At 72.8% G+C, this 55,346-nt stretch carries 55 protein-coding genes and 1 other RNA gene (2 of these 56 cut by a window edge); 38 read left to right on the forward strand and 18 right to left on the reverse strand.

What is annotated here, in order from left to right; translation table 11 throughout:
- From ACIG47_RS03860 to ACIG47_RS03880, 5 genes are all read right to left on the reverse strand, one after another.
- Positions 1 to 292, reverse strand: partial view of a DUF885 domain-containing protein gene (locus tag ACIG47_RS03860; RefSeq protein WP_397429686.1) — the start only. It extends 1,409 nt beyond the left edge of the window; only the first 292 of its 1,701 coding nucleotides appear in the window; its start codon is at positions 290 to 292; its stop codon lies off the left edge, out of view.
- 95 nt (positions 293 to 387) lie between these two features.
- Positions 388 to 819 (reverse strand): hypothetical protein, encoded by a 432-nt coding sequence (locus tag ACIG47_RS03865; protein ID WP_397429687.1) that lies wholly within the window; start codon positions 817 to 819, stop codon positions 388 to 390.
- Between the two features lie 37 nt (positions 820 to 856).
- The gene (locus ACIG47_RS03870; RefSeq protein ID WP_397429688.1) at positions 857 to 1,096 is read right to left on the reverse strand and encodes an acyl-CoA carboxylase epsilon subunit; all 240 of its coding nucleotides are present in this window, start codon (positions 1,094 to 1,096) and stop codon (positions 857 to 859) included.
- Positions 1,093 to 1,614: a hypothetical protein gene (locus ACIG47_RS03875; protein WP_397416717.1), complete on the reverse strand. Its 522-nt coding sequence runs from the start codon at positions 1,612 to 1,614 to the stop codon at positions 1,093 to 1,095. Before ACIG47_RS03875 ends, ACIG47_RS03870 begins: the two co-directional genes overlap by 4 nt.
- Positions 1,615 to 1,648: 34 nt before the next feature.
- Positions 1,649 to 3,247 (reverse strand): acyl-CoA carboxylase subunit beta, encoded by a 1,599-nt coding sequence (locus tag ACIG47_RS03880; RefSeq protein WP_397429689.1) that lies wholly within the window; start codon positions 3,245 to 3,247, stop codon positions 1,649 to 1,651.
- A gap of 119 nt (positions 3,248 to 3,366) precedes the next feature.
- On the opposite strand from ACIG47_RS03880, the gene ACIG47_RS03885 reads away from it, so the two are divergent.
- From ACIG47_RS03885 to ACIG47_RS03895, 3 genes are all read left to right on the forward strand, one after another.
- On the forward strand, positions 3,367 to 4,239 hold the full coding sequence (locus ACIG47_RS03885; protein ID WP_397429690.1) for a biotin--[acetyl-CoA-carboxylase] ligase: 873 nt from the start codon (positions 3,367 to 3,369) through the stop codon (positions 4,237 to 4,239).
- 176 nt (positions 4,240 to 4,415) lie between these two features.
- Entirely contained in the window at positions 4,416 to 4,712 is a 297-nt protein-coding gene (locus ACIG47_RS03890; protein ID WP_397429691.1) for a hypothetical protein, read from the forward strand.
- Between the two features lie 60 nt (positions 4,713 to 4,772).
- A complete protein-coding gene (locus ACIG47_RS03895) occupies positions 4,773 to 5,840 on the forward strand; it encodes an adenylate/guanylate cyclase domain-containing protein (RefSeq protein WP_397416729.1) in 1,068 nt (355 codons plus the stop codon).
- A gap of 93 nt (positions 5,841 to 5,933) precedes the next feature.
- Here the strand turns inward: ACIG47_RS03895 and ACIG47_RS03900 are convergent, their stop codons facing one another.
- The 3 genes from ACIG47_RS03900 to ACIG47_RS03910 form a co-directional block, all read right to left on the reverse strand.
- The gene (locus ACIG47_RS03900; protein WP_397429692.1) at positions 5,934 to 6,722 is read right to left on the reverse strand and encodes a crotonase/enoyl-CoA hydratase family protein; all 789 of its coding nucleotides are present in this window, start codon (positions 6,720 to 6,722) and stop codon (positions 5,934 to 5,936) included.
- Between the two features lie 42 nt (positions 6,723 to 6,764).
- A complete protein-coding gene (locus ACIG47_RS03905; protein WP_397429693.1) occupies positions 6,765 to 8,480 on the reverse strand; it encodes a lysyl oxidase family protein in 1,716 nt (571 codons plus the stop codon).
- Positions 8,481 to 8,597: 117 nt separating this feature from the next.
- Entirely contained in the window at positions 8,598 to 10,712 is a 2,115-nt protein-coding gene (locus ACIG47_RS03910) for an acyltransferase family protein (RefSeq protein ID WP_397429694.1), read from the reverse strand.
- A 254-nt stretch (positions 10,713 to 10,966) separates the two neighbouring features.
- Between ACIG47_RS03910 and ACIG47_RS03915 the strand changes: the two genes are divergently transcribed.
- Positions 10,967 to 11,638: an HAD family hydrolase gene (locus ACIG47_RS03915; protein ID WP_397429695.1), complete on the forward strand. Its 672-nt coding sequence runs from the start codon at positions 10,967 to 10,969 to the stop codon at positions 11,636 to 11,638.
- 33 nt (positions 11,639 to 11,671) lie between these two features.
- Here the strand turns inward: ACIG47_RS03915 and ACIG47_RS03920 are convergent, their stop codons facing one another.
- From ACIG47_RS03920 to ACIG47_RS03930, 3 genes are read right to left on the reverse strand one after another with little or no spacing between them, the layout of a single operon-like run.
- Positions 11,672 to 12,094 carry a PDDEXK nuclease domain-containing protein gene (locus tag ACIG47_RS03920; RefSeq protein ID WP_397429696.1) on the reverse strand — a complete coding sequence of 141 codons (423 nt, stop codon included), beginning with the start codon at positions 12,092 to 12,094 and terminating at the stop codon, positions 11,672 to 11,674.
- The gene (locus ACIG47_RS03925; RefSeq protein WP_397429697.1) at positions 12,016 to 12,510 is read right to left on the reverse strand and encodes a DUF1016 N-terminal domain-containing protein; all 495 of its coding nucleotides are present in this window, start codon (positions 12,508 to 12,510) and stop codon (positions 12,016 to 12,018) included. The genes ACIG47_RS03920 and ACIG47_RS03925 overlap by 79 nt, the downstream gene beginning before the upstream one ends.
- A gap of 39 nt (positions 12,511 to 12,549) precedes the next feature.
- Positions 12,550 to 13,305: an SOS response-associated peptidase gene (locus tag ACIG47_RS03930; protein ID WP_397416744.1), complete on the reverse strand. Its 756-nt coding sequence runs from the start codon at positions 13,303 to 13,305 to the stop codon at positions 12,550 to 12,552.
- Between the two features lie 135 nt (positions 13,306 to 13,440).
- Here ACIG47_RS03930 and ACIG47_RS03935 point away from each other — a divergent pair, with 135 nt between their 5' ends.
- The 4 genes from ACIG47_RS03935 (at position 13,441) to ACIG47_RS03950 (ending at position 19,799) form a co-directional block, all read left to right on the forward strand.
- Positions 13,441 to 14,697: a multidrug effflux MFS transporter gene (locus tag ACIG47_RS03935; protein ID WP_397416747.1), complete on the forward strand. Its 1,257-nt coding sequence runs from the start codon at positions 13,441 to 13,443 to the stop codon at positions 14,695 to 14,697.
- Positions 14,698 to 14,761: 64 nt separating this feature from the next.
- On the forward strand, positions 14,762 to 17,002 hold the full coding sequence (locus tag ACIG47_RS03940; RefSeq protein WP_397429698.1) for an esterase-like activity of phytase family protein: 2,241 nt from the start codon (positions 14,762 to 14,764) through the stop codon (positions 17,000 to 17,002).
- A gap of 52 nt (positions 17,003 to 17,054) precedes the next feature.
- Complete coding sequence (locus ACIG47_RS03945) at positions 17,055 to 18,275, forward strand: LCP family protein (RefSeq protein WP_397429699.1); 1,221 nt, start codon at positions 17,055 to 17,057, stop codon at positions 18,273 to 18,275.
- 117 nt (positions 18,276 to 18,392) lie between these two features.
- Positions 18,393 to 19,799 carry an LCP family protein gene (locus ACIG47_RS03950; protein ID WP_397429700.1) on the forward strand — a complete coding sequence of 469 codons (1,407 nt, stop codon included), beginning with the start codon at positions 18,393 to 18,395 and terminating at the stop codon, positions 19,797 to 19,799.
- 4 nt (positions 19,800 to 19,803) lie between these two features.
- On the opposite strand, the gene ACIG47_RS03955 is transcribed toward ACIG47_RS03950, so the two are convergent.
- Complete coding sequence (locus tag ACIG47_RS03955) at positions 19,804 to 20,409, reverse strand: LysE/ArgO family amino acid transporter (protein ID WP_397429701.1); 606 nt, start codon at positions 20,407 to 20,409, stop codon at positions 19,804 to 19,806.
- 97 nt (positions 20,410 to 20,506) lie between these two features.
- Entirely contained in the window at positions 20,507 to 21,415 is a 909-nt protein-coding gene (locus tag ACIG47_RS03960) for a LysR family transcriptional regulator ArgP (protein ID WP_397429702.1), read from the reverse strand.
- A 91-nt stretch (positions 21,416 to 21,506) separates the two neighbouring features.
- Between ACIG47_RS03960 and ACIG47_RS03965 the strand changes: the two genes are divergently transcribed.
- Complete coding sequence (locus ACIG47_RS03965; RefSeq protein WP_397429703.1) at positions 21,507 to 22,130, forward strand: LysE/ArgO family amino acid transporter; 624 nt, start codon at positions 21,507 to 21,509, stop codon at positions 22,128 to 22,130.
- A gap of 148 nt (positions 22,131 to 22,278) precedes the next feature.
- On the opposite strand, the gene ACIG47_RS03970 is transcribed toward ACIG47_RS03965, so the two are convergent.
- Entirely contained in the window at positions 22,279 to 23,562 is a 1,284-nt protein-coding gene (locus ACIG47_RS03970) for an aminotransferase class I/II-fold pyridoxal phosphate-dependent enzyme (RefSeq protein WP_397429704.1), read from the reverse strand.
- 178 nt (positions 23,563 to 23,740) lie between these two features.
- Here ACIG47_RS03970 and ACIG47_RS03975 point away from each other — a divergent pair, with 178 nt between their 5' ends.
- Genes ACIG47_RS03975 through ACIG47_RS04000 form a run of 6 tightly spaced genes read left to right on the forward strand, consistent with a single transcriptional unit; the run spans position 23,741 to position 28,170 of the window.
- Complete coding sequence (locus ACIG47_RS03975; protein ID WP_397429705.1) at positions 23,741 to 25,288, forward strand: CpaF family protein; 1,548 nt, start codon at positions 23,741 to 23,743, stop codon at positions 25,286 to 25,288.
- A complete protein-coding gene (locus ACIG47_RS03980) occupies positions 25,288 to 26,145 on the forward strand; it encodes a type II secretion system F family protein (protein WP_397429706.1) in 858 nt (285 codons plus the stop codon). Before ACIG47_RS03975 ends, ACIG47_RS03980 begins: the two co-directional genes overlap by 1 nt.
- Positions 26,142 to 27,059: a type II secretion system F family protein gene (locus tag ACIG47_RS03985; protein WP_397429707.1), complete on the forward strand. Its 918-nt coding sequence runs from the start codon at positions 26,142 to 26,144 to the stop codon at positions 27,057 to 27,059. The genes ACIG47_RS03980 and ACIG47_RS03985 overlap by 4 nt, the downstream gene beginning before the upstream one ends.
- A 39-nt stretch (positions 27,060 to 27,098) precedes the next feature.
- On the forward strand, positions 27,099 to 27,302 hold the full coding sequence (locus ACIG47_RS03990) for a hypothetical protein (RefSeq protein ID WP_397416777.1): 204 nt from the start codon (positions 27,099 to 27,101) through the stop codon (positions 27,300 to 27,302).
- Positions 27,299 to 27,691: a TadE family protein gene (locus ACIG47_RS03995; RefSeq protein ID WP_397429708.1), complete on the forward strand. Its 393-nt coding sequence runs from the start codon at positions 27,299 to 27,301 to the stop codon at positions 27,689 to 27,691. The genes ACIG47_RS03990 and ACIG47_RS03995 overlap by 4 nt, the downstream gene beginning before the upstream one ends.
- Positions 27,688 to 28,170 (forward strand): pilus assembly protein, encoded by a 483-nt coding sequence (locus tag ACIG47_RS04000; RefSeq protein ID WP_397429709.1) that lies wholly within the window; start codon positions 27,688 to 27,690, stop codon positions 28,168 to 28,170. Before ACIG47_RS03995 ends, ACIG47_RS04000 begins: the two co-directional genes overlap by 4 nt.
- A 70-nt stretch (positions 28,171 to 28,240) precedes the next feature.
- Here ACIG47_RS04000 and ACIG47_RS04005 read toward each other — a convergent pair whose 3' ends face one another.
- The gene (locus ACIG47_RS04005; protein WP_397429710.1) at positions 28,241 to 29,575 is read right to left on the reverse strand and encodes an endo-1,4-beta-xylanase; all 1,335 of its coding nucleotides are present in this window, start codon (positions 29,573 to 29,575) and stop codon (positions 28,241 to 28,243) included.
- 170 nt (positions 29,576 to 29,745) lie between these two features.
- Between ACIG47_RS04005 and ACIG47_RS04010 the strand changes: the two genes are divergently transcribed.
- The 3 genes from ACIG47_RS04010 (at position 29,746) to prfB (ending at position 31,951) form a co-directional block, all read left to right on the forward strand.
- Complete coding sequence (locus ACIG47_RS04010) at positions 29,746 to 30,210, forward strand: hypothetical protein (protein WP_397429711.1); 465 nt, start codon at positions 29,746 to 29,748, stop codon at positions 30,208 to 30,210.
- Between the two features lie 75 nt (positions 30,211 to 30,285).
- Positions 30,286 to 30,690 carry an ankyrin repeat domain-containing protein gene (locus ACIG47_RS04015; protein WP_397429712.1) on the forward strand — a complete coding sequence of 135 codons (405 nt, stop codon included), beginning with the start codon at positions 30,286 to 30,288 and terminating at the stop codon, positions 30,688 to 30,690.
- Positions 30,691 to 30,841: 151 nt separating this feature from the next.
- On the forward strand, positions 30,842 to 31,951 hold the full coding sequence (prfB, locus tag ACIG47_RS04020) for a peptide chain release factor 2 (protein WP_397416791.1): 1,110 nt from the start codon (positions 30,842 to 30,844) through the stop codon (positions 31,949 to 31,951).
- Between the two features lie 40 nt (positions 31,952 to 31,991).
- Here the strand turns inward: prfB and ACIG47_RS04025 are convergent, their stop codons facing one another.
- The gene (locus tag ACIG47_RS04025) at positions 31,992 to 33,035 is read right to left on the reverse strand and encodes an NAD(P)-dependent alcohol dehydrogenase (RefSeq protein ID WP_397429713.1); all 1,044 of its coding nucleotides are present in this window, start codon (positions 33,033 to 33,035) and stop codon (positions 31,992 to 31,994) included.
- 198 nt (positions 33,036 to 33,233) lie between these two features.
- On the opposite strand from ACIG47_RS04025, the gene ftsE reads away from it, so the two are divergent.
- The 12 genes from ftsE to ACIG47_RS04085 all read left to right on the forward strand — a co-directional run bounded on the left by ftsE (position 33,234) and on the right by ACIG47_RS04085 (position 45,468).
- Entirely contained in the window at positions 33,234 to 34,010 is a 777-nt protein-coding gene (ftsE, locus tag ACIG47_RS04030) for a cell division ATP-binding protein FtsE (protein ID WP_397416796.1), read from the forward strand.
- A 1-nt stretch (position 34,011) separates the two neighbouring features.
- A complete protein-coding gene (gene ftsX / locus ACIG47_RS04035; protein WP_397416798.1) occupies positions 34,012 to 34,926 on the forward strand; it encodes a permease-like cell division protein FtsX in 915 nt (304 codons plus the stop codon).
- Positions 34,926 to 36,320 carry a peptidoglycan DD-metalloendopeptidase family protein gene (locus ACIG47_RS04040; protein WP_397429714.1) on the forward strand — a complete coding sequence of 465 codons (1,395 nt, stop codon included), beginning with the start codon at positions 34,926 to 34,928 and terminating at the stop codon, positions 36,318 to 36,320. Before ftsX ends, ACIG47_RS04040 begins: the two co-directional genes overlap by 1 nt.
- A 107-nt stretch (positions 36,321 to 36,427) precedes the next feature.
- The gene (smpB, locus tag ACIG47_RS04045; protein ID WP_119138723.1) at positions 36,428 to 36,910 is read left to right on the forward strand and encodes an SsrA-binding protein SmpB; all 483 of its coding nucleotides are present in this window, start codon (positions 36,428 to 36,430) and stop codon (positions 36,908 to 36,910) included.
- 107 nt (positions 36,911 to 37,017) lie between these two features.
- Positions 37,018 to 37,386: a transfer-messenger RNA gene (gene ssrA / locus ACIG47_RS04050) on the forward strand.
- Positions 37,387 to 37,545: 159 nt separating this feature from the next.
- Positions 37,546 to 39,240: an alpha/beta hydrolase gene (locus tag ACIG47_RS04055; protein WP_397429715.1), complete on the forward strand. Its 1,695-nt coding sequence runs from the start codon at positions 37,546 to 37,548 to the stop codon at positions 39,238 to 39,240.
- Between the two features lie 72 nt (positions 39,241 to 39,312).
- A complete protein-coding gene (locus tag ACIG47_RS04060; RefSeq protein ID WP_397429716.1) occupies positions 39,313 to 39,990 on the forward strand; it encodes a hypothetical protein in 678 nt (225 codons plus the stop codon).
- Positions 39,991 to 40,054: 64 nt separating this feature from the next.
- Positions 40,055 to 41,266 (forward strand): sensor histidine kinase, encoded by a 1,212-nt coding sequence (locus ACIG47_RS04065; protein ID WP_397429717.1) that lies wholly within the window; start codon positions 40,055 to 40,057, stop codon positions 41,264 to 41,266.
- The gene (locus ACIG47_RS04070; RefSeq protein WP_397416809.1) at positions 41,263 to 41,868 is read left to right on the forward strand and encodes a DNA-binding response regulator; all 606 of its coding nucleotides are present in this window, start codon (positions 41,263 to 41,265) and stop codon (positions 41,866 to 41,868) included. Before ACIG47_RS04065 ends, ACIG47_RS04070 begins: the two co-directional genes overlap by 4 nt.
- 29 nt (positions 41,869 to 41,897) lie before the next feature.
- A complete protein-coding gene (locus ACIG47_RS04075; RefSeq protein WP_397429718.1) occupies positions 41,898 to 43,781 on the forward strand; it encodes a beta-N-acetylhexosaminidase in 1,884 nt (627 codons plus the stop codon).
- 43 nt (positions 43,782 to 43,824) lie between these two features.
- Complete coding sequence (locus ACIG47_RS04080; RefSeq protein ID WP_397429719.1) at positions 43,825 to 45,018, forward strand: alanine racemase; 1,194 nt, start codon at positions 43,825 to 43,827, stop codon at positions 45,016 to 45,018.
- A 45-nt stretch (positions 45,019 to 45,063) separates the two neighbouring features.
- Positions 45,064 to 45,468 carry a RidA family protein gene (locus ACIG47_RS04085; RefSeq protein WP_397416816.1) on the forward strand — a complete coding sequence of 135 codons (405 nt, stop codon included), beginning with the start codon at positions 45,064 to 45,066 and terminating at the stop codon, positions 45,466 to 45,468.
- 73 nt (positions 45,469 to 45,541) lie between these two features.
- Here the strand turns inward: ACIG47_RS04085 and ACIG47_RS04090 are convergent, their stop codons facing one another.
- Positions 45,542 to 46,525: a DUF4349 domain-containing protein gene (locus tag ACIG47_RS04090; protein WP_397429720.1), complete on the reverse strand. Its 984-nt coding sequence runs from the start codon at positions 46,523 to 46,525 to the stop codon at positions 45,542 to 45,544.
- Between the two features lie 306 nt (positions 46,526 to 46,831).
- Here ACIG47_RS04090 and ACIG47_RS04095 point away from each other — a divergent pair, with 306 nt between their 5' ends.
- The 6 genes from ACIG47_RS04095 (at position 46,832) to nagB (ending at position 53,106) form a co-directional block, all read left to right on the forward strand.
- Positions 46,832 to 47,986 (forward strand): ROK family protein, encoded by a 1,155-nt coding sequence (locus ACIG47_RS04095; protein WP_397429721.1) that lies wholly within the window; start codon positions 46,832 to 46,834, stop codon positions 47,984 to 47,986.
- 84 nt (positions 47,987 to 48,070) lie between these two features.
- Positions 48,071 to 49,363 (forward strand): extracellular solute-binding protein, encoded by a 1,293-nt coding sequence (locus ACIG47_RS04100; RefSeq protein ID WP_397429722.1) that lies wholly within the window; start codon positions 48,071 to 48,073, stop codon positions 49,361 to 49,363.
- A gap of 134 nt (positions 49,364 to 49,497) precedes the next feature.
- Positions 49,498 to 50,445 (forward strand): carbohydrate ABC transporter permease, encoded by a 948-nt coding sequence (locus tag ACIG47_RS04105; RefSeq protein ID WP_397416825.1) that lies wholly within the window; start codon positions 49,498 to 49,500, stop codon positions 50,443 to 50,445.
- Entirely contained in the window at positions 50,442 to 51,296 is an 855-nt protein-coding gene (locus ACIG47_RS04110; protein WP_397429723.1) for a carbohydrate ABC transporter permease, read from the forward strand. Before ACIG47_RS04105 ends, ACIG47_RS04110 begins: the two co-directional genes overlap by 4 nt.
- On the forward strand, positions 51,296 to 52,327 hold the full coding sequence (locus ACIG47_RS04115) for an ROK family protein (RefSeq protein WP_397429724.1): 1,032 nt from the start codon (positions 51,296 to 51,298) through the stop codon (positions 52,325 to 52,327). Before ACIG47_RS04110 ends, ACIG47_RS04115 begins: the two co-directional genes overlap by 1 nt.
- Complete coding sequence (gene nagB / locus ACIG47_RS04120; RefSeq protein WP_397416832.1) at positions 52,327 to 53,106, forward strand: glucosamine-6-phosphate deaminase; 780 nt, start codon at positions 52,327 to 52,329, stop codon at positions 53,104 to 53,106. The genes ACIG47_RS04115 and nagB overlap by 1 nt, the downstream gene beginning before the upstream one ends.
- A gap of 49 nt (positions 53,107 to 53,155) precedes the next feature.
- Here the strand turns inward: nagB and ACIG47_RS04125 are convergent, their stop codons facing one another.
- Complete coding sequence (locus tag ACIG47_RS04125; protein WP_397429725.1) at positions 53,156 to 54,607, reverse strand: AAA family ATPase; 1,452 nt, start codon at positions 54,605 to 54,607, stop codon at positions 53,156 to 53,158.
- A gap of 135 nt (positions 54,608 to 54,742) precedes the next feature.
- Between ACIG47_RS04125 and ACIG47_RS04130 the strand changes: the two genes are divergently transcribed.
- Together ACIG47_RS04130 and ACIG47_RS04135 are read left to right on the forward strand one after the other, a co-directional pair.
- The gene (locus tag ACIG47_RS04130; protein WP_397416836.1) at positions 54,743 to 55,045 is read left to right on the forward strand and encodes a DUF3039 domain-containing protein; all 303 of its coding nucleotides are present in this window, start codon (positions 54,743 to 54,745) and stop codon (positions 55,043 to 55,045) included.
- Positions 55,042 to 55,346, forward strand: the start of a protein-coding gene (locus tag ACIG47_RS04135; RefSeq protein WP_397416838.1) for a DEAD/DEAH box helicase. It continues 1,501 nt past the right edge of the window; 305 of the gene's 1,806 nt are visible here — the first part of the coding sequence; the start codon lies at positions 55,042 to 55,044; its stop codon lies off the right edge, out of view. Before ACIG47_RS04130 ends, ACIG47_RS04135 begins: the two co-directional genes overlap by 4 nt.

The raw sequence follows: 55,346 nt of genomic DNA on the forward strand, positions 1-55,346 counted from the left end.
GGTCCTCGCCGGCGGCGTGCAGCTCCAGGTCGAGACCCACGCGCTCGCGCATCGCGGACAGCGTGACCCGGTCGACGTCGTCCGCGGGCTCCAGGCCGTCCAGCTTCGCCAGCACCTCGCGCCCCGCCTGCGCGACGGCGTCGTGCCCGGCGGGCGAGAGGTCGCCGATCTCGTGGTCGTGGCCGGGCAGGCCCATGGCCGTCGCGGACAGCGGGGCGAGCTCGGTGAGGCGGGTGACGTAGTCGTCGGCGACGGCGTCGATCGCCGTGGGGGTGCGTGTGGGGGAGGTCATGAGGGGAGCCTACGGCCGCCCGCGGAGCGGGGTCCGGCTTTTCTTGCGACCGTCCACGTGAGGCGATGCCCAAGGCTCATGCCGGGGTCGGGCGCTCAGGGGCGCAGGTGGTCGGCGGGGTCCTCGCCGAGCTCGCGGAGTGCGCGCTCCAGGTCGCTCGCTCGCACCGTCGCAGCGAAGTGTGGGACGAACGACAGCGAGTCCCCACCCTGCTCGATCCGGAGCCCCGGGTAGGAGCCGCCACCGGTCCGTACCCGCTGGACGCTGATCGTCGCACCGGTCAGCGCCATGGTCGTCCGGTGCCGGCCGCCACCGTCCCAGACCTCGATCCGGTCCCCGAGCACGGCGATGGCCAGGGCGCTCGGCAGAGGGCCCTCGGCGAAGGCCGGGATGACGACGGCTCCTGGCCGGGACCGTACGACGGCGTCCCGGAGCCGGTTCCGCATGCGGTTGTGGACAGAGACGGCGCCGAGGACGAGTAACAGGCCGGTCACGATCCCGAGGCCGCCCGCCCACAGCTCGGTCACGTTGCTCCGCCCGGCTCAGGCCTGGCCCAGCGGTCCATCAGGAGCGCAGGCTCCACCGCCACGCGTCGGCGTTGTGCCGCCCGGCGCGCCCGCCGAAGTTCTTGGCGGTGGCGGCGCCGTTCCCGCGCAGCACCCGGGCCCGGTTGGTCCACTCGTCCAGCGGCGCGGCGTCCTCGGGCTCCGGGCCGGCGGCCGCCACGGCCGCGAGGCCCGCGACCAGGGCCGCCACCTCGACGTCGTCGGGCTGACCGCGCACCACGCGTACCTGGGGGCTCACTCGTCGTCCTCCTCGTAGAAGCCGAAGCCGGGGGCCTCGCCGCGCGAGGCCGCCCACTCGGCGATCTCGTAGCCGCCGTCGGTCAGGTGCGTCGCCACGGACTCGCCGGCCGCGTCGAGCAGGTCCAGCACGCCGTCCAGGGACGCGTCCCCGCCCCGCGAGCCGACGACGAAGCCCAGGTAGAACGACTCGGCGCCCTCCACCTCGGGCTCCTCGACGTCCACGGCCTCGTCGTCCGGACCCGGCTCCCACACCGAGGACGTGAGGTCCGGGTGCATGCCGAGCGAGCCGTGCAGCACGTCGAAGAGCGCCGCGTTCAGGTGCCCCACCTTCGACTCCAGGGCCAGCACGCGCGGGTCCTCGTCCGCCTCCGCGGCACCGAACTCGGCGCGGACGCCCACGGCCGTCCCCACGTAGTCGTGCAGGGCCGCGGCCAGTGCGTCGACCGCCCGGTGCATCGGCTCCGCGTCGACGCGGCCCATCGGCGCCGGGCCGTGGGTGGCGTCCTCGTGACTCATCTGGTTCCTCTCCGGTGCAAGGTCTTCCCGCCGGTCAGAGCGGGATGTTGCCGTGCTTCTTCGGAGGAAGCGTAGATCGCTTGGTGCGCAGCGCGCGCAGGGCACGCACGACCTGCACCCGGGTCTCGGACGGGCGGATCACCGCGTCGACGTAGCCGCGCTCGGCGGCGTCCCACGGGTTGACGATGGCATCCTCGTACTCGGCGGTGAGCCGCGCGCGCTCCGCCTCGACGTCGCCGCCTGCCTCCTGGACCGCCTTCAGCGCGCCGCGCTGCAGGATGTTCACGGCGCCGCTCGCGCCCATCACGGCGATCTGCGCGGTGGGCCAGGCCAGGTTCACGTCGGCGCCGAGCTGCTTGGAGCCCATGACGATGTACGCGCCGCCGTACGCCTTGCGCGTGATGATCGTGACCAGCGGCACGGTGGCCTCGGCGTACGCGTAGATCAGCTTGGCGCCGCGGCGGATGATGCCCTGGTGCTCCTGGCCCACGCCGGGCAGGAAGCCCGGCACGTCCACGAAGGTCAGCACCGGGATGTTGAACGCGTCGCAGGTGCGCACGAACCGGGCGGCCTTCTCGGCGGCGTCGATGTCGAGCGTGCCTGCCATGGACTGCGGCTGGTTGGCGATGATGCCGACCGACTGGCCCTCCACGTGCCCGAACCCGATCAGCACGTTCGTGGCGAACATCGGCTGGACCTCCAGGAACGACTCCGGGTCCAGCACGGCCTCGACGGCCTCCCGCATGTCGTAGGGCTGGTTGTCGCTGTCCGGGATCAGCTCGTCGAGGGCCTCGTCCTCAGGCGTGACCTCCAGGACCGTGTCGTCCTCGGGCGGGAAGGCCGGGGCGTCCGACAGGTTGTTCTGCGGCAGGTAGCTCACCAGGTGGCGCACGTAGTCGAGCGCGTCGTCCTCGTCCTGGCCCATGTAGTGCGCCACGCCCGACGTCGAGTTGTGCGTGCGGGCGCCGCCCAGGGTCTCGAAGTCGACGTCCTCGCCCGTCACGGTGCGGATCACGTCCGGGCCGGTGATGAACATGTTCGAGGTCTGGTCGGCCATGACGATGAAGTCCGTCAGGGCGGGGGAGTACACCGCGCCGCCCGCGCTCGGGCCGAGGATCAGGGAGATCTGCGGGATCACGCCCGACGCCGCGACGTTGCGCCGGAACATCTCCGCGAACTGCGTCAGGGCCGCGACACCCTCCTGGATGCGCGCGCCGCCGCCGTCGCTGATGCCGATGAGCGGCACGCCGGTGCGCAGCGCGAGGTCCTGCACCTTGGTGATCTTCTGGCCGTGCACCTCGCCGAGGCTGCCGCCGAACACCGTGAAGTCCTGCGAGTAGACGCAGACCTGGCGGCCGTCGATCGTGCCGTACCCGGTCACGACGCCGTCGCCCGCGATCCGCTTCTTGTCCAGGCCGAAGTTGCGGCTGCGGTGCTTGGCCAGCGCGTCCAGCTCGGTGAAGCTGCCCTCGTCGAGCAGCGCCTCGATGCGTTCCCGGGCGGTCTTCTTGCCCCGCTTGTGCTGCTTCTCGCGGGCCGTCTCCTCGGGGACGTCGATCGCCGCGGCCCGGCGGGCGTCGAGGTCGTCGAGCTTGGCGCGCGTTCCGGCGAGGGTGGTGATGGCGTCGTTCACACCCCGAGCCTAGTTGTCGGATGCCTCCGGCTCGATGCGTGAGGGTCCAGCGGGTCGCGCGCAGCTCTTGTGGGTTTCCTCCAAGGGCCGGGCCGTCCCGGAGGGGAGAGGATGGACAGGTGCACCAGTCCCTGTACCTCGACCGGCTCACCGTTCCCGGCTTCGCCCGGGTCGAGGTGGTCGAGACCTCGCCCTCCACCAACGCCGAGCTCGTCGCCGCGGTCCGCGCGGACCCGGATGCCTGGCCCGCGCCCTCGGCGCTGATCGCGGAGGAGCAGACCGCGGGCCGCGGCCGAGCGGGTCGCTCCTGGCAGACGCCGCCGCGCGCCGGGCTCACCGTGTCGCTGCTGCTGCGTCCCCGCGTCCCGGCCGAGGCCATGGGCTGGCTCCCGCTCCTGGCGGGCCTCGCGGTGGTCCGCACGGTGTCCGACGGCGGCATCACCGCCGCCGTGAAGTGGCCCAACGACGTGCTGCTGCCGGCCGTGGACACCGTGGCCGGCCTGGGCCTGTACCGGAAGGTCGCGGGGATCCTCGCCGAGGTGGTGCCCGGGACGACGAGCCCCGGGTCACCCGCCGCCGGCGAGACCGGCTCGCCCGGGGCCGGCGAGGCGCCCGCGGTCGTGCTCGGGATCGGGCTCAATGTGTCGCAGTCTGCCGACGAGCTGCCGGTACCGACGGCGACGTCGCTGGCGCTCGCGGGCCACCCGCGGCCCGACCGCACGGACGTGCTGGTGCGGATGCTCGGCGAGGTGCACGCCGTGGTGCGGCGGTGGGAGCAGGCGGACGGTGACGCCGCGGCGGCCGGGCTGCTGGACGAGTACGCGGCGGTGTCCGCCACGCTGGGCACCCGGGTCCGGGCCGAGCTCGCCGGCGGCGCGGGGGTGCTGGAGGGTGAGGCCGTGGGCCTCGACGGCACGGGCGCGCTGGTGCTGCGGCTGGAGTCGGGCGAGGAGCGCGCGGTGACCGCGGGCGACGTCTGGCACCTGCGCTGAACCGGCGGCCGCCCGCCGGGGCGGCGTCCGGCCTGACCCCGCGCGGGCGTCGGGTGAACTGCCCGGGATCCCGGGGTGAACTGCGCGCAATTCTCTGCCGAATGCTCGGTGGCCTGCGGTAATGTCCGCCACAGGCACGGCATGAACGGGCGGCGCGCGACGGTCAGGAGATGCCGATGGACGCAGGTCGAGCCACGGTGGGCGTGGCCAAGGCCGTCGTGTGCGCCGCGGCGATCGTCACCGTCTACCTGATCAGCACCGTCCGTCTGGACCGGGGTCTGGTGCAGAGCGAGGGAACGCCGACGGCAGGCCTGATCGCGGCCGTCGTCGCGTGGCTCCTGGTGGTCTGGGTGCTGCTCTACCGGGACGACGGCGTGCGCGGCGTGCACCTGAGCCTGTGGAACGTGGTGGCCGTGGTCGGCATGCTGCTGGTGCTCACGGGGATCCCCCTCGTGCTGACGCTCTGGGGCTGACCGGGCCGGTCCGTGCGGATGCATGCGGTTGCATGCGGTGTCCCCGCCTACAGTGGTGACGTGCTCCACAACTCCGAGACCCCTCCCGCCCACCACGACGCCACGGGCGCCGACACCGCGGCGCGCCTCGACGAGACGCTGCTCGGCGGCGCCCGCCGGTACACGCTGTCGCAGGTGGTGGAGCTCACCGGGCTCGACAAGCAGTTCGTCACCCGGTACTGGCGCTGGATCGGCCTGCCGGTCACGCACCCGACGGAGACCTGGTTCACCGACGCCGACGTGGACGCGCTCAAGGACGCGGCCGCGCTGTTCGAGGCCGAGCAGATGGACGAGCGGGCCCAGATGACCTTCGTCCGGTCCGTCGGCCACACCGCCGACCGGCTGGCGCTGTGGCAGGTGGAGGCGCTGGTGGAGCACCTCGCCCGCCGGTACGACCTGGACGAGACCTCGGCCCGGCTGCTCGCGCTGGACCGGCTGCCCGAGATGACCGAGACGCTGCTGGGCCAGCTCGAGCACGCGTGGCGCCGTCAGCTCGCCGCGCTGACCGGGCGCATGGCCATCGAGTTCGCCGGGTCCCGCAGCGACGCCCGCAACGACAGCCACCAGCTCCCGCTGGTCCGGGCGGTCGGGTTCGCGGACATCGTGTCGTTCACCAAGCGCACGGCGGGCCTCGGCTCCGAGGAGCTCGCGGAGTTCGTGCAGCGGTTCGAGGCGGGCGCGCGCGACGTCATCGTCAACGCGGGCGGGCGCGTGGTGAAGACCATCGGCGACGCGGTGCTCTTCGTGACCGACGACCTGGAGACCGGCGCCGAGGTGGCCCTCGGGCTCGCGGAGACGTCGGGCGAGGCGCTCGGGACCGCGGCGCCCGGCGACCCCGAGATCCCCGTCCGCGTCGGGCTGGTCTGGGGCCGGGTGCTGTCCCGGTTCGGCGACATCTTCGGGCCGACCGTCAACCTCGCCTCGCGCCTCACCGAGCAGGCCGACCCCTCCACGGTGCTGGTCGACAAGGACACCGCGGCCAAGCTCGCCGCGACCTCGCGCTATGCGCTCACGGCGCAGCCGGTCCGCGACGTGCCGGGCATCGGCCCGCTGTCGCCCGTCCGGCTGCAGCGCGCCTACCAGGGCTGACGCCGCGCGGCCGCGCGGCAGCCGGAGGCTGCGGCCGCCGCGGCCAGGCCGTGACGCACCGGGACCCGTGCGCCGCGGCCCGGCGCCGGCGGGCTATCTCGCGGGCCGGCCGAGCGCCCGCAGCGCGCCCGGGAGCAGCCGGAGCTGTGCCCGTCGCTCGGCCGCAAAGGTCCGCCGGTCGCCCGACGACCACCGCCGGTCGAGCAGGCGCTTGGCGGCCGCCACCGCCTCGGGGCGGTGCGCGGCGATCCGGCCGGCCAGCGCGAACGCCTCCTCGCGCGGCGTGTCCGTGACGGTCCCCGCGAGGCCGAGCCGGGCGGCGTCCGCCCCGGTCACCTCCTCGGCGGTGAAGGTCAGCCGCTTGGCGGTCTCGATGCCCACGAGCTGGGTCAGTGCACGGATCCCCGTCATGTCGGGCACCAGGCCGCGCTCCACCTCCTTGACCGACCAGCGGGCGTCGGGCGTGGTCAGGCGCAGGTCGGCGGCCAGGGCGATCTGCACGCCCGCGCCGATCACGTGGCCGTGCACGGCGGCGACCACCGGGACGGGCAGGCGGCGCCAGGCCCAGCAGGCCTCCTGGAACAGGTTGGTGCCGCGCGGCGTCGGCACGAAGGCGCGCGCCACCGCCGCCGGGCGGCGGGCGGCGGCCCCGAGGTCGAGGCCCGCGCAGAACGCCCGGCCGTTGCCCGAGAGGACGACGGCGCGCAGCCCGGGCTCCCGCCGCAGCCGGTGGGCCGTCGCCCGCAGCTCACGGAGCATGTCGAGGGACAGCGCGTTGAGCTTGTCGGGGCGGTCCAGGCGCACGTCGGCGATCCCGTCCGAGATGCTGCAGGTGATGCGGCTCCCGGAGGGGATCGCCGACGGTGCGGTGCTGGCGTTCATGGGGCGCAGCCTATGCAGTACGCCCGCGCCGCGGGCCTGCGGCTACTGGTCTTCCTCCGGCACCTCGGTGTCGACCCCCTGGTAGGGCGGCACCTGCACGGTGCGCGCGCCGGGCCGGCCACCCAGCACGACGGTCCGCAGGCTCACGTTGTTGGACCGGGTCCGCTCGTGCAGGGTGCCGTTCGGGTTGGCGGTGATCCGGATGCGGTAGGTGCCGTTGGGCACGCCGGTCAGGTCGAACGCCTGCGTCTGGGTCTGGTTGTACGTGTCGCCCCACCCGACGGGCAGCACCTCGCGCAGCCAGAGGGCGGACCGGTCGCCGCAGGTGCTGTCGAGGCCCGTGGCCTCCGGGCGCCAGGCCGCGCCGGGCACCGAGAGGTCGACGGGGTCGGTGGGCGCCAGGCACCAGGACTGCTTGCCGCTCGTGGTCACCAGCCGGCCGTTCGGCCGCACGAGCTCGTAGCTCGCGAAGTCCAGGAAGTGCCAGTGGTCGTGCTCCGGGGCGTCGTGGTACTTCATCGACCCGGTCCGTGTGCTGCCGACCTCCTTGCCGTCCCGGTAGAAGAACTGGTACGCGTCCATGACCTCGGCCGCACCCTGGCGGTAGCCCTCGACGACCAGGGGAGCGGGGCCCGCGTTCCACTCGTTCGCGTTGAAGGTGAGCCGGTCGGTGCCGGCCTCGTCGACCTCGGTGCCGATCTGCCACGCCGGCGCCGACACGAGGTCCGGGAGCGTGTCCCGCGCGGGCCGCCGCGACGACGGCGCCGTACCCGCCTGGCCGAGCGCCGGGTGGTCCCCGTGCTGCTGGCCGCCGTCGCGGAGCGTGAAGAGGTTGACGCGGTGCCCGGCACCCGGGCCGGCGTCCGGGCCGGCGCCGTGCGTGCCGTGCGCGCCGCCCTGCGCGCGCAGGGCCTGCGCCCGGTCGGTGCGGGCGTCGTCGGCCTGGGTGCTGAAGCCCTCGGCGGGCTCGCCCAGGAGCTGGTCGGCCACCTCACCGCACTCGAAGAGCTCGCACTCGTCCTCCACGGTGACCTTCTGCCGCAGCGTGCGGTTCCCGGCGGGGATGCCGAGGAACTCCGCCACCGGCTTGCTGATGCTCATGGTCAGGACGAGGTCCTTCCGGGTGGTCTGCACCTCGAAGTACCCGTCGATCCGGGCCGCCCACCCCTGCTCGACGCCGGACACCGTGGAGCGCGTGAACCAGTTCCCGCCGCAGAACTCCGGGTAGACCGGCTCCGTGCGGCCGGTCGGCTGGACACGCTGGCGCTCCGAGCCGCCGAGGCACAGGGTGCGCGTCTCCTTGGCCAGCACCGTGCCCTGGGCCGTCGCCACCTGCACGCTGAGCCCCTTGCGGAAGCCGTCGAGGCCGTCGACGATCGAGGCGGGTGCCGTCGTCGTGGTGCGCTTCTTGCCCCGGATCACCGTCTTCGTGAGCGTCACCGGGCCGGACGGCCGGGCCCGCTCGGCCCGGAACTCGTAGCCCTCGTCGTAGGCGGCGAGCCAGGCGGGCGAGTCCAGGTACACGTAACCGTCGTAGGCGTACGCGGTCACGGTCTCGGCGGCGGGCGCGATCCGCAGGCCGCGCGGGGTCGCCGGCCGGGCCGACGTCGCGGTCGTCGTGGCGGTCGCGGACGGCGTCGCCGCGGAGGCAGCGAGGACGTCGGCGGCCGCTCCCTCCCCGAGCAGGCCGAGCGCCAGCGTGGCCGCGACACCCATCGTGAGCAGGCGTGGTGCCGGACGTGTGGTGCGGGTGGTCATGTATCCCCCAGGTGGGTGCGGACGGAGACCTGTCACGTCAAGGGACGGCCGGTACCGCCGGAACGTTGTCGGCTCCGCGCCACTTCACCCGGGACGTCGGCGTTCTCACCCGTCCGTTCAGGGGAACCGGGCCGGGATCGCCTCCGCGAGGTAGGGCTGGAGGGTCTGGGCGAACGTGTCGGTGAGGTGGCCACGGTCGCGGTAGACGAGCACGTTGCCCACCACCTGGTGGCACTTGCGGGCATCGCAGTAGAAGTCGGTGAAGTCGATCACCGTCGCGTGCGGTGCGTGCTCGGCGGCGGTGTCCACGAGCCCCCGGCGGACCATGGCCTTCTGGCGGTCGACCGCGCACCGCTCGGGGTGCTCGTAGTTCTCCGCGACGCAGGCCTGCGACTTCTCCTTGGCCTCGGGCACGTCCTTCACCACGTAGACGCTGGCGCCCAGGTCGTGCAGGTCGTTCCACAGGTCGGCGAGGCCCTTCACGCCGGGAGCCATGCCCGTGCCGGTGTCCCGGAAGGGGTTGCGGCCCAGGAACGAGGTGATCACCGCGTCCGGCTCGACCTCCCGGAGCTGCTCCATCGTCTCGGCGTTCTTCGCGGCGCACGCGTCCGCCTTGTAGGCGCGCTGCTCGTAGGAGAACGGGCACGAGTTGTGGAAGAACCCGAGGAGCCGCCAGCCCCGCTCCTCCGCGAGGTTCGCCAGCGGCGTGCTGAGCATCCGGATGTGCGAGTCGCCCACCATGGCGACGACCACGTCCGACGTCGGGTCGCCGTACTCGCAGACCTCGCTGGTCTCCGTGCTCAGGTCGGACTCGCAGGGTGTGGTCTCCGCGATCTCCAGGTCGGTCACTGCCGTGACCGGGTTGGGCCGGATGGCGACCGTGCCGTCCACGAACACGTCGAGGGTGCCGTCGGCGGCGGCGTGCGCGCCGTGGACGCGGCCGGCCTCGGGCGAGACGTCGATCTGCGCGGCGAGGTCGTCCCAGTCGTGCTCGACCGCCGCCGTACGGGTCACCGGGACCAGCGCGAGCGCGCAGACCACGGCCATCGACGTCGCGGCGAGGCCGAGCGAGCGGCCGTCGTGCTCCCGCAGCCACGCGGTGGAACGCAGGGGCTGCTCGACGAACGTGTAGCTGGCGCCGGCCGCGACGAGCATCAGGCCCAGCAGGCCGAGGCTCTCCAGGCGGGTGGGCGTGCCGCCGGCGTACTCGGTGAACCAGACGATCACGGGGAAGTGCCACAGGTAGAGCGAGTACGACACGTTGCCGAGCCACTGCACCGGTCGACGGTCGACGAACCACGTGAGGGACCCGACGCCCGACGTGCGCCCGGCGGCGATCACCGCCATGGTGCCGAGCACGGGCAGGAGTGCCGCGGTCCCCGGGAAGGGGGTCGCGGCGGTCAGGCTCGCGGCGCCCACGCCGATCGCACCGAACCCGGCCAGGGCGAGCACCGAGCGCGCCAGCCGGAAGCGCTCCGTCCAGCGCAGCGTCACGGCGAGGAGGCCGCCCGCGCCCAGCTCCCACAGCCGGGTGGCGGTGGAGAAGTAGGCCGCCGGGTCCTCGGCCCCGACCGACACGAGGTTCCAGGCGAACGACGCGGCGACGAGCACGCCGAACGCGACCAGCAGCGCCGTCGTCAGGGTGCGCGGGCCGCGCCCCGCGCGACGGGCCACCACGGCGGCGCCCAGCACGACGAGCGGCCACAGGATGTAGAACTGCTCCTCCACGGCCAGCGACCAGAAGTGCTGGAACGGGGTGGCGGCGGTGTCGGAGGCCAGGTAGTCGACCGCGTTGCCGACCAACGCCCAGTTCTGCACGTAGAGCACCGACGCGAGGCCCTGACGACCCACCTCGGCCAGGTCCGTCACCGGCAGCAGCAGCGGTGCGCTCACCAGCACCACGGCCACGACGAGGAGACTGGCGGGCAGGATGCGCCGCGCCCGGTTGGCCCAGAAGTGACCCAGCCGGAGCCGGCCCGTCGCGCGGACCTCGCGGAGCATGTGGCCCGTGATCAAGAAGCCGGAGATCACGAAGAAGACGTCGACGCCGATGTACCCGCCGGGAAGCACGTCCGGCCGCAGGTGGTAGACCACGACCAGGGCGACGGCCAGGGCCCGCAGCGCCTGCACCTCCGGGAGAAAACGCCGGGTGGCCCGGGACTTCTGCGCCGGGGGCTGTCCCGGGGCGGGCTCGGCGGGCGTCGGGGCAGGGGTGAGCGTGGCGGTGGTCATGGCTCCGGAGCGGTGAGGACGGCACCGGCGCACTGCGCCCGGGCCGTGGAGGCAGCGGCTGTCGGCACCGAAACTAGTGCGAGGAAGACCGCTGACAACCCGGCCCGAGGGTGATAAACGCGAGCGGGCCGAACGCCGGGGTGAAGCTCTGACCAGGCGTGGGATGTCACCCGGGTGAATCCCCGGATCCGCCGTCCGGTGGGTGCCCTGGGCGCTCGCGGCGTCGCGCCAGGTGCGTGTGACACGATGCGGGCGTGCTGAAAGCCGTTCTCTTCGATCTCGACGACACGCTCGTGGACCAGGAGGGCGCCTCGCGGGCGGCGCTCCTGGACTGGTTGCCCGAGCTGGGCCTGGACCTCGACGACCCGGAGGAACAGGTCGCCGCGTGGCATGCCGTGTCGGAGGAGGTCTACGCGCGGTACCAGCGCCGGGAGATCACGTTCCTGGAGCAGCGGCGGTCCCGCGTGCGGGAGTTCCTCGGCGCGGACACCACGGACGACGAGGCCGACGAGCTGTTCTCCGGTTACCTCACCCGGTACGAGCGCGCCTGGAGGGCGTTCGACGACGCCGTCCCCGCTCTGCGGACGGTGCGGGACGCCGGGCTCGTCGTCGCACTGCTCACCAACGGCGACGCCACCCACCAGGGCCGCAAGCTGGACCGGACCGGGCTGGCGGAGCACCTCGACGTCGTCGTCGCGTCCGACGACCTGCCCGCAGGGAAGCCGGACCCGCGGGCCTACGCCGCGACCTGCGAGATTCTCGGCCTCGCGCCGGGTGACGTGCTGATGGTCGGCAACGACGTCGAGAAGGACTTCCAGGGCGCGCTCGATGCGGGGCTGGGCGCGGTGCTGCTCGACCGTGCGGACCGGCACCCGGAGGTGGCGGACCGGATCAGGGGGCTGGGCGAGCTGTCGCTCGGCGGATAGTCCGCTGGGCGCCGTCCTGCCTGCTCGGACGTATCAGGTCGTGGCCCGTTGAGGGGCGGCGGGCCGAGTCGGCTTCTGTGCCTGCATCTCGCTCTCGATGACCGCCTGGAGCTCCTCGGGACTAGGAAGGGCTGCCCGCTCCTCGCGTGTCAGACCCTCATACAGCGCCACGGCGACCGGTGAGGCGGTGCTCGCGAGGGCGTAGTCGAGCGTCGCGTCGTTCCGTTCCGTGCACAGCAGGATCCCTACAGTCTTGGCGTGCAGGGTGGGGACGCGGACCTCGCCGTCGACCATGGCGACGTAGGTACCGATCTGTCCGATGTGAGCGGGCTGAAACTTGCCAACCTTCAGCTCGACGACGACGTAGCGCAACTGGGTCACGTGAAAGAAGAGCAGATCGACGAAGAACTCGTCGCCGCCGACTTGGATCCGATACTGCCGACCGACGAACGCCATGTCACGGCCCAGCTCCAGCAGGGTGTCCTGACGTGGCGCCAGGGCAATTGTGCACCAGGCTGGTGCACAAATTCGGATTCGGTGGGCCAGACCTCGGCGACCTTGCGCATGTACAGCAGATTCCGACGGGACCAGCCGCGTTGGCCTGGGAACTCGCGCCGCAGGTCCGCGGAGATCCGGTCCACTACCTTGGCACCCCAGCCTTGGTCGCGCTGCCGGGTGAGGATCTCGTTCCCCACGTTCCAGAAGAGGCGGAGCAGTTCCGTGTTGGCAGCGCGCACCATCCGAAACTGCGTGGAGCGCACTCGGTGCTTCAGGTCTGTGATGAACACGTCGTAGCCGTCGGGTTCCCGACTGTCCGTGGTCGTGGAGACGGTCACCGGACCAGCCTGTAGAGGAACGGTGTCATCCGCCATTCGAGTTGCATATTCGCAACGATCGGCCCCGGCTTGTGATCAAAGCAGTACCGGCTCCGGGTCCCGCGGTTCAGGATCCGGCTCGATCAGCTCCGGCCCGTCGTTCTGCACCGACCCCACGGCGTCCCTGACCGGGCGTGTCGTGAGTGCCGTGCCGTCGATGCCCAGCAGGTCTGACGCGTCGCCGACGGACGGGTCCAGCCACTCGTCCCAGGCGTTCGGCGGGAGCACGAGCGGCATGCGGTCGTGGATCGCGGACATCGCCTCGGACGCCGGCCGGGTCACCACCGTGGTCGAGACCAGCCAGCGGTCCGGATCGGTCTCGCTCGCGGCCGGGTTGCGCCAGAACTCGTACAGACCCGCGAACGCCGCGACCCCGGGACCGGCCGGGTGGATCCAGTACGGCTGCTTCGGCACCTTCTTCGACCCGGCGGCGGGCAGGCCGAGCTTGCGCCACTCGTAGTACCCGTCGGCCAGCACGAGGCAGCGCCGCGCCTTGAACGGCTTGGCGAAGGCCGGCTTGTCGAGCAGCGTCTCGGAACGGGCGTTGATCATGCGGGCGCCCACGCCCGGGTCCTTGGCCCAGGACGGCACGAGCCCCCAGCGTGCCACGCGCATCGACCGGGTGACCTGGGCCGAGTCGCGGGCCGCACGTTCCACGACGATGCGCGCCGGGTCGGTGGGCGCCACGTTCCACGACGGCGGCAGGAGCCGGGCGTCGTCGGCCAGCTCGGCGATGGCGAGCTCGTCGGCGAGGTCCTGGCTCTGGGTGAAGGAGGCGAAGCGTCCGCACATGGGACCAGCATGCCCCGAGCCACTGACACCCGCGGGCCGCCGGCGCACCCCCGGAGACCGAGATCACGTGCCCTGAGCATGCTTCCGGCGAGATTGCCCTTCTCACTGTCGTATCGATTCGATAGCATCGGACCCATGCCATCCACCGCGCCGTCGGGCGTCTCCCCAGCCGTGCCCGCACGCGGGCCGTCGTCCCGGTCGACCGTCAAGTGGGTCCTCATGCTCGGGGCGCTCTCCGCCCTGCCCGCCTTCACCGTCGACATGTACCTGCCCGCCCTGCCGCAGGTGGCCGTGGACCTCGGTTCGACCGAGGCGCTGGCCCAGCTCACCGTGTCGTGCATGCTGATCGGCGGCGGCGTCGGGCAGCTCGTCATCGGGCCGCTGTCCGACCGGTTCGGGCGCCGCGCCCCGCTCCTGGTGGGCCTCGCGCTGCACGTCGTCATCTCGCTGCTGTGCGCCGTCGTGACCAGCATGCCGCTGCTGATCGGCCTGCGGCTCGCGCAGGGGTTCTTCAACGCGGCCGCCGGTGTGGCCTCCGTGGCCGTGGTGCGGGACCGGTTCGTGGGCGCGGAGGCCGCCCGGATCCTGTCGCGGCTCATGCTCGTGATCGGCGTGGCGCCCATGTTCGCGCCCACGCTCGGGTCCTTCGTGCTGGCGCACGGCACCTGGCGCTGGGTGTTCGTGGTGCTCGCCGCGATGGGTGCCGCGCTCGTCCTCGTGGTGCTCCTGAAGATGCCCGAGACGCATCCGCCGCGCCGGCGGCTGACGGGCGGCGTCCGCTCCGTCGCGGGCGGCTACGGGCGGCTCCTGCGGGACAGGCACTTCCTGGCCCTGGCCGTGATCCCCGGCCTCGGGTTCGGCGTGCTGATGAGCTACGTGGTGGCCTCGCCCATCATCTTCCAGCAGGAGTTCGGGCTCAGCGAGGGCCAGTTCGCGCTGCTGTTCGCCGTCAACGGCGTGGGTCTGGTGCTGTCCGCGCAGGTCAACGCGGCTCTGGTGCGCAAGGTCGCACCGGTGCGCCTGCTCCGGTTCGGCGTGGTCGCCCAGGCGGTGCTCGTGGTCGTGCTCCTGGTCGTCGTGCTGACCGGCGCTGGCGGACTGATCGGCCTGCTGGTGGCGCTGTGGTGCGTGCTCGCGTTCCAGGGCCTGGTCCCGGCGAACGCGTCCGCCATGGCGCTGTCGCGGCACGGCGAGATCGCCGGCACCGCGGCGGCGATGATCGGCGCCATCCAGTCGCTGGTCGCGGGCACGGTGAGCTCGCTCGGCGGGTTCCTCGGCGGGGACGCCACGGCGATGGCCCTGGTGATGCTCGCGGCGGTGACCCTCGCGATCGGCGTCCTGGCCGTGGCGACGCCGGCCTTCCGGCGCGGCGGCTGGCACATGCCGGTCTGAGAGTTCACCTGGCGGTAGCACCGGATTCACCGGGACTTCCGGTGCTACCACTTGGCTCACCGGCATGAGCACACCCCTGCGTACCCGCGTCACGCGCGCGGTGGCCGCCGCCGCGGCCGCGTCGATGCTGCTTCCGGCGGCCGTCGCCGTCGCCGGCCCGCGGCCCGGTCCCGAGCAGCACGGCGGCACCTACCTGGCCGCGAGCCTCGCGGGCCGGGCCACGCTGTCCGCCGACTTCCTGGCCGACGGCCCGCCCTCGGGCGCCGCCGCCAGCCCCGCCAACGGGCGCCAGGGTCCCTGGGACGGTCAGGTGGTCCCCGGCTTCTCGGCCATGGTCGACAACGAGGACGGCACCTTCTGGGCCCAGCCCGACAACGGCTTCGGCGCCAAGGGCAACTCCGCGGACTTCCTGCTCCGCAGCTACCTCGTGCGCCCGCACTGGGACACCAACCGCCGCGGCTCGGGCGACGGCTCGATCGAGGTGCTGGACCACGTCCAGTACAACGACCGCAACCACGTGCTCGACTTCGAGATCGTCCACGAGGGCACCACCGACCGGCTTCTCACGGGTGCCGACTTCGACATCGAGTCCCTCGTGCGCGCCGCCGACGGCACCTTCTGGGTGGGCGAGGAGTTCGGCCCGTTCCTGCTGCACTTCGACGCCGACGGCACGCTGCTGGAGGCCCCGTACGAGTTCCCCGACGGCAGGTCGCCCGGCAACCCGTACCTGGAGCCCGGCGAGCAGCCCAACGTCGGCAGCAGCCGTGGCTTCGAGGCCATGGCGGGCATCGGCCGCTACCTCTACCCGGTGGTGGAGGGCGCCCTGGCCGACGACGCCGACCCGCGCCGCCGCTGGATCTACCAGTTCGACACGCGCAAGGGCGAGTACACGGGCAAGCGCTGGGCGTACCAGACCGACCAGGTCGCGAACGTCATCGGCGACGCCTTCGCCACGGGCCGCGACTCGATGCTGCTCATCGAGCGCGACGACTTCGAGGGTGACCAGGCGGTCACCAAGCGGGTCTACGAGATCGACCTGAGCGAGCGGGACCGCGACGGGTACGTGCGCAAGGAGCTCGTCGTCGACGCCCTGCGCATGGACAACCCCCGCGGCATCGACGCCGGGGAGGGCTACGGTCTCGGCGACACCTTCAGCCTGCCGGTGCAGTCCTTCGAGACCGTGCTGTTCGTCGACCAGGACACGCTGCTGATCGGCAACGACAACAACTACCCGGGCAACGACGCGCGCGTCACCGGCACCCCGGACGACACCGAGATGGCCCTGGTGGACCTCCGGAAGAAGCGCGCGACCGACGACGGCGTGACCGTCGTCGGGCACCGCGGGGCGTCCGGGTACCGGCCGGAGCACACGCTGGCCGCCTACGAGACGGCCATCAACCAGTGCGCGGACTACATCGAGCCCGACGTCGTCTCCACGAAGGACGGCGTGCTGGTCGCCCGGCACGAGAACGAGATCAGCGGCACGACCGACGTCGCCGCGCACCCCGAGTTCGCCGGCCGCCGCACCACCAAGACCATCGACGGCACCGCGGTCACCGGCTGGTTCACCGAGGACTTCACGCTCGCCGAGCTGCGCACCCTGCGCGCCAAGGAGCGCCTGCCCCAGGCCAGGCCGCAGAACACGGCGTTCGACGGCCTGTACCTCGTCCCGACCCTCGACGAGGTGCTCGACCTGGCCCGCAACAGCCGCACCTGCGACGGCGCGCCCGTGGGCGTCTACCCGGAGACCAAGCACCCGACCTACTTCGACTCGGTGGGCCTGTCCCTGGAGGAGCCGCTGGTGCGCGAGCTGCGCCGCAACGGCTTCGACCGCGCGGACGCCCCGGTGATCGTGCAGTCCTTCGAGGTCGGCAACCTCCAGGAGCTCGACGACCTGACCGACGTCCGCCTCGGCCAGCTCGTGAGCAGCAGCGGCGCGCCCTACGACTTCGTGGCCGACGGCGACCCGCGCACCTATGCGGACCTGGTCACGCGTCAGGGCCTGCGCGAGGTCGCCCGCTACGCGGACGGCATCGGGGCGGAGAAGAACGTGCTGATCCCGCGCGCCGCCGACGGCACCCTGGCCGAGCCGACCAGCGTCATCCGCGACGCGCACCGGGCGGGTCTCGACGTGCACACATGGACGTTCCGGCGCGAGAACCAGTTCCTGCCGGCGGAGTTCCGCTCGTCGTCCGACCCGAACGGGATCGGCGACCTCGTGGGCGAGATCCGCGTCTTCATGGACGCCGGACTCGACGGGTTCTTCTCGGACAACCCGGACCTGGGTGCCGCCGCCGTCAGGTGATCCCCGGTGACTTAACAGGCCCCGTGCCGGGGTACGTGCCTATGCTCCGCATGTGCCCCGGCACCTCCGTCACCAGCGCAGTCATCGCGTCGCGCGTGCCGCGGCGCTCGTCGTCGTCGGTGCGCTCGCGTTCGTGGTCGCCGGCGGAGCCGCCGCCTACCTCGACTTCAAGCAGCAGATCGGCGTCAGCGACGTCTCCGGTCTGGTCAAGGGCCCCACGCCGTCGGCGGACCCCGACGACCCGTTCACCGGACGCAGCCTCAACATCCTGGTCATGGGCACCGACCTGCGCGGCGGCGAGAACACGGAGATCGCGGGCGAGGGTGACGGCGGTATGCGGTCGGACACCACCATGCTCGTGCACGTGTCGGGCGACCGGTCCCGCATCGAGGTGGTCTCCATCCCGCGCGACTCGCTGGTCGACATCCCCTCCTGCGCCCTGCCCGACGGCACCGAGTCCGGCGCCGGCTACGGCATGTTCAACAGCGCCTTCACGATCGGTGGCGGCGCCACCGAGGACCTCACCTACGCTGCCGCCTGCACCATCTCCACGGTGCAGACCCTGACGGGCGTGCCGGTCACCAACCACATGGTGGTCCAGATGGACGGCGTGGTCGACGTCGTCGACGCGCTCGGCGGGGTGCGCATGTGCCTGCCCGAGCCGCTCGTCCAGGACCCGGCGTACGGCCGGTTCGAGCTGCCCGCCGGTGAGCAGACCCTCGACGGGCGCCAGGCCATCGGGTACCTCAGGGCCCGCCACGGCGAGGGCCTCGGGCTGGAGCAGGGCAGCGACCTCACGCGGATCGAGCGCCAGCAGGCGTTTGTCGACGCGCTGGTGCGCCAGGTGCTGGCGCAGAACGTCGTGACCGACTCGCCGCGGCTGTACCGCACCATCGAGGCGATCCTCGGCGCCGTCTCCGCCGACCCCGGGCTGGCGGACCCCGCGGCGCTCGCCGGCCTGGCCTTCAGCATCCGCGACATCGAGCCGGCCCGGATCGTGTTCACCGAGCTGCCCGTCGTGGCCGCACCGAGCGATGCCAACCGGGTGGTCTGGACGCAGGACGCGGCGGCGATCTGGGAACGCATCGCCGCGGACGACCCGCCGCCGGGACACGAGACGCCGTCGCCGTCGCCGTCCGCGCGCGGGGCCGGGAGCGAACCCTCCGACGGTGCGGGTCCGGACGGCGGTCCGGGAACCGGCGAGCCGACGCCGTCGCGCACGCCCTCCGCGTCGCCGTCGCCGTCCCTGCTGCCGGGCGTCTGCGCGAGCTGACGGCCGGCAGCAGGGACGAACCTGAGGCCCCGTGTCCCCGGGCATCGCCTGGACGACACCTGGGAGCGGCAGGACTTATTTACACGATTGTTGCACCGAGGCTCTAGTCTCCGGTGCGTGGCGAGTGACTTCTGGACGGCGGTCCGACCTGTCGGCGAGGTGCTGCGGGGGGTTCCGCGGCATGCTCGACGGGGCGAACGGCAGCCCCGTCACGTGCGGAGCTGGCGCAAGACGCTCGTGTTCCGCAGCGTCACGATGAGCGTCGTCGGCGTGATGGCCTTCGGCTCGGCGGCGGTCGCGACGGCGTACCACAACGCCATCTCCCAGATCGAGGTCCAGGACCTGGACGGCCTCGTGGCGGAACAGGTCAAGCCCAAGGACCCGTCCGACCCGTTCAAGGGCACCCCGGTCAACCTGCTCCTCATGGGCACCGACATCCGTGACGGGTCCAACGCCGACATCGGCGGCACCGTCAGCGGCATGCGCTCCGACACGACGATGCTCGTGCACATCTCGGCGGACCGGGAGTGGATCGAGATCGTGTCGCTGCCGCGCGACACGTTCGTGGACATCCCGTCCTGCCAGCTGCCCGACGGCAGCCAGACCCAGCCCTACCGGGACAAGTTCAACGCGTCGTTCGAGGTGGGCAGCGGCGACACGTCGCTCAAGCACGCCGCGGCGTGCACCATCAACACCGTCAACGCGATCACCGGCGTCACCGTGACCAACCACGCGGTGGTCAAGATGAACGGCGTGATCGACGTGGTCGACGCCATCGGCGGCGTGAAGATGTGCCTGCCCGAGGCGCTGCACGGCGACCCCCGGTCGGCGCGCATCGACCTGCCCGCGGGGGAGAACCGGCTCGACGGCAAGACGGCCATCCAGTTCCTCCGGGTGCGCAAGGGCACCGGCATGGGCCTTGAACTCGGCAGCGACCTGACGCGCATCGAGCGGCAGCAGTCGTTCATCAACGCGACGCTGCGGCAGATCCTGTCGGCCGAGACGCTCGCCGACCCGACGAAGACCTTCCGCCTGATCAACGCGGCGCTCGGCTCGCTGAGCGCCGACCCCGACATCGCCGACCCCGGCAAGGTCGCGGGCCTCGCGTGGTCGCTGCGGGAGATCGAGAAGCGCAACATCATCATGACGAAGGTCCCCGTGTACGACACGGAGGAGGGCGGAGTCGGCGGGCTGGGCTGGTCCCCGGAGGCCGCGGAGATCTTCGCGCGCATGGCCGCCGACCAGCCCCCGGAGCAGGTCGTGCTGCCCGACGCCGAACCGTCCGCGGCGCCCAGCGCGAGCGGCGGGGCCGGGGCGGACGCGGGTGCGCAGGCCGGTGGTGACGCCGGGGCCGAGGAGGGCGACGCCGGGGCGGAGCCGGAGGCAGACGAACCGGTCGAGTCCACCGACACCGGCGAGACCGCCGGGGCCGACCACGCCGGGGCGGGCACCGGCACGGAGCAGCCGGCGACGCCGAAGCCCAGCCCGAGCCCGGAGGTCCTGCTGGACGGCGTCTGCGCCTGACCGATCAGGCGCCGAGGATCAGCGACGCCGCCACCAGCACCATCGTGACCGCCACGACGCTGTCCAGCACGCGCCATGCGCCCGGCTTCTCCAGGAGCGGGGCGAGGTACCGCGCCCCGTAGCCGAGCGCGACGAACCACAGGGTGCTCGCGACGCAGGCGCCGAGGCCGAACCACCAGCGGTCGTCGCCGTGCGTGGCGGCGAGCCCGCCCACGAGCACCACGGTGTCGAGGTACACGTGCGGGTTGAGCCAGGTCAGCGCCAGCGTGGTCGCGGCCGCGGCGCCGACGGTGCGGTTCGTGGCGCTGTGCCGGCCCATCACCACGCGCTGGCCCTTGATCGCGCGGTGGCCCGCCATGGCGCCGTAGACCAGCACGACGACGGCGCCTGCCCACCGCGCGACCTCGACGACGAGGGGCGCGCTCTGGATCAGCGTGCCCAGGCCGCCGACCCCGGCCGAGATGAGCACGAAGTCGCTCACGGCGCAGATGCCGGCGACCAGCCCCACGTGCTCCCGGCGCAGTCCCTGGCGGAGGACGAAGATGTTCTGCGCACCCACTGCGACGATGAGCGACAGGCCGAAGGCCATGCCGGCAAGCGCGGAAAGCATGCCTGAACCGTAGGAAGTCGGACAGCGGATGTCCGGTTCATGATTCGGAAGTGCGCAACGACTGAATCGGGGTTAATGATGGGGGTACGTCCATATTTCACGCAGGGAGTAGTTCTCGGGTTGCTTCTTTTCGCAGCGCGGCGGTCACCCGGTCGAGCACCGTCGAACGCAGCTTCCACTGCTGCAGGTGCAGCGTGATGTCGAGCACGGCGTCGGGCTCCAGGGGCGTGATGCCGCCGTCGCTGCCGTCGTCGGGGAGCCCGCCGAGGACCGGGCGGTCCAGCAGCATGCCCCAGCCCAGACCGAGGCGGATGGTCTCCTCGTACTCGACGGTGCTGGGCACGTGGTGGCGCGGCGGCCGGGCCGACGGCGCCGTGGCGCGCAGGTAGGTGTCCTGCAGGTCGTCGGTCCGGTCGAAGACCACGACCGGCGCGGCGTCGAGGGCCTCCGGCGTCGGGCCGTGGGGGAACCAGCGGCGTGCGAACGCACGCGTGCACGCCGGGCGGTAGCGCATGACGCCCAGCGGTGTGCTGCGGCAGCCCTGCACCTGGGCGGTCTGCGAGGTGACGGCCGCCATCACCACGCCCTCGCGGAGCAGGTCGGCGGTGCGGCTGTCGTCGGCGCGGTGCAGGTCGAAGGTGACGCCGTCGACCTGAGCCAGCGCGGGCAGCACCCACGTGGCCAGCGAGTCGGCGCTGACCGCCAGGGGCACCGTGACGAACGCGCCGTCGTGGACCGGGGTCTCGTCGTCGGCGCCCAGCTCCGCGGCCACCTCCGCGCCCAGCAGCTCGGTCTGTCGCGCGAGCCGCAGGAGCGCCTGTCCGGACGCCGTGGCCACCACGGGCCGGGCGCGCCGCACCAGCACGCTGCCCGCCGCGTTCTCCAGGGCGCGGATGCGCTGGCTGACGGCGGACGGCGTGACGTGCAGCGCGCGGGCCGCGGCGTCGAACGAGCCCTCGGCGACCACGGCGGCCAGCGCCTCGAGCTGGCGGGAGTCCCATCGCATGCCCCCAGTGTCACCCACCTTCAGTTCTGCTCAGGCTGCTGCAGAAACATGAACTGGTCTTCAGCGGCGGGCCCTGCCTAGCGTGGTCGGCATGCTTCCCCTGCTCGCCGGACTCGGGTTCGGACTCTCGCTCATCGTCGCCATCGGTGCCCAGAACGCCTTCGTGCTGCGCCAGGGGCTGCGCCGCGAGCACGTGGGGGTCGTGGCGGCGATCTGCGCGGCCTCCGACGCGGTCCTGTACGCCGCCGGGGGAGCCGGGTTCGGGCCGCTCGTCGAGCGGTGGCCCGACGCCGTGGTGGTGCTGAGCTGGCTGGGCGCCGCCGTCGTGCTCGGCTACGGCGCCCTGGCGGCCCGCCGGGCGATCAAGGGCGACACGACGCTCGCCGCCGCCGAGGACGGCGCCCTGGGCGACAGCCCGGGCCGGCGCCTCAGGCCGGTGGTGCTCACGACGCTCGCGCTGACCTGGCTGAACCCGCACGTGTACCTCGACACGGTGGTGCTGCAGGGGTCGGTGGCGGCGTCGTACGGCGACGACCGGTGGTGGTTCACCGCGGGCGCGATGGTGTCCAGCGTCGCCTGGTTCACGGCGCTCGGCTACGGCGCCCGCCTGCTCGCGCCCGTGCTGCGCAGGCCGGGAGCGTGGCGCGTGCTGGACGGCGTGATCGCGCTGATCATGCTGGCCGTGGCGGTGTCGCTGGTCGTGGGCACGGCCTGACGTGGAGGGCCTGACGTGGAGGGTCTGACGTGGAGGGTCTGACGTGGAGGGTCTGACGGGGACGGCCTGACGGGGACGGCCTGACGGGGACGGCCTGACGGGGCTGGTCCGGCCGGCGCCGGGCCACGTCCGGCCCGGTCCGGCCGGGTCACGCGCCGGGCAGGGACAGGCCGGTCAGGCGCGTCGCGGCCTCACGGAGGACCGCTTCCTGCTTGACGAAGGTGAATCTCACGTGGGACGCCAGGGCCTGCGCCGTCGGGGAGCCCGCGTGGCAGAACGCCGTCGCCGGGATGGCCACCACGCCGGCGAGCTCGGGCAGCCGGCGGCACAGGTCCACGCCGTCGCGCAGACCGAGCCGGGGGAGCAGCCCGGCGGCGTCCGCCATGACGAAGTACGTGCCCTCGGGGCGCGTGACGGTGAACCCGGCGGCCTCCAGGCCGGCGCAGAGCAGGTCCCGGCGGTCGGCGAGGGAGGCGGCCAGCTCGCGCGGGGTGTCGTCGTCGTCCAGGGCGCGGGCGACGGCGGGCTGGAACGGCGCGCCGGACGTGTACGTCAGGAACTGCTTGACCGTCCGCACCGCGGTGATCAGGTGGGCCGGCCCGTGCACCCAGCCGATCTTCCAGCCGGTGAACGAGAACGTCTTGCCCGAGGAGGAGATCGTCAGCGTCCGCCCGGCCATCCCGGGGAGGGTGGCCATCGGGACGTGCTCGGCGCCGAACGTGAGGTGCTCGTACACCTCGTCGGTCACCACGATCGCGTCCCGCTCCCGGGCCACGGCGGCGACGGCGGCCAGCTCGTCCCGCGTCAGCACGGCCCCTGTCGGGTTGTGCGGCGAGTTCAGCACGATCATCCGCAGCCTCGGGGACGCCGCGGCCCGCAGCGCGTCCACGTCGAGGCGGAAGCCGTCCGGCCCGGGGACCAGCGGCGCGGTGACGTGCGTGGCACCCGACATGCCGATCGCCGCCGCGTGCGAGTCGTAGAACGGCTCCAGCGTCAGCACCTCGTCCCCCGCGCGCGTGAGCGCGAGGATCGAGGCCGTCAGGGCCTCCGTGGCGCCGGTGGTCACCAGCACCTCGGTGTCCGGGTCGACGTCGAGCCCGTAGTGCCGCTTCTGGTGCTCGGCCACCGCCCGGCGCAGCTCGGGCACGCCGTCGCCCGGCGCGTACTGGTTGCGGCCCTCCTGGATCGCCGCGATCGCCGCCTCCTTGACGTACCCGGGGCCGTCGACGTCGGGGAACCCCTGCCCGAGGTTGATCGCACCGGTACGCACGGCCAGCGCCGACATCTCGGCGAAGATCGTGACGGCGACGCCGCCGTCGTCGGCCAGCAGGCCGGCGGCGCTCGCGGTGTCCTGCCAGCGGTCCCGGCCCCGGTCCTGGCCCCGGTCCGGTGATCGGTCTGCTGATCGGCCCGGTGAATGGAGGGTGCTCATGGGACGACGATAGCCACCACCGATCAACCCGGCGTTCATCTACGGCATCCCGGACAACCCGGCTGACCTGCGTTTTTGTGGACAAGTCTGTGGATGTGGTGGATAACTCCCCCTTCTGGGGAAAGTTATCCACAGGGTGCCCTGCGAAGGTGAACATTTGGCTCTAGCGTTGTCGGCCATGGGCGAAGAGGGGGCGCGCATCCTCGAGAGCGAGGTGCGCGAGCTGGTGCGGCGCAGGGGGTTGGACCCGATCGGTGACCGGGCGGGCTTGTCGAGCCTCGTCACCGACGCGGTGGGTGACTACGCGACCCGGGCGAGCGCGGGGGCCGTACCGCCGTTGGCGGACCCGGAGGCCGCGGCCCGTGTGGTGAGTGACGCCGTCGGCGGCTTCGGCCCGTTGCAGCCCTACCTCGACGACCCGGAGATCGAGGAGATCTGGCTCAACGCCCCGACCCACGTGTACGTCGCGCGGCGTGGTGTCCCGGAGCTGACCAGCACCGTCCTGACCGCCGAGCAGGTGCGCGACCTGGTGGAGCGGATGCTCAAGACGTCCGGGCGCCGGCTCGACCTGTCGAGCCCGTTCGTCGACGCCCGGCTGCCCGGCGGGGAGCGGCTGCACGTGGTGATCCCGGAGATGACCGGCGGCGAGATGGCGGTGAACATCCGCAAGCACGTCGTGCGGGCGCGCTCGCTGGCGGACATGGTGCGGCTCGGGTCGCTGACCGCGCACGCCGCGGCTTTCCTCGACGCGGCGGTGCGGGCCGGACTGAACGTGCTCGTGTCGGGCCAGACGCAGGCCGGGAAGACCACCATGCTGAACGCTCTGGCGGGGTCGATCCCGGGCACCGAGCGCGTGATCTCCGCGGAGGAGGTCTGGGAGCTGCGGCTCCCGGTCCGTGACCACGTGGCGCTCCAGACCCGCCCCGCCGGCCTGGAGGGCACGGGCGAGGTGCCCCTGCGACGCCTGGTCAAGGAGGCGCTGCGGATGCGCCCGGACCGGATGGTCATCGGCGAGGTCCGCGAGGCGGAGGCGTTCGACCTGCTCATCGCCCTGAACAGCGGCGTGCCCGGCATGTGCACGCTGCACGCCAACACGGCGCGCGAGGCGGTGGCGAAGATGACGACGCTGCCGCTGCTGGCGGGCGAGAACGTGTCGGACCGGTTCGTGGTGCCGACCGTCGCCTCCGCCGTCGACCTCGTGGTGCACCTCGGCCTCAGCCGCGCCGCGGACGGCGTGGTGCGGCGCCAGGTGCGCGAGATCGTCGCCGTGACGGGCCGCGTCGAGGAAGGGCGCATCGAGATGGCGGGGCTCTTCGACCGGTCGCCGGAGGGCGAGCTGCGGCGCGGCGACGGGATGCCGCCCGGCGAGGACCGGTTCGAGCGCGCCGGGTTCGACGTGCGGTCACTGCTCGCGGGCCGGGGTCCCGGGGCGGGCACGTCGTGGCCGGGCGTGGGCGCCGCGGACGGCGGCCCCGATCGGACCCCGCGGACAGGCGGGGAGTGGCTGGCCGGCGCACGGCCTGGTCGTGCTGTCGCCGCCCCGACGTCGGTGGTCGCCACCGGTGACGGCGCCGCTGCCGGCATGGCCGGCGGCTCCGCCGACCGGGCTGCAGCGAACCCCGTGTCTGCCGTGGGCCCCGCAGCCGCCGCGGGCATCGGGACCTCCGCCGGCCCCTGGGCGGGCATCACCCCGCGTACCGGCGCCGGCCCCTGGGCCGCTCGCTGATGGGCGTCGTGGTGGGCCTGCTCCTGGGGGCCGGGGCGTTCTGCGTCTGGTGGTCCTTCTGGACACCGACACCGCGACCACCCGGGCGCGTTACCTGGCAGGCGCGCACCCGCGACCTGCTGACCCAGGCCGGCGCCCCGTCGGTGACGCCCGCGATGCTCGTGTGGTCCTGCGTGGTGCTCGGGGTCGTGACCCTGCTGCTGGGGCTGGCCGTCACGCGCTCGCCCGCCATCGCGGCGTGCTTCGCGCTGCTCGCGGCACCCGGGCCCGTGGCGCTGGTGCGGGCCCGCGCCCGCGGGCGCCGTCGGGCGCTGCGGGAGGTGTGGCCCGAGGTGGTGGACCATCTCGCGTCCGGGGTGCGCGCCGGGCTGTCGCTGCCCGAGGCCGTGGCGCAGCTCGGGCAGCGCGGTCCGGCCGAGCTGCGCGAGCCGTTCACCCGCTTCGCCCACGACTACCGGACCGGCGGCCGGTTCGGCGACGCCCTCGACGCGCTCAAGGACCGCCTCGCCGACCCCGTGGCCGACCGCATCATCGAGGCGCTACGCCTCACCCGGGACGTGGGCGGCCAGGACCTGGGCAGGCTCCTGCGCACCCTGAGCGGATTCCTCCGCGAGGACGCCGCCACGCGCGGCGAGCTGGAGGCCCGGCAGAGCTGGACCGTCAACGGCGCTCGGATCGCCGTCGCCGGACCCTGGGTGGTGCTCGCGCTCCTGTCCACCCGGCCCGGGACGGCGGCCGCCTTCGACTCGCCCGCCGGCATCGCGGTGCTGGTCACCGGCGGGCTGTGCGCCCTGGTCGCCTACCGGGTGATGCTGCGGATCGGCCGCCTGCCCGCCGAGCGCCGGGTGCTGCGGTGACCGGCTGGGCCGCCGGTGCGCTCGCGGGCCTCGGCGTCGGACTCGGTCTGCTGATCGTCCTCGCCCGGCTGCGGGCCCGAGCCGTCACGCTCGACGAGCGGCTCGCCCCCTACCTGCGCCCGCGGGACGCCACCTCGACGCTCCTGCGCGAGTCCGGCCGCACCTCGGCGGTGGTCCGTCTGCTCGGCCTGCACGACGTCGGCGCGCGCCTCGAACGGTTCGGCTCGCCCCGGCACGAGCTCCGGCGCAGGCTCGACCGGGCCGGGTCCGCCGAGACCGTCGACCACTTCCGGGCGCGGCAGGTGGTCTGGACCGTGACGGGACTCGCTGCGGGGCTCGGCCTCGCGCTCCTGCTCGCCGCGACACGCGGTGCCGCCGTCGTTCCCCTGGTCGCCCTCGTCGCCGTCGCCGGTGCCTGCGGGTACGTGGCCTGCGACCAGGCGCTCACGGTCCGGGTCCGCCGGCGCGAGGAGCGGCTCCTCGCCGAGCTGCCGACCGTCGCCGAGCTCCTGGCCCTGGCCGTGGCAGCGGGGGAGAGCCCGCACGCCGCGCTGGAACGTGTCGCGTCCACCGCCCGCGGCGAGCTCGCCGCCGAGATCCGGCGCCTGGTCGCCGAGGTGCGTGCGGGTGCGGCCGTGTCGGCGGCGCTCACCGCGCTCGCTGACCGGACGGGACTGCCGCCGCTCACGCGGTTCGCCGAGGGCATCGTCGTGGCCCTGGAGCGCGGCACGCCGCTCGCCGCGGTCCTCCGTGCCCAGGCAGGCGACGTCCGCGAAGCCGGACGCCGTGCACTCCTGGAGGCGGGCGGCCGCAAGGAGATCTTGATGATGGTCCCGGTCGTCTTCCTGTGCCTGCCCGTGACCGTCGTCTTCGCAGTGTTCCCCAGCCTGGCCACCCTGCGGATCGGGCTCTGACCCGACCCGGGGACGGGTCGGCCGACGAAAGGACGCGCCATGCGCCACGCCACCGAGCACGACGAGCACGAGCACGACGAGAACGAGCACGACCGGAACGAGCACGAACGGGGGGACGTGCCGGGCTGGGTGCTGGTCACGTTGATGACCGCTGGCCTCGTGGTCGCGCTCTGGGCCGTCGCCGGACCGCTCCTGGAGAACGCGTTCCGGCAGGCGATCAGCAGCGTCACCGGCCAGGGATGAGCCGGCCGCAGCGTCGGCTCCGCTCGGAGGCGGGCTCCGCGGCGGCCGAGTTCGTCCTCGTGTCCGTCCTGGTCCTGGCGATCTTCCTCGGGGTCGTGCAGGTGGCGCTCGCCGTGCACGTCCGTTCCCTCGCGATCGACGCGGCCGCCGAGGGAGCACGAGTGGCCGCTCGGGCGGACCGGGGCCTGGCGGACGGTGCCGCGCGGACCCGTGCCCTCCTTGCCGACACGCTGACCGGTGCGTACGCCCGTGACGTGACGGCCGGACGCACGACGTCGGGCGGGGTCGCGGTGACGGAGGTGACCGTGCGTGCCCCGCTGCCGGTCGTCGGCCTGCTCGGCCCGGGCGGCGTGCTGACGGTGCGCGGCCATGCGCTGGAGGAGCAGTGACGGGCCGGCCGGCGCACCCGGGGCCGTGGGCGAGACGCCTCCGGGACCACGCGGACGAGAGCGGCTCCGCGATGGTCGAGTTCCTCGGCGTCACGCTGATCCTGCTGGTCCCGCTGGTCTATCTCGTGATGGCGCTCGGTCGCGTGCAGGCCGGTGCGTTCGCCGCCGAGGGTGCCGCGCGGGAGGCGGTGCGCGCGATGGTCACCGCCGAGTCGTCGGCCGCGGGCACGGCTCGTGCGGACATCGCCGCGGGCATCGCGCTGGCCGACCAGGGTTTCCCGCGCGACGCCGGCGCGCTGACCCTGGAGTGCTCGGACTCGCCCTGTCTGACGCCGGGCGGCACGGTGGGTGCCGTGGTGCGCGTCGAGGTGCCGTTGCCGCTGGTGCCCGAGCTGCTGAGCCCCTGGCTGCCGCTGGCGGTCCCGGTCGAGGCCGCCCGTGCCGCGACGGTGGACGCCTACACGAGCGTGCGCCCGTGACCGGTCGTGCGGGACGCCCGCCCTCCCGCGACCTGCGGAAGGACGGGCGTCCGACCGGACGGACCGACGATCAGGTGGTCGAGCAGGTCGCCGTCGGCAGAGTGGTGGTGCCGTTCTTGTAGAGCGTGATGCCGAACGAGTTCCCGGCGCCGTTCGGTGTGGCGGTCAACGTGCCGCTGGTGCCGGAGACGGTGGCGTTCCAGGAGTTCTGCAGGGTCTGCGCACCCTGCAGCCGGATGGACACGCGCCAGGTCGAGCTGCCCGAGACCGCGAGCGACACGTTGAACCGGTCGGACCACTCCTCGGCACGGGTCACGGTCACGGTGCACCCGTCACCGGGCTGGGGGTTGCCTGTGCCGCCCGCGTTCAGGGCGTCGAGCGTGTAGTTGTACGCGAGCTTCTTGTTGCCGTTGCCGTCGAACAGCAGCGGGGTGTCGCCGGCCCGCCACGAGTCGGAGTCCCGCACGCCCCACACGCTGATGCCGGTGCAGCGGGACACGGCGAGGCAGGCCTGCACGATGCCGCGGTACTGCTCGGCCTGCGAGGTGCCGGAGCCGGCGATGTCGAGCTCGGTGATCTGGACGTCGACCCCCAGGGCCGCGAAGTTGCCGAGGGTGGTGTGGTAGTTGCTCGGCACCGGGTTGCCGCTGTTGAAGTGGGCCTGGAAGCCCACGCAGTCGATCGGCACCCCGCGGGACTTGAAGTCGCGGACCATGTTGTACACGGCCTGGGTCTTGGCGTGGCTCCAGTTGTCCGTGTTGTAGTCGTTGTAGCAGAGCTTCGCGTTCGGGTCGGCGGCCCGGGCCGCCCGGAACGCGGCCTCGATCCAGTCGTTGCCGGTGCGCTGCAGGTTCGAGTCGCGCCGGGCGCCCGACGAACCGTCGGCGAACGCCTCGTTCACCACGTCCCAGGAGTGGATCTGGCCGCGGTAGTGCGTCGCGACCTGCGTGACGTGGTTGAGCATCGCCGACCGCAGGGCCGAACCGCTCATGTTCTGCATCCAGCCCGGCTGCTGCGAGTGCCAGGCCAGGGTGTGGCCGCGGACCTGCTTGCCGTTGCTCCGCGCCCAGCTCACGATCCGGTCACCGTTGGTGAAGGTGAACTGGTTCTGGTTCGGCTCGGTCGCGTCGATCTTCATCTCGTTCTCGGCCGTGACCATGTTGAACTCACGGTTCGCGATGGTCGTGTACTGCGTGTCGGAGAGCTTGCCCGCGGCGATGGCGGTGCCGAAGTACCGGCCGGACTCCGCGGCCGCCGCCTGCAGCGTGCTGCCGGCGGCCTGGGCCGAGGTGGCCGCCACCCCGGCCGAGACCGCGGACGTGAGGAGCACGGCGGCCAGGGTGCCGAACGAGATGGTGCGGAGGGAGCGCCTGGAGCGCTGTGAGGTGCGAGTTCGGGTCATCATCGATCCTCTCTCTCGTGACGTGCCATCGTTGGCTCGTCATGCGTCGAAAAGGATTTCGAAGACTCGGGGGCGGTGTCAAGAGATTTCGCTAAACGTTTTCGAAGAAGTTTGTCCACAGGTCGCGGGCCCAGGCCGGGCGGACGCCGGCCGACCGCACCAGACTGGTGCCCATGAGGTCCAGGGGCCGGGAGAACACCCGGCAGGCGCGGGAGAGCGGGCGGATCATGCTCCTGACCTCGGCGTTCGTCGCGTTCGCGCTGATGCTGGTCGCCGTCGTCGCCTCGGCGGGCGCCGTGCACCTGGACCGCAAGGCGCTGTACGACGTCGCGGACCTGGCCGCGGCAGACGCTGCGGACGCGATCTCACCGGACTCCTTCTACGCGGGCCTCGGCACTCCCGCCGTGGGTGCTCCGCTCACGCTGTCCGACGCCGGGGTGCGCGCCGCCGTCGAGCACCACCTCGCCGAGCACCCGCCGGGGGTGCCCGTGGCGGTGGCCGAGGCGTCGTCGCCGGACGGCCGGTCGGCCCGTGTGGTCCTCGAGGGGGTGTCGCGGCCGCCGTTGCTGCGCTGGTTCACGGACGAGTACGGCGGAGGCGTCGCGCTCATTGCCACGGCGACGGCCAGGGCCTGGTGACGTCGAGCTCGACCTGACCAGCGGCCCGGCCGGGACCTGGCTGCCGGAGCTGCCTGGACCGCTTAGGTTGGGGGCATGAGCGAGAGCGCCGACCAGCAGAGCACGGGCGACGGGGGCGGCACGCGCCTGGAGCCGGAGCAGATCTTCGACCTCGCCCACCAGGGCGCCGACGTGCTGCTGGACCTCGTGGACGCGGGGCTGCCGGCGGACCTGGCCGACGAGGCGGGCAACACCCTGCTGATGCTCGCCTCGTACCACGGCCATGCGGGCCTCACGGCGGGCCTCGCCGAGCGCGGTGCTGACGTGAACCGGCTGAACGGCCGCAACCAGTCGCCGCTGGCGGGTGCCGTCTTCAAGGGGGCCGGGGAGGTGGTCCAGGCGCTGGTCGACCACGGCGCCGACCCCGACGCCGGCACCCCGAGCGCCCGCGCGACCGCCCAGATGTTCGGCCGCGAGCTTCCGGAGCCTCGCCAGGGTTGATCCCGCTGCCGGGCCTGCGGCGGACGCCCGCCACCGGGCCTGCGGCGGATGCCCGCCACCGGGCCCGCGGCGTCGCCCGCGTCCGGCCTGCGGCGTAGCACGCGGGCGTTCCGGCGTCGGGCACCGCGATGCGCGGGTAACCTTGAACATCGTGGCAACCAACGACTTCCCCGCAGAGATCAAGGCGCTCCGCACGACCCTCGAGTCCATCGAGGCCGTGAGCGACCCCACCGCGCTCGAGGCCAAGATCGCCGAGCTGTCGGAGCAGGCGTCGGCGCCCAACCTGTGGGACGACCCGGAGGAGGGCCAGAAGGTCACCTCCGCGCTCTCGGCCGCCCAGGCCGAGCTGAGCCGTGTCGAGAAGCTCGCGGCCCGCATCGACGACGTCGAGACGCTCGTCGAGCTGGGCCAGGAGATGGACGACGCGGACTCGCTCGCCGAGGCCGAGGAGGAGGTCGCCAAGATCCGCAAGGACCTCGCCGCCCTCGAGGTCCGCACCCTGCTGAACGGGGAGTACGACGCCCGCGAGGCCGTCGTGACCATCCGCGCGGGTGCGGGCGGCGTCGACGCCGCCGACTTCGCGGAGATGCTCATGCGCATGTACCTGCGCTGGGCCGAGCGGCACGGCTACCCGACCAAGGTCGGCGACACCTCGTACGCGGAGGAGGCGGGCCTCAAGTCCGCGACCTTCGAGGTCAACGTGCCCTACGCCTTCGGCAACCTGTCGGTCGAGGCGGGCACGCACCGCCTGGTGCGCATCTCGCCGTTCGACAACCAGGGCCGGCGGCAGACGTCCTTCGCCGCGGTCGAGGTGATCCCGCTCATCGAGCAGACCGACCACATCGACATCCCCGAGTCGGAGCTCAAGATCGACGTCTACCGCTCCTCGGGCCCGGGTGGCCAGTCGGTCAACACGACCGACTCCGCCGTGCGCATGACGCACATCCCGACCGGCGTCGTGGTCGCGATGCAGAACGAGAAGTCGCAGATCCAGAACCGCGCCGCCGCCTACCGCGTGCTCCAGTCGCGCCTGCTGCTGCTCCGCAAGGCGGAGGAGGCCGCGAAGAAGAAGGAGATGGCCGGCGACATCAAGGCCAGCTGGGGCGACCAGATGCGGTCCTACGTGCTGCAGCCGTACCAGATGGTCAAGGACCTGCGCACCGAGCACGAGTCGGGCAACCCGCAGGCCGTGTTCGACGGCGCCATCGACGACTTCATCGAGGCCGGCATCCGCTGGCGCCGGGGCGGCTCGGGCAGCTGAGCCCGAGGCGGGCGGCACGACGGCGCGCCGCCCGCGCCGGTCAGGCGTGCGGCACGATGACGGCGCGCCCGGAGAGCTGTCCCGACTCGAGCTTGCGGTACGCCTCGTCGAACTGGTCGAGGCTGTAGCGCTCCACGTCGGGCACGATCTGCCCCGCGCGGTACATCGCCACCACCTCGTAGAGCTCCTCGACCGTGCCCCAGTAGGTGTTCGTGATCTCGGCCTCGTAGGGGTTGGTGAAGAAGCTCCACTCGGTGACGCCCCCGGCGATCCCGACCACGGTGAGCCGGCCCTGCTGGGCCAGGCACGCCTGGGCGGTCTTGATCGTCGGTGCCGCGCCCACCAGGTCGAACGCCGCGTCCACGCCGCGGCCGCCCGTGATCTCGCGGATCGCCGCGACCTGGTCCGGCCCGCCGGGCACCGTGACGGCGCCGGCGGCCGCCGCGCGGTCCATGGCGTCCTGCTTCATGTCCGTGGCGATCACGGTCGCGCCGGTGAGCGCGGTGAGGATCTGCACCGCGATCTGCCCGAGCCCGCCGAGCCCGACCACCAGCGCGAACTTCCCGCCGCCCGCGAGCTTGGGCAGGGACAGCTTGATCGCGTGGTACGGCGTGAGACCCGCGTCGGCCAGGGGAGCGGCGGCCACGGGGTCGGCGTCGCCCAGCGGCACCAGGTTGCGGGCCGGCGTCACCATGTACTCCGCCATGCCGCCGTCCCGCCCGATGCCCGTGGCCGCCCACGGCATGGTCGCGGCGTTCTCGCAGTACGTGTCCTGTCCCCGCGAGCAGGCCTTGCAGTGCCCGCAGCCGTTGGGTCCGTACACGAGGTAGGCGTCGCCCTCGCTGAACCCGGTGACGCCCGGTCCCAGCTCCTCGATCCAGCCGGAGGCCTCGTGCCCCAGCACGAACGGCGGCGCGAACGACCCCGGCTGGCCCTCGGCGAACTCCTTGTACAGCGCCACGTCGGAGTGGCAGGCACCGGAGCCGGCGATCTTCAGCAGCACCTCGCCCGGGCCCGGGCTCGGCCGGTCCACCTCGCGCAGGGTGGGGAAGGTCTGGAACTTCTCGAACACGACAGCACGCATCAGCTCACGCTCCTGTTGCCGGGGGCCGGTTCCCCCATCAGACCCCATCCGGCGGGGTCCGGCACGGGGACAGCCCCGGCGAAATGCCGGTTACACAGGGGTTTGCGCTGGTATGGCGAGGCGGAGCCCGTGACCGGGTGACCCCCGTCGGCGTGTCTCCCCGACACGCCACGGGGCACCCCACTTAGTGTCGGGCTCGTGATCAGGTTCGAGAACGTGTCGAAGGTCTACGCGCGCGGCGCACGGCCTGCCCTCGACCAGGTCTCCGTGGACGTCGAGCGTGGCGAGTTCGTCTTCCTCGTGGGGGCCTCGGGCTCGGGCAAGTCCACCTTCCTGTCGCTGGTGCTGCGCGAGCAGCGACCCACCCGCGGCCGCGTCTACGTGGCGGGGCGCGACGTCGCCAACCTCTCGGGCTGGCGGGTGCCGACGCTGCGTCGCCAGCTCGGCGTGGTGTTCCAGGACTTCCGGCTGCTGCAGAACAAGACGGTCCACGAGAACGTGGCGTTCGCCCTGCAGGTGATCGGAAAGCCCCGGCACGTCATCCGGGACACGGTGCCCGAGGTGCTGGACATGGTCGGCCTGGCGGGCAAGGAGAAGCGGATGCCCACCGAGCTGTCGGGCGGTGAGCAGCAGCGCGCCGCCATCGCGCGCGCCATCGTGAACCGGCCGCAGATCCTCCTGGCGGACGAGCCGACGGGCAACCTCGACCCCACCACCTCGCTGGGCATCATGCGCCTGCTGGACCGCATCAACCGCACCGGCACCACGGTCGTCATGGCCACGCACGACGACGAGATCGTCAACGAGATGCGTCGCCGGGTCGTCGAGCTGTCCGACGGCGTCGTCGTCCGCGACGAGGCGCGCGGCGGCTACGGCGAGCGCGAGGCGATCCTGCCCGACGTCGGGGCGTCGCCCGTGCTGGACGCCCCGGGCAACGGGACCCGCCTGCCGGTCCAGACGGTCCGGGGGTCCTGACGTGCGCTTCCAGTTCGTGCTCGGCGAGGTCTTCTCGGGGCTGCGCCGGAACACCACGATGGTCGTGGCCGTCGTGCTCGTCACCTTCGTGTCCCTGACGTTCGTGGGTGCGGGCGCCCTGCTCCAGGCCCAGATCGGCAAGCTCAAGGACGACTGGTACGACCGGGTCGAGGTGTCGGTCTTCCTGTGCCCCCAGGGCAAGTCGGCCGCGCCGTCGTGCGCCGGCGGCGAGGCTACCGACCAGCAGGTCGACGCGCTGCGCCAGGTCATCGACACCGAGCTGTCGGGCCAGGTCAGCCGGGTCTGGTTCGAGTCGAAGCAGCAGGCGTTCGACGCGTTCGAGCAGCGGTACCCGGACGGCTACCAGGGCACGCAGCTCACCGTCGAGGACATGCAGGCCTCGCTCCGCCTCAAGCTGACGGACGCCGAGCAGGTGGCCGTCGTGAGCGACGTGCTGTCCGGGCGGGACGGCGTCGAGATCGTCGAGGACCAGCGGGCCGTCTTCGAGCCGCTCTTCCGCACCCTGAACGTGGCCACCCTGCTCGCGGCGGGACTGGCCGGCGTCATGCTCCTGGCGGCGGTGCTGCTGATCACCACGACCATCCGCCTGAGTGCGGTCTCCCGCCGCAAGGAGACGGAGATCATGCGCCTGGTGGGTGCGTCCAACCTGTTCATCCAGCTCCCCTTCCTGCTGGAGGGCGCACTGGCGGCCGTGCTCGGGTCCCTGCTCGCGGGGGCCGGGCTCTGGGTGGCGGTGCGCTTCATGGTCACCGACTGGCTCGAACGGTCCGTCGACTGGGTGGCCTACGTGTCGGAGGTCGACGTGCTCCAGGTCGCGCCCCTGCTCGTGGTCATCGCCGTCGCCCTGGCTGCTCTCTCGTCCTTCTTCACCCTGAACCGGTACACGAGGATCTGATGACTGCGCTCCGAAACCCCCTGTCCCGGGCGCGCGGCCCGCTGGCCGCGGCGCTCGCCGTGCTGCTGCTCGTGGGCGGCTCGGCTGCCGTGCACGCCGACGACCTCGACGACCGCCGGGCCGCCGCCGAGCGCGAGCAGGCCGCGAAGGAGCAGGAGCGCGAGAGCCTGGAGTCCGAGCTGGAGCACACCGACGCCCAGCTCGCCGACGCCGTCCTGGAGCTCAACCAGGTCGAGGGACGCCTGCCCGTGGCGGAGGCCGAGCTGGCCGTCGCCGAGGCCGAGCTGGAGCGTGCCGAGCGCGAGGCGGCGATCCTCGCGCAGCGGCTCGCGGACGCCCAGGTGGAGGAGGCGACGGTCAGCCGCCAGCTCCAGGACGGGTCCGGGAAGGTGGACGGCGCGCGCGAGGACATCGCGCAGATGGCGCGCGAGGAGCTGCGCGGCGCGGGCACCGGGTCGACGATCGGGCTGGTGACCGGGGCCGAGAGCACCGAGGAGTTCATCGACGGGTACTCGGTCTCGTCGTCGGCGGCCCGGATCCGGGCGCGCACCCTGGCCGAGCTGCAGGACGCCGAGGCCACCGCGCGGAACCTGCAGGCCCGGTTGACGGCGATCCGCGAGGCGGTCACGGAGCTCAAGCGCCTGGCCGACGAGAACGTGCGCTCCAAGGAGCAGGCCAAGCAGGCCGCGGTGGAGCGCAAGGCGGAGATCGAGCGCCTGATCGAGGAGCAGGAGCGGCTCAAGGCGCGCATCGAGCGCCGCAAGGACGTCGCGCTGGCGAACATGCGCGACACCGAGCAGGAGCTGAGCTCCATCGAGTCCGATCTCAAGGGCATCATCGCCGACCAGCGGGAGCGTGACGAGCGGCTGGCCCGGGAACGGGCGGAGCGAGAGGCGGCAGCGGCCGAGGAGTCGTCGTCCGGCGACACCTCGGGCGGCTCCTCGGGCGGGTCGTCCGGAGGGTCCTCGGGCGGGTCGTCCGGTGGCGGCACCCTGTCGTTCCTCAGCTATCCGACGGCGAACCCGTACATCACCTCCTCCTACGGCATGCGGTTCCACCCGGTGCTGAACTACTCCCGGCTGCACGCCGGCACGGACTTCCGGGCGTACTGCGGCACACCGATCCTGGCGGCCGCCGACGGCACCGTGCTGTACGCGCGTACCCTGGCGGGACTCGGCAACCAGGTGCTGATCGACCACGGCTACACCTCCAGCGGCACGAGCGTCATGTCCAGCTCGAACCACCTCACCTCGTTCGCCGTCTCGTCCGGACAGCACGTCTCGCGGGGTCAGGTGATCGGCTACTCGGGGACCACGGGCACGTCCACGGCCTGCCACCTGCACTTCGAGCTGTACGTGAACGGCTCGACCGTGGACCCGATGACCTGGCTCTGAGCGAACGGGCGGTTAAAGCCTGGTCCGTCCGGGTCTGGCGCGTAAAATGGGACGTCGCGCTGCCTGCACGGGGCAGGCCGGACCAGCACTGACCCCGGAGGGAGACCATGGCCAAGAAGAACGTGGACGATCCGCGCAAGATCGTGGCGAACAACAAGAAGGCCCGTCATGACTACGTGATCGAGGACGTCTTCGAGGCCGGCCTGGTGCTCTCGGGCACCGAGGTCAAGGCGCTGCGGATGGGGCGTGCGTCGCTCACCGACGGTTACGCCACCATCGATCGTGGCGAGGCGTGGCTCGAGAACGTGCACATCCCCGCGTACTTCCAGGGCACGTGGAACAACCACGCGCCGCGGCGTCGGCGCAAGATGCTGCTGCACCGCGAGGAGATCGCGCGGCTGGAGTCGAAGTCGCGCGAGAAGGGCCACACCCTCGTGCCGCTCCGCCTGTACTTCCTGGACGGCCGGGCCAAGGTCGAGATCGCGCTGGCCCGCGGCAAGAAGGAGTACGACAAGCGTCAGACGCTGCGCGAGCAGCAGGACATGCGCGAGGCACGGCGGGCCATGCGGCACAAGGAGATGCTCGGCTGAGCCGGGTGTCGCGGAAATAACGTTCCCGGTCAGGGTGTTGATCCCCTAGACTGGGATGACTCCGGACGGGCGAAGGGCCCGGCCGGGGGCTGGTTGAAAACACCATAGGGGCTGATCGGTTTCGACGGTGGTCGTGCTTCGAGGAGAAGCGGGCCGAGGATGCAGGCTTATCTCGTTAACGATGCCTGTAAACCAATAGTTGCCGATAACTCGCGCAACGACTTCGCCCTCGCCGCCTGAGCGAGCCCGAAGTCCGTGGGCCCGGAGTCTGCTTCCGCTCCGGTCACCCGCGTCATCTAGGAAGCCACTGCTCGTAGCCCTCGTCATCGGGGCTGCGGGGACTCTCAGGTGACTGGGCCTGTCCGTGAACGTGTCTGCGCGAGCACGGGGGCCGAGAAAATCCACAGCAGACTGCGCCCGGAGAAGTCCTCGAAAACCGATACCGGACCCGGGTTCGATTCCCGGCAGCTCCACCCTTCCACGAAGCGCCGTGCCCCCTCGGGGGCGCGGCGCTTCGTCGTACCCGGTCCTGTCCCCGGGCATGACATCCGTCATGGTCCGGCCCGTGCGAACGGTGGGCGGGCTGGTGATTCATGGCACTGCCGGGCGCGCGTGCGCCGGCGGAGGCTGGGTACATGAACCGAGACGAGCTCAGTCCTCCGTACCCGAACCCGTCCGACACACCGCGCCTCGGCGCCCCTGCCGCCCGACCGTGGCGTGCGCGACGCCGCGCCGTGGCCCTGCTCGCCGTGCTGGGCCTGGCCGGAGCGCTGGCCGGACCCGCCGCTGCCGCCGTGCGGGGTGATGCCGAGGCCGGCGCCGCACAGGCGACTCCTGCACAAGCAGCTCCCGCACAGGCCGAGTGGGGCGAGTGCCCCGCAGAGGTCGCGGCGGAGGCTCTGCCGTACGTGCTGAGCTGCGCGACCGTGTCCGTGCCGCTGGACTACTCCGACCCCGACGGGCAGCAGATCGACCTGGAGATCTCGCGGCTGGCGAGCACCGACCCCGCCGAGCGGCGCGGCATCCTGCTGCTCAACCCCGGCGGCCCGGGTGGCTCGGGGCTCACGCAGCCCACGCTCCTGGCATCCCAGGGCCTGCCCGACAGCGTGCTGAGCGCCTACGACCTGATCGGCATGGACACCCGCGGCGTCGGTCACTCGACGCGGGTCGACTGCGAGTTCCCCGTCGACGGCGGCTACTACGGCAACATCCCGCCGTACGCGCCGGACGACGCCGCGGTGCTCGAGCGCGCGGAGATCGTCGAGGAGGCCGCCGCGCAGTGCGCGCGCACGAACGAGAACGGCGGGCTCCACCACGTGTCGACGGCGAACATGGCCCGCGACCTTGACAGCATCCGGGCGGCGCTCGGCGAGGAGAAGGCCAGCTTCCTGGGCTACTCGTACGGGACGGCGCTCGGTGCGGCGTACGCGTCGATGTTCCCCGAGACCGCCGACCGGGTGGTGCTCGACAGCAACGTCGGTGACACGCACCTCGACCGGGAGGGGCTGCGCCGGTTCGCGCTGGGCATGGAACAGACGTTCCCGGACTTCGCGAGGTGGGCGGCCGAGCGGCACGCCGCCTACGGCCTGGGCCGCACGCCGGCGCAGGTGCGCGCGACGTACTTCGAGACCGCCGAGCGGCTGGACGAGAGCCCGGTCGACGGGGTGGACGGCGCGCTGTTCCGCCAGGCGATCTTCGTGGGCCTCTACAGCGAGCGGTCCTACGGGCGGACGGCGCAGACCTGGCAGTGGCTCCAGAAGGGTGACGGCACCGCCGTCCGGAACCTGCTGGACACGACCGACCTCGACGGCGTCCTGTCGGGCCTGGGCACGCTGTCCGGCACGGGCACGGGCACCGGCACCGGCACCGGCACCGGCACCGCGGCGGACGGCGAGGTGTCGCCGGTCTCCAACGCGCTGTCGGTGTTCCTGGCCACGACCTGCAACGACGTCGAGTGGGACGAGAACGTCGACACCTACCGGAAGGCGGTCGCCGAGGACCGCACGAGGTTCCCGCTGTTCGGCGCCGCGTCGGCGAACATCCTGCCGTGCTCCTACTGGCCCGAGCCGGCCGGACCGCCGGTGGCGATCAACGACGAGGGTCCTCGCAACGTGCTGATCCTGCAGAACCGGCGCGATCCGGTCACCCCGCTCGCGGGCGGTCAGCGCCTGCGCGAGAAGTTCGCCGACCGGTCTCGACTGGTGACGGTCGACGGCAGCGGTCACGGTGTCTACGTGCTCGGCGGTAACGCGTGCGCACTGAACATCGGCACGAGCTACCTCGTCGACGGCGAGATGCCCGCCCGCGACACGTCCTGCCGGGCCTCCTGACCCGCCCGGGCCGACATCACACCAGCGCACCACACCAGCACACCACGACAGCACACGAGGCAGGAGGACGACATGAGCGAGGACGGTACGTCCGACGGGCGCGGCACGAGCTGGACGATGCGGCGCGCCGCACGACGGGTCAGGCCGGGGGACGGCCGTCCGCTCCAGCCCTTCCGGTGGTGGCAGCACCTGAGCAGGTCGCTGCTCTACCTGACCCTGGCCCGCCCGGACGGCGGGCAGGTGACCTACGCCGTCGAGGTGCGTCACCTGCAGGGGGACGACGGCGAGGGCCGGGCGCACCTCTACGTGGACGGCCGGCAGCAGGCCACGTCGAAGCTCCCCGCGGCGTTCCCCGTCGAGGGCGGCACCATCGAGGTGGTCAAGACGGCCTTCGGGCTCCGGCGGTGCCACTACGTGGCCGACGACGGGTCCGAGTACCAGCTCGTGCCGGACCCGGCGTCGGCGGAGGGGCGTCGCGCCCGCCTCGACCGCGAGAACCCCGGGATCGGCCGGCTGGTCAGCGCCGTGTCGGTCCTGGTGCTGGTCGTCTCCGTGGTCCTGCTGGTGCCGCAGCTCGCCGAGGTGCTCTTCAGGCTGCCGCCGGTGGCCGAGCGGTTCGGCACGTTCACGTCGCCCGTCGTGCTGCCGGCATGGCTCAACATCGGCCTGACGCTGGCCGCGGCGGCCGCCAGCACCGAACGAGCGCTGCGCCTGCGCTACCACTGGCTGCTCGACGGTGTCGGGAACTGACCCGCGGCCGGCCACCTCCCCGGCCCCGCTCCCGGTGGCCAGGACAGCAGGCAGAATGTGGCGCATGGGGGAGCGACGGTTCGCGGGCGCGGGCTCGACGGTCAGCACGCGGCGGTTCGAGGCCTACGTGCGCTGGTCCACGTACGGGGTGGCCGTCACACCGGTCGTCTCCCTGTTCAGCGCCGGTCTCCCGACCGGTCGGGAGGCGGTCTCCGGCCACCTCGGGTGGTTCGCTCTGGCGGCCGCGCTGACCTGCGTCGTCACCGCCGGGAACTTCCTGGTCACCCGCTGGGCGCTCGACGTGCTGGTGGAGCGTCCGCGGGCGGTGGCCCGGGGCGTCGTCGTCGCGTGGCTGGTGGGCCTGGCCGGGCTCGTGGTGGTCTCGCTGACCGGGCCCGTGCCGGAGATGCGGCTCACCTCCGCGGCCGCCGTCGGTTCGGCGGCCGCGGCCGTCGTGCCGGTGCTCGACGCACGGCCCACGCTCTACCTCAACGGTGCGATCGTGCTCGTCGCCGCCCCGCTGGCCGCCGCCGGCAGCCCGCTGGGCGTCGCGGTGGGCGTGGGGCTGATCACCCTGTGCCTGTGGAGCTCGTGGAGCAGCACGTGGGTGCTGCGGGTGCTGCGCGACCTCCAGCGGGCGCACGAGGACCGCGCCGCGCTCGCGCTCGCGAACGAGCGCCTGCGCATCTCCCGCGACCTGCACGACGTGTTCGGGCGCACGCTCACCACGATCGCCGTCAAGAGCGAGTTCGCCGCCGAGCTCGTCCGCCGGGGCGGCGGCGAGCGCGCGGCCGAGCAGATCGCCGCCGTCCGGCAGCTCGCGGACGAGGCCGGGAACGAGGTGCGCCGCGTCGTGCGCGGCGAGACCCGCGTGACCTGGGACGGGGAGGTGGCCGGCGCACGATCCCTGCTCGCCTCGGCCGGCATCCGCTGCACCGTGACCGGCTCGCCCGTGCCGCAGGAGTACGCCGAGGCCCTGGCCTGGGTGGTGCGCGAGGGCGTGACGAACGTGCTGCGGCACTCGTCGGCCACCCAGGTCACGCTCGCCACGACGACCGAGGACGGGCAGGTGCAGCTCACTCTCGCGAACGACGGCGCGGGTCAACCCGGCACCGACGCCACAGGCCGCGACGGCGGGGGGACCGGCCTGCGGGCCATGGCCGACCGCCTCCGGTCCGTCGGCGGCCGGGTCACCACCCGCCGCGACGGAGACTGGTTCCTGCTCGACGCCCAGATCCCGCTGTCCAGTCCCGGTGCCCAGAGAGGCCTGACATGACCCGCATCCTCGTCGCCGACGACGAGCACCTCATCCGCGACGCCGTCGCCGGACTGCTCGACCTCCAGGACGACCTCGAGGTGGTCGGGCAGGCGGCGTCCGGCCAGGAGGCCGTGGCCACGGCGCTGCGCGTGCGGCCCGACGTCGCCCTGCTCGACCTCCAGATGCCCGAGCCGGACGGGATCGAGGTGACCCGCCGGCTCGCGACCGAGCTGCCCGAGTGCCGCTGCATCATCGTCACGTCGCACGGCCGGCCCGGATACCTGAAGTCGGCGCTCGCCGCGGGCGCGCGCGCCTTCCTGCCCAAGACCGTGTCGGCGCAGGTGCTCGCCGACGTCGTGCGGAAGGTCGCCGCAGGCGGCCGGTACGTCGACCCGGATCTCGCCGCCGAGGCGATCGGCGCCGGCGACTCGCCGCTCACCCCGCGCGAGACCGACGTGCTGGCGCTCGCGCGCGACGGTGCGCCCGTCGACGAGATCGCCCAGCGGGTGTCGCTCTCGCGCGGGACCGTCCGCAACTACCTCGCGGCCGCCATCGCCAAGCTCGGCGCCGCCAACCGGCACGAGGCGGCCCGCATCGCGGCCGAGCACGGCTGGATCTGACGGCGGGGCGTCACGCTATCGTGGCAGCCGTGCACCACCCCGGAGATCCTGGACTCGTCCCCGTGCCTGCGTCGATGCAGGTCCGGGGCACTCTGGCGCGGCTCGGGGACGGTGCGACCGTCCTGGCGGACCCGGCGCTGCGGCCCGCTGCCCGCTGGTGGCGTCAGGCCATGGGCCAGGCCTTCGGGATCGACCTGGTGCCCGTGACCGGCCCGGAGGCCGACGTCGTCGTCGCGCGGGACGCCGGGCTGCCTGCCGGGGCCTACCGCCTCGACGTGGGCCCCGCGGCGCCGGCCCCTGCCACGCCGCGGCCGGCCGCGGACGCGCCGGCTCCGGCCACGGGCGCGGCGCCGCCCGCCGTCGTGCGGATCGAGGCCGCGGACCTCTCCGGTGCGCACGCGGCCGTCCAGGCCCTGCGTCAGCTCGCCGGCCCGGCGGCCTTCCGGAGTGCGTCCGCGCCCTACCGCGACGTCCCGTCGGAGCTGCTGCTGCCCGCCGTGCGGATCGAGGACCACCCGCGCTTCGAGTGGCGCGGCGTCCTGCTCGACGTCGCCCGCCACTTCCTGCCGAAGCACGACGTGCTGCGCTTCGTCGACCTCGCCGCCGCCCACCGGCTCAACGTGCTGCAGCTCCACCTCACCGACGACCAGGGCTGGCGGGTGCAGGTCCACCGCTACCCCGAGCTCACGCGGACGGGCGCGTGGCGCCGTGAGTCCACCGTGGGCACCTGGCGCACCGGCTCCCGCGACGGCCGCCCGCACGGCGGCTTCTACACGCAGGACGACCTGCGCGAGATCGTCGCGTACGCCCGCGACCGCGGCGTCACCGTGGTCCCGGAGATCGACGTGCCCGGCCACGTCGAGGCCGCCGTCGCTGCCTACCCCGAGCTCGGCACCCGCAAGGACCGGCAGGGGGTCCGCACCACCTGGGGCATCAGCCAGGACGTGCTCGACCCGTCCGAGGGTTCGCTCGCGTTCTTCCGCCACGTGCTCGACGAGGTGCTCGACGTCTTCGACGCGCCGTTCGTCGCGCTGGGCGGTGACGAGGTGCCGACCACGCTCTGGCGGGACGCGCCGCACATCGTCGCCCGCGCCCGCGCGCTCGGCCTGGTCGGGCCCGACGGCGCCCCGGACGTCGCGCAGCTGCACGGCTGGTTCGTGTCCCGCCTCGCGGAGCACGTGTCCGACGCCGGCCGCCGCGCGGTCGTCTGGGACGAGGCCGTGTCGCCGATGCTGCCGCGCGACGTGATCGTCACGTCCTGGCGGGGCTACGCGCAGGGCGCCGCCGCGCTCGCGGCCGGGCACGACGTGGTCATGGCGCCCGAGCAGGTCGTGTACCTGGACCACCGCGCGGGCGACCACCCCGCGGAACCGATCCCGGTGGGCTTCCTCCGCACGGTCGAGGACGTCTACGCCTTCGACCCCTTCCCGGCCGCGCTGGGTGCTGGGGATCTGCGGGCTCCTGGCACCGAGACCCCGCGGGCACCCGGCACCCGACGAGGGGCCGGGCGGTTGCTGGGAGTGCAGGCGCAGGTGTGGAGCGAGCATCTCGACAGCGCGCGGCGGGTCGACTACGCGACCTACCCCCGGCTGGCCGCCTTCGCCGAGGTGGCCTGGTCGCCCGCCGTCGACCGGGAGCCCGGGACGACGGCGTCGAAGGAGTTCCTGGACCGCCTCGAACGCCGCCACCTGCCGCGCCTGGACGCGTACGGCGTCGAGTACCGCCCGCTGGCCGGGCCCCTTCCCTGGCAGACCAGGCCCGGTGTCGAGGGCTACCCGCGGGACCTGGCCGCCGAGACCGCGGCCGGCGGCTGGGCGGGCATGGGCGGCTGGCGGGAGGACGGCGGCGTGGAGAACCTGCCGTCCCCGGCCGCCGGGGAACGACCCGGCGGGCGACTCGGACGGCGAGAGTGATCGGCGTGTGCGGTCCGCTCCCGTGACAAGGCAGGATGTGGGGGTGTCACGCATCGACGACCCCACGTTCCTCTGGCCCCTGCTGACGCTCGACGAGGCGTCGCTGGAGCACAACATCGCGACGGTGGCGGGGGCGTTCGCCGCCACGGGCGTGGAGCACGCCCCGCACGTCAAGACCCACATGTCGCGCCGGGTCTGGGAGCGCCAGTCCGCGGTCGGGGTGTGGGGTGCCACGGTGGCCACGCCCGGGCAGCTCCGGACCGTGCTCGGCTGGGGCGTCCCGCGTGTCTTCCTCGCGAACGAGATCGTCGACCCGCGCGACGTCGCGTGGCTCCGCGCGGCGCTGGCGAGCGGCGCCGCCGAGGAGGTCTGGGTCTACGTCGACTCACAGCCCGGCCTCGACCTGCTCGCCACCGGGTTCGCGGGCGCGGACCCGCAGGCCGCGGCACGGCTCGGCGTGCTCGTCGAGCTGGGCGTGCCCGGCGGCCGCACCGGTGTGCGCGGCCGGTCCGACGCCGTCGCGCTCGCCGGGCGGGTGCACGACGCGGGACTGCGGCTCGTCGGCGTGGCCGGGTACGAGGGGCCTGTGGCGAGCGGCACCAGCGCCGAGGAGCTGGCCGCCGTCGGCCGGTGGTGCGAGGAGCTGCGCGAGACCGGGGCGGAGCTGGCCGGCCTGGTGGACGGCCCCGTGGTGCTCAGCGCGGGCGGCAGCGCGTTCGCCGACGTCGTGGCGCAGCACCTGGGTGCTCCGCTGCGGGACGCCTCGGGCGCCGAGGTGCCGGCGCGGGCCGTGATCCGCTCCGGAGCGTACGTGACCCACGACCACGGCCACTACCTGCACGCCGACCCGTGGACCCGGATGGGCGTCGACCGGCTGCGCCCGGCGATCCGCGTCTGGGCCTCGGTGCTGTCCGCGCCGGAGCCCGGGCTCGTCATCGTCGGGATGGGCCGCCGGGACGTGTCGTTCGACATCGACCTGCCGACTCCGCTCGTGGCGCGCACGCCGGACGCCGCCGGCCGGCTGGGCGAGGCCCGTGAGCTGCCCGGGGTGCGGGTGACCGCTCTGAACGACCAGCACGCCTACCTGTCCGTCGAGCCGGCGTCCGACGGCGTGCTCCGGCCCGGAGACGTGGTCGGCTTCGGCATCTCGCACCCGTGCACCGTGCTCGACAAGTACCGGACGGCCCTGGTGACCCGGGGCGACGACGTCGTCGAGCAGGTCACGCTCGACTTCTGACCAGCAGGACCGACCGATCACCGCACGACTCAGCAAGGAGAACCGATGACCACGAAGACCGCCATCTCCACCCCCGACGCCCCCGCGCCCGCGCACACGTTCCACCAGGGTGTGCGCAAGGGCCCGTTCGTGCAGGTGTCGGGTCAGGGGCCGGTCGACCCGGCGTCGGGGGAGTACCTGTACCCCGGCGACGTCGCGGCGCAGACGACCCGCACGCTGGAGAACGTCCGGGCGATCGTCGAGGCGGGCGGCGCCACCTTCGACGACGTGGTGATGCTGCGCGTCTACCTCACCAAGCGGGAGGACTTCGCCGTCATGAACGAGGCCTACGGCGAGTTCGTGACGAAGCACTGCCCTGGCGGGGTGCTGCCGAGCCGCACCACCGTCTTCACGGGGCTGCCGCGCGAGGAGATGCTGGTGGAGATCGACGCGCTGGCCGTCACCGACTGACCTGCACGACCACGCACCACGGCCCTGGTCCGACGTCACCGGTACGTCGGACCAGGGCCGTGGTGCGTCCGGCTCACTCGGCGGGCGCGGGCTCCGGCTCGGCGGCGGGCGGCGTCGGACCCGCGGCGCGCGTGCGGGCGACCTGACGGCGGACCCCCATGACCACGAGGAGCACGACGCCGACCAGCGCCAGCCACGGGATGATCGCCCCGAGCACGAGGACGACCACGTTGAAGGTGCTCACCAGGGCGTTCCACCCCGCCGTGAGACCGCCGACGAACCCGCCGGGCCGTGCCTGGGCGGCCGGCGTGCCCTCCGCGACGATCTCGACGTGCAGCGTGGACATCGCGACCTCGTCGGAGAGGCGGTTGCGCTCGGAGACCCGGGAGTCGAGCTCCGCCTGGCGCGTGGACAGCTCCGCCTCGATCTCGATGAGGTCGGACGTCCGGTCGGCGTCGGCCATGAGCTCACGGAGCCGGTCGGTCGACGTGCGCAGCGCCTCGATGCGGGCGTCCAGGTCCTGGGCCGTGCCGGTGACGTCCACGGTCTCGACGTGCCGGTCGCGCACCTCGCCGAGCTCCCCGAGGGCGTCCAGCGTGGCGGACACCCGGTCGGCGGGGATGCGCAGGGTCATCGAGGCGCTGCCGGGCTCGTGGTCCGTCGCGGCCTGCTCGTCGCGGGTCTCGACGCGTCCGCCGGCGCCCTCGACGAGGCCCGCGATGCGCTCGGCGGCGTCGAACGGGTCCTCCACCGCGAGCGTCGCGCTGCCCGTCGTGACGAGCTCGCGGTCCACGGCCTCCTGGGGGGCCTCGGCCAGGCCGACGGCGCCGGTCGCGTCGGCGACGGCGTCCCGCGCCCCGTCGGGGGAGAGGGGTTCGCTCTGCGCGGCACCCTCCTCCACGGCGGCCCCCGAGCCGTCGGAGTCGCTCGCGCCCCCGCCCGAGCAGGCCCCGAGGGCGACGACGAGGATCCCGGTGGTCAGTGCCGCCAGGAGGGTACGGAAGGGCCGCCACGCGGGCGGGCCCGCGTCCCCCATGGCCGGCCGGATGCGCTTCATGGGACGAGCGTAGGAGGCCCGTCAGGCCGGAACGCTCCCCACCTGAGAACTGTGATCCCTTTGTGAACTTGTGGACCCGGTGACCGGATTTTTCTTCGGTTTTGCGCAGTATTTGATCACGGTGCGGTCACGCCGTGCCTGCTCCGTCGGCGTACGGCAGGCTCGGTTTCGTCAGGCACGTGAAGTAATCCGCAAGCGACGGCAGGTCCGGCTCCGCCCTGGGCAAGCGTGACCCACGTAACAGTCTTGTTACGGGTCATACCCGGCGATGGACAGGGACTCTGTTAAGGAGGTCTACTAACAAACATGGCGACGGCGACAGAACGCAACGGCACCGGGCGAGGGCTCGGCGCACGGTTGCGCGCGACGTCCAAGGTGCTCCCCGAGCACGCCAGGGCGCACAACCGGTCCCTGGTGCTGCAGCACCTCTTCCACGAGGGGCCCACCTCCCGGGCCGACCTCGCACGAGCGACCTCGCTCACCCGCGTGACCATCTCCGACCTGGTCTCGGTGCTCATCACCGAGGGGCTGGTGGAGGAGCTCGGCACCCGGCCGGGCCAGCGTGTCGGCAAGCCCGCGATCCTCGTGGGGCTGCGGTCGGACGCCTACCAGATCGTCGCGGTGGACCTCACGGAGCACGGCCGGATGCGCGGCGCGGTCCTCAGCCTCACGGGCGAGATCGTGGTGCGCCGGCAGCTCGACATCGACGGCCGCACGGGCGACGAGCTCGTCGACCTGCTCACCCGCTTCGTGCGCCGGCTCGTGGCCGCGGCGAACCACCCGGTGATCGGCGTCGGCGTCGGCTCGCCCGGCATCATCGACCTGGACGGCCGCGTCGTCGAGGCGCCCAACCGCGGGTGGTACGACGTGCCGCTCGCCGAGCTCCTGGGCGAGCGCCTGGGACTGCCGGTGCACGTCGCGAACGACGCCAACACGGCGGCCCTCGGCGAGTTCACCTACGGCGGCGGCAGCTCCGGGATGCTCGTGGTCACCGTCGGTGCCGGTGTCGGCGCGGGTGTGGTGGTCGACGGCGTCCGCGTGCACGGCCAGGGTGACGCCGCCGGTGAGATCGGCCATGTCACCGTCGTGGACGACGGCGTGCAGTGCGCCTGCGGGCGCCGCGGCTGCCTCGAGACCGTCCTGTCCGTGCCGGCGCTGCGGCGCGCGGTCGAGGGCAAGGACACGAAGGATTCCGACGCCGCACTGGCGTCGGCTGGCCGGGTGCTGGGCGTGACCCTCGCCCCGGTCGTCAGCGCGCTCAACCTCGACCAGGTGCTGCTGAGCGGTCCCCGTGACCTGCTCGACGGCCCCCTGCGCGAGGCGGCGCTGGACACCATCCGTCAGCGCACCATGCCGGCCATCACATCGGGCCTGCAGCTGCGGATGGCCGCACTCGACGAGGACGTGGTGCTGGCGGGCGCCGCCGTCCTCGTGCTTTCCGCCCAGCTGGGGGTCTCGTGAGCATCCGAGCGCACGTGTGGGCGGCAGGCGACCCATCTCACCAGGCACCACCGCGACACATGGTCGTATCCGGGAGGAACACACGTGAACAGAAACCGTCTCGTCGGCGCTGCGGCGTCGGCGATCACCCTGACGCTCGCGCTCAGCGCGTGCGGTAACGCCGGCGGCGCGGCGGCGCCCGAGGAGACCGGTCCCGGCGAGGTCCGGGTCTGGCTCGTCGGCTCGGACACGCCGCAGGAGGCCCGCGACTACCTCAAGGAGACGTTCGAGGAGGAGAACCCGGGCAGCACCCTCACCATCGAGGAGCAGGCCTGGGAGGGCCTCGTCGACAAGTACACGACGGCGCTGTCCGGCTCGGACGCCCCTGACGTGGTCGAGATCGGCAACACGCAGGCCGCGGCGTTCACCGAGGCGGGCTACTTCCGCGAGATCACGGCCGAAGAGTTCGAGGGCCTGGGCGGCAGCGACCTGCTGCCGGGCTTCGTCGAGGCCGGCGACTGGGAGGGCAAGCACTACGCCCTGCCGTACTACTCCGGCTCGCGCGTCGTCTTCTACTCCGAGCAGGTGCTGGGCGACGCCGAGGTGCCGACCACGCTGGACGAGTACGTCGCCAGCGCCGTCGACCTGCGCACCGACAAGGTGTCCGGTGTGTACTGGCCGGGCCAGGACTGGTACAACGCGCTCCCCTTCATCTGGGAGAACGGCGGCTTCATCGCCGAGCAGGCCGAGGACGGCACCTGGGAGGCGGGCTTCTCCTCCGAGGGCGGCCTGGCCGGCCTGGAGCAGATCCAGACCATCATGACCGAGGGCAACAACGCCCCGGCCGACACCAACGAGGCAGACCTGCAGGTGCCGTTCTGCGAGGGCAGCGTGGCCTTCCTGTCGGCACCGAGCTGGATCCAGTGGTCCATCAACGCCCCCGAGGAGCCCGAGACCCCGGACGGCGTGCCGGGCTGCGCCTCCACCTACGGCTCCGACCTGCAGGCGTTCGCCCTGCCGGGCAAGGACGGCGGCGCCGCCCAGGTGTTCGCCGGCGGCTCGAACATCGCCATCGCGCAGAAGTCGGCCCGTCCCGACCTGGCGATGAGCGCCTACGAGATCCTGCTGAGCGACGAGTACCAGTCGATCCTCGCCGCCAACGGCCTGTTCCCGGCCAAGACCTCGCTCTTCGAGAAGGTCGACCAGGAGACGTCGATCGGCAAGGCCGCCGCGGAGGCCGCCGCCAACGCCAGGCTCACCCCGGCGTCGCCGAAGTGGGCCGACGTCGAGTCCCAGATGATCCTGCAGACCGCCTTCTCCAAGATCGCCGCCGGCGAGGACGTGAAGACGGTGGCCGAGAAGCTCGACGCGGACATCGAGGGAATCCTCAACAGCTGACGCGAGTCAGCACGACGTCCCGTCCCGCCCGGTGACCTCAGATCCCGGGCGGGACGGGATACCACTGCCCGCCTGCCGTCCGCCGCCGCCCGCCACCGGGAGGGCCTGCCGGCGGCCACCGAGGAAGACAGGACATGACCACCACACTTCTGGACCCACCGGCGCCACCGCGCCAACAGGTCCGGCGCAAGCGCCGGACGCCCTACCTGCCCTGGCTGCTGCTGTCGGCCTCGATGATCCTCCTCGGCGTCCTGACCGGGTACCCCGTGGTGCGCCTGCTCGTGATGTCGTTCCAGGAGTACGAGCGCGCCCAGCTCATGGGCCAGCCCGCCGAGTGGGTCGGGTTCGACAACTACGCGGCCATCCTCACGGACGTCCAGGGCTTCTGGACGGTGCTGGGCCGCAGCTTCCTGCTCATGGTCGTGCTCGTGGTGGTCACGATGGTGCTGGGCATGCTCGTGGCGCTGCTCATGATGCGGGTCGGCAAGGCCCTGCGGATGCTGGTGTCCGTGGGCCTGCTGCTGGCCTGGGCGATGCCGGCGCTGGCTGCCACCACCGTGTGGGGCTGGGTCTTCGACACGCAGTACGGCGTGGTGAACAACCTGCTCACGGCGATCACCGGCGACCGGTGGTTCGGGCACTCCTGGCTCCTCAACCCGTGGTCGTTCTTCCTCATCCTGACCTTCATCGTCGTGTGGGGCGCCGTGCCGTTCGTCGCCTTCACGCTCTACGCGGGTCTCACGCAGATCCCCGAGGAGGTCATCGAGGCGGCCCAGCTCGACGGTGCCAGCGCCTTCCAGCGCTTCCGCCTGATCCAGGTGCCCTACGTGCGCAGCATCATCACCGTGCTCGTGGTGCTCTCGATGATCTGGGACCTGAAGCTCTTCACGCAGGTCTTCGTGCTGCAGGACGTCGGCGGTGACCGGGAGCTGACCAACACGATCGGCGTGTACATCTACCAGATGGGTATGGCCCAGGGGCACTACGGCCTCGCGAGCGCGATCGGCGTCGTCTTCGTCGTCGTCATGCTGGCCATCTCGTTCCCCTATGTGCGGCGCACGCTGCGGGAGGAGGAGTCGTGATCAAGGTCCGCAAGCGTCTCGCCGACACCGGGTTCGGCGTCCTGGCCGTGTTCGTCTTCGTGTTCTCGGCGTTCCCGGTGTACTGGATGATCAACACCTCGTTCCTGCCGAACAGCAGCATCCGCGGCGAGAACCTCGCGTTCTTCCCGACGCCGGACGTGTTCACCCTGAACAACTACCGCTCGGCGATGTTCGGCGAGGAGCGCGCGCCGTTCCCGCCCGCGGTGCTCAACTCCATCGGGGTCACGTTCCTCACGCTGGTGATCACCCTGATCATCGGGTTCGCGGCGTCGCTGGCGCTGACCCGGTTCTCGTTCAAGGGCCGACGGACGTTCATCGTGCTGATCCTGGTGGTCCAGATGATCCCCGGAGAGGCGATGATCATCTCGATGTTCCGGATCATCGACGGCTGGCAGCTGCTCAACACGATCATCGGGCTCACGCTCGTGTACTCGGCCGGTGTGCTGCCGTTCACCATCTGGACCTTGCGCGGTTTCGTCAACGGTGTACCCAAGGAGCTGGAGGAGGCGGCGATGATCGACGGGTGCTCCCGGGCCGGGGCGTTCTGGCGGGTCACGTTCCCGCTGCTCGCGCCGGGGCTGGTGGCGACGGGTGTGTTCGCCTTCATCCAGGCGTGGAACGAGTTCGTCACGGCGCTGGTCATCATGCAGCGGCCGGAGGCCATGACCCTGCCCCTGTGGCTGCGCACGTTCCTGCAGGCCACCCAGGCCACGAACTGGGGTGCGGTCATGGCGGGCGCGGTCCTGATCGCCATCCCCGTGGTGATCTTCTTCCTGATCGTCCAGGGCCGGATGACCGGTGGTCTGGTGTCCGGCGCGGTGAAGGGCTGATGGGCAAGAACGGGATGGGGCGCTACACGGTCGGGCTCGACATCGGAGGGACCAAGATCCTCGGCGCCCTCCTCGACCCGGAGGGTGAGGTGGTGGCCACCGTGCGCCGGTCCACGGTGCACGGGGCCGAGGGGCTGGTCTCGGGTGCGGCCGAGGCCGTGCGCGACGTGGCCGCGTCGGGCGGGGTGGAGGTCACCGCCCTGGCCGGCGTCGGGCTGGGTATCCCCGGCATCGTGGACCACCGGTCCGGCACGGTGAAGCACGCGGTCAACCTCGGCGTGCACGACGACGAGCTGCCGCTCGCCGAGCTGCTGTCCGCCCGGGTGGGCGGGGTGCCCGTGGTGGTCGAGAACGACCTCAACGTGGCCGCCGTCGGTGCGGCGCACGTCCTGGAACGGGCGGCGGACCGGGCGGGGCGGGCTGAGCGGGCGGACCGGGCCGGTGGCGGTGCGGCGGACGGCGCAGCCGACGGTGCGGCGGACGGCAGCCGCGAGCACGAGGACCTCGCGTTCCTCGCGCTCGGCACCGGCCTCGCCTCGGGCCTGGTGCTCGACGGCGAGCTGCGGCGCGGCGCGAGCGGCGCGGCGGGGGAGATCGGGCACATCCCGGTCGACCCTCTCGGCCCGGAGTGCCCGTGCGGGCAGCGCGGCTGCCTGGAGCGGTTCGCCTCGGGCAAGGCGCTGGAGGCGGCGTGGCCCGCGCGGCACGGGAAGCCGTCGCCCGTGGAGCTCTTCGAGGCCGCCCGCGCGGGCGACCAGGAGGCCGTCGTGGTCCGGGACCGGTTCGCGGACGCCGTGGCCTCGGCCGTCCGGCTGCTGGTGCTCACCACCGACGTGCGGCACGTGGTGCTGGGCGGCGGTGTGGCGCAGCTCGGCACCGAGCTGCTGGACGTGGTGCAGGACGCGCTGCGCGAGCAGGCCAAGGTGTCCGCGTTCCTCGGCTCGCTCCGGCTGGCCGAGCGGGTCAGGCTGGCGCCGACGCACGTTCCGGTCGCGGCGGTGGGCGCCGCCGTCCTCGGAAGGAGAGGCTGATGGAGGTTGTGATCGCTCCCGCGGGCGAGCTCGCGCGGCTGGCGGCGGGCGCCGTCGAGGAGCTGCTGCGGGCCCGGCCCGAGGCCGTCCTGGGGCTGGCCACGGGCTCGTCCCCCCTGGCGGTGTACGACGAGCTGGCCCGCCGGCACAAGGAGGGGCTCTCGTTCGCGCGGGCCCGCGCGTTCATGCTCGACGAGTACGTGGGCCTGCCCGCGGACCACCCCGAGCGGTACCGCAACGTGATCGAGAAGGAGATCGCCTCGCGCGTCGACTTCGCGCCCGGTGCGGTGCAGGGTCCGGACGGGCTCGCCGCCGACCTCCCCGCGGCCTGCGCCGCGTACGAGGCCGCGATCGCCGACGCCGGGGGCGTGGACCTGCAGATCCTGGGGATCGGCACCGACGGGCACATCGCGTTCAACGAGCCGGGCTCCTCGCTCGCGTCCCGCACACGGATCAAGACGCTGACCCGGCAGACCCGCGAGGACAACGCGCGGTTCTTCGGCGGCTCGGTCGACGACGTGCCGCGGCACTGCCTCACGCAGGGCCTCGCCACCATCATGTCGGCGCGGCACCTGGTGCTCCTGGCCTCCGGGCGCGCCAAGGCCGAGGCGGTGCACCAGCTCGTGGAGGGCCCGGTCTCGGCCATGTGGCCCGCCACGATCATGCAGCTGCACCCGCACGCGACCGTGCTGGTCGACGACGCCGCGGCGTCCCGGCTGCAGCTCGCCGACTACTACCGGCAGACCTATGCGGACAAGCCGGACTGGCAGGGCCTGTAGCGCCCTGCCGGACGCTCAGGTCGTTCGGGTGACCTGAGCGTCCGGCCCGTCAGAGGTAGTTGCCGGCGACCGGGGCGGGCTTCCAGCGGCCGGACGTCGCCACGTCGGTCACGCGCTCGGTGGTCAGCTCGTCCGGGCCGTGCTCCAGGATGGAGCGCCGGGCCACCTCGCGCAGGTCGGCGCCCGTGGCACCGTCCAGGTAGGAGGCCACCAGGGCGACGTCGACCGGCGCGGTCGCCGGCAGGAAGAGCCGCAGGATCTCGGTACGGCCCGCCTGGTCCGGCGGCGGTACCTCGACGATGGTGTCGAAGCGTCCGGGACGCTTGACCGCCGGGTCGAGGGCGTCGGGGTCGTTCGTGGTGGCCAGCGTGAGCACGTCGTCCGAGCTGCGGGTGCCGTCCAGGGCGTCGAGGAACTCCGCGAAGGAGGTGTCGCCGCGCGAGCCCTTGGCCGCCACCGAGTCGATCTCCTCCAGCACGACGAGGCAGGGACCCAGGCCGCGGATCTCGTCGTACAGCTCCGTCATCCAGGTGCGCAGCACCTCGGCGGTGACGAGCACGACCGTGAGCGGGCCGGCGAGCTCCGTGGCGATGACCCGCGTCAGCTTCGTCTTGCCGACGCCCGGCCTCCCCGCGAGCAGCAGACCGCGGGACGTGGTGTGCCCGAGGGCTCGCAGCGCGGCACGGCGGGTGGTCACGCTCGAGCAGAACAGGTCGACCTCGCGCCACAGCTCGGCGGGCAGCACGACGTCGTCGCGCGCCTGCACCGTGTGCCTGACCGGGACGAGCTCGACCGACCCGGACGACGACCGCGCCGACAGGACGCCGCCGCGGTAGGGGTGGTCCACCTCCAGCGTGCGGGTCAGGTCGGCGAGCACCCGCTCGGCGAGCGGGAGGCCGCCCGGCAGCGTGAAGGCGGTGATCGTCGGGGTGCCGTACCGGTACGCCACCTCGACCGCCACGGGCGCGTCGTAGGCGGAGCCGGCGGGGAAGAGCACGGTCGCCACGGCCGGGACGCTCACCGAGGTGCCGTTGCCGAGGTCGAGCGCGGCACGCTGCGGGGCACCCCCGGGGCCGAACACCGTCACGACGTCCGGGTGACGCTCGATCCAGCGCTGCAGCGCGTAGGCGTGCAGCCGCTGGAGCGTGCGCGACATGTCGCGCGAGACGCTGACCAGCGCGCTCTCCTCGACCTCCCACCGGCGGCTGAGCCACTCGGCGGACGAGCGGGGTTCCTTCGGGCGCTCGGGGACGGGGCGGCCGAGCATCGCGGCCACGGCGGCGACGGCGCGGCGGGCGCAGTCGTCGTGGTCGCCGAAGTCGGGCCAGACGGGGTCGGGCAGGCCGCGGGGCAGGTCGTCAGCGAGATTGTCGGGCAGGTCGTCGGGCAGGTCGTCGGGCAGGTCGTCGGACAGAGCGGTGGACAGGGTGTCGGCCAGGTCGGTGGGGGAGACGGCGTCGTCGGGCAGGATGAGGCTCCTCTCGGGGCGGGGATGTGACATGCCTCAGTTATAGCGGTGCCCACCGACACGCCCGCAAGGAATTCCCGGCCGCCGCTGCCCGGGACGGGTTCCGGACCTGCCCCGGCGTGCGCGCCGACGGCGTGGCTGTCGGTGGTCCCGCGTAGACTTCTCGGCATGACCGAACCACTCTCCAGCCCGCAGGACGACCCCCGTACGCAGGGCGGTACGAGCGTCCTGGAGCGCGAGGAGACCCGGGAGGAGGCACAGCCCGGGGACCACGAGCGTTTTGCGCACTACGTGCGCAAGGAGAAGATCATGGAGTCCGCCTTGAGCGGCAAGCCCGTGATCGCGCTCTGCGGCAAGGTCTGGGTGCCGGGCCGGGACCCGGGCAAGTTCCCGGTGTGTCCCCGGTGCAAGGAGATCTACGACGGTCTCCGCGACCCGCAGGACGGCGGCGAGGGCGACTCCACCCAGTGACGAGCCAGCCGCAGCAGCTGCCCCACACACCGTCGTCTGCGGCCGCTTCGTCGCTCAGCCCTGCCTTTCCACGTCGTGCCCCCTGGGGTACGGCGTCGAGCCTGCGCGCCTGGCAGGCCGAGGCGCTGGAGCTGTACCGCGAGAAGAACCCCAAGGACTTCCTGGCCGTCGCCACACCCGGCGCCGGCAAGACGACGTTCGCGCTCCGCATCGCCACCGAGCTCCTGGAGCAGGGCCTGGTCCGGCGCGTCACCGTGGTGGCGCCCACCGAGCACCTGAAGACCCAGTGGGCCGACGCCGC

Origin of the sequence: Promicromonospora sp. NPDC052451 (assembly GCF_044547525.1) — a bacterium.
GTDB lineage: Bacteria > Actinomycetota > Actinomycetes > Actinomycetales > Cellulomonadaceae > Promicromonospora.

What these genes read in the sequence shown, in the direction of transcription:
- ACIG47_RS04085 (WP_397416816.1), top strand. Translation starts at nt 45,064, where the DNA reads ATGACCACGAAGACCGCCATCTCCACCCCCGACGCCCCCGCGCCCGCG.
- ACIG47_RS04005 (WP_397429710.1), bottom strand. Translation starts at nt 29,575, where the DNA reads ATGATGACCCGAACTCGCACCTCACAGCGCTCCAGGCGCTCCCTCCGC.
- ACIG47_RS04095 (WP_397429721.1), top strand. Translation starts at nt 46,832, where the DNA reads ATGGCGACGGCGACAGAACGCAACGGCACCGGGCGAGGGCTCGGCGCA.
- ACIG47_RS03905 (WP_397429693.1), bottom strand. Translation starts at nt 8,480, where the DNA reads ATGACCACCCGCACCACACGTCCGGCACCACGCCTGCTCACGATGGGT.
- ACIG47_RS03995 (WP_397429708.1), top strand. Translation starts at nt 27,299, where the DNA reads ATGAGCCGGCCGCAGCGTCGGCTCCGCTCGGAGGCGGGCTCCGCGGCG.
- smpB (WP_119138723.1), top strand. Translation starts at nt 36,428, where the DNA reads ATGGCCAAGAAGAACGTGGACGATCCGCGCAAGATCGTGGCGAACAAC.
- ACIG47_RS04060 (WP_397429716.1), top strand. Translation starts at nt 39,313, where the DNA reads ATGAGCGAGGACGGTACGTCCGACGGGCGCGGCACGAGCTGGACGATG.
- ACIG47_RS03935 (WP_397416747.1), top strand. Translation starts at nt 13,441, where the DNA reads ATGCCATCCACCGCGCCGTCGGGCGTCTCCCCAGCCGTGCCCGCACGC.
- ACIG47_RS03970 (WP_397429704.1), bottom strand. Translation starts at nt 23,562, where the DNA reads ATGAGCACCCTCCATTCACCGGGCCGATCAGCAGACCGATCACCGGAC.
- ACIG47_RS03900 (WP_397429692.1), bottom strand. Translation starts at nt 6,722, where the DNA reads ATGAACGCCAGCACCGCACCGTCGGCGATCCCCTCCGGGAGCCGCATC.
- ACIG47_RS03940 (WP_397429698.1), top strand. Translation starts at nt 14,762, where the DNA reads ATGAGCACACCCCTGCGTACCCGCGTCACGCGCGCGGTGGCCGCCGCC.
- ACIG47_RS03920 (WP_397429696.1), bottom strand. Translation starts at nt 12,094, where the DNA reads ATGGCGTTCGTCGGTCGGCAGTATCGGATCCAAGTCGGCGGCGACGAG.
- ACIG47_RS03975 (WP_397429705.1), top strand. Translation starts at nt 23,741, where the DNA reads ATGGGCGAAGAGGGGGCGCGCATCCTCGAGAGCGAGGTGCGCGAGCTG.
- ACIG47_RS03910 (WP_397429694.1), bottom strand. Translation starts at nt 10,712, where the DNA reads ATGACCACCGCCACGCTCACCCCTGCCCCGACGCCCGCCGAGCCCGCC.
- ACIG47_RS04105 (WP_397416825.1), top strand. Translation starts at nt 49,498, where the DNA reads ATGACCACCACACTTCTGGACCCACCGGCGCCACCGCGCCAACAGGTC.
- ACIG47_RS04065 (WP_397429717.1), top strand. Translation starts at nt 40,055, where the DNA reads ATGGGGGAGCGACGGTTCGCGGGCGCGGGCTCGACGGTCAGCACGCGG.
- ACIG47_RS04055 (WP_397429715.1), top strand. Translation starts at nt 37,546, where the DNA reads ATGAACCGAGACGAGCTCAGTCCTCCGTACCCGAACCCGTCCGACACA.
- ACIG47_RS04090 (WP_397429720.1), bottom strand. Translation starts at nt 46,525, where the DNA reads ATGAAGCGCATCCGGCCGGCCATGGGGGACGCGGGCCCGCCCGCGTGG.
- ACIG47_RS03980 (WP_397429706.1), top strand. Translation starts at nt 25,288, where the DNA reads ATGGGCGTCGTGGTGGGCCTGCTCCTGGGGGCCGGGGCGTTCTGCGTC.
- ACIG47_RS04010 (WP_397429711.1), top strand. Translation starts at nt 29,746, where the DNA reads ATGAGGTCCAGGGGCCGGGAGAACACCCGGCAGGCGCGGGAGAGCGGG.
- ACIG47_RS03875 (WP_397416717.1), bottom strand. Translation starts at nt 1,614, where the DNA reads ATGAGTCACGAGGACGCCACCCACGGCCCGGCGCCGATGGGCCGCGTC.
- ACIG47_RS04125 (WP_397429725.1), bottom strand. Translation starts at nt 54,607, where the DNA reads ATGTCACATCCCCGCCCCGAGAGGAGCCTCATCCTGCCCGACGACGCC.
- nagB (WP_397416832.1), top strand. Translation starts at nt 52,327, where the DNA reads ATGGAGGTTGTGATCGCTCCCGCGGGCGAGCTCGCGCGGCTGGCGGCG.
- ACIG47_RS04025 (WP_397429713.1), bottom strand. Translation starts at nt 33,035, where the DNA reads ATGCGTGCTGTCGTGTTCGAGAAGTTCCAGACCTTCCCCACCCTGCGC.
- ACIG47_RS04040 (WP_397429714.1), top strand. Translation starts at nt 34,926, where the DNA reads ATGACTGCGCTCCGAAACCCCCTGTCCCGGGCGCGCGGCCCGCTGGCC.
- ACIG47_RS03960 (WP_397429702.1), bottom strand. Translation starts at nt 21,415, where the DNA reads ATGCGATGGGACTCCCGCCAGCTCGAGGCGCTGGCCGCCGTGGTCGCC.
- ACIG47_RS03955 (WP_397429701.1), bottom strand. Translation starts at nt 20,409, where the DNA reads ATGCTTTCCGCGCTTGCCGGCATGGCCTTCGGCCTGTCGCTCATCGTC.
- ACIG47_RS04070 (WP_397416809.1), top strand. Translation starts at nt 41,263, where the DNA reads ATGACCCGCATCCTCGTCGCCGACGACGAGCACCTCATCCGCGACGCC.
- ACIG47_RS04130 (WP_397416836.1), top strand. Translation starts at nt 54,743, where the DNA reads ATGACCGAACCACTCTCCAGCCCGCAGGACGACCCCCGTACGCAGGGC.
- ACIG47_RS03925 (WP_397429697.1), bottom strand. Translation starts at nt 12,510, where the DNA reads ATGGCGGATGACACCGTTCCTCTACAGGCTGGTCCGGTGACCGTCTCC.
- ACIG47_RS03965 (WP_397429703.1), top strand. Translation starts at nt 21,507, where the DNA reads ATGCTTCCCCTGCTCGCCGGACTCGGGTTCGGACTCTCGCTCATCGTC.
- ACIG47_RS03890 (WP_397429691.1), top strand. Translation starts at nt 4,416, where the DNA reads ATGGACGCAGGTCGAGCCACGGTGGGCGTGGCCAAGGCCGTCGTGTGC.
- ACIG47_RS03930 (WP_397416744.1), bottom strand. Translation starts at nt 13,305, where the DNA reads ATGTGCGGACGCTTCGCCTCCTTCACCCAGAGCCAGGACCTCGCCGAC.
- ACIG47_RS04115 (WP_397429724.1), top strand. Translation starts at nt 51,296, where the DNA reads ATGGGCAAGAACGGGATGGGGCGCTACACGGTCGGGCTCGACATCGGA.
- ACIG47_RS04015 (WP_397429712.1), top strand. Translation starts at nt 30,286, where the DNA reads ATGAGCGAGAGCGCCGACCAGCAGAGCACGGGCGACGGGGGCGGCACG.
- ACIG47_RS03990 (WP_397416777.1), top strand. Translation starts at nt 27,099, where the DNA reads ATGCGCCACGCCACCGAGCACGACGAGCACGAGCACGACGAGAACGAG.